The 57,671-nt window shown below is 71.8% G+C and carries 42 protein-coding genes, 2 tRNA genes and 1 pseudogene (2 of these 45 only partly in view); 35 read left to right on the top strand and 10 right to left on the bottom strand.

From position 1 onward, the window contains the following. Positions 1 to 768: the 5' portion of an aminopeptidase N gene (gene pepN / locus ABZ714_RS04215; RefSeq protein ID WP_358823582.1), read on the bottom strand. It extends 1,839 nt beyond the left edge of the window; 768 of the gene's 2,607 nt are visible here — the first part of the coding sequence; the start codon lies at positions 766 to 768; the stop codon falls past the left edge of the window. 149 nt (positions 769 to 917) lie between these two features. Here pepN and ABZ714_RS04210 point away from each other — a divergent pair, with 149 nt between their 5' ends. Continuing rightward, the gene (locus ABZ714_RS04210) at positions 918 to 1,559 is read left to right on the top strand and encodes a DsbA family protein (protein ID WP_358823581.1); all 642 of its coding nucleotides are present in this window, start codon (positions 918 to 920) and stop codon (positions 1,557 to 1,559) included. 161 nt (positions 1,560 to 1,720) lie between these two features. Here ABZ714_RS04210 and ABZ714_RS04205 read toward each other — a convergent pair whose 3' ends face one another. From ABZ714_RS04205 to ABZ714_RS04195, 3 genes are all read right to left on the bottom strand, one after another. After that, positions 1,721 to 2,356 carry a superoxide dismutase gene (locus ABZ714_RS04205; protein ID WP_358823580.1) on the bottom strand — a complete coding sequence of 212 codons (636 nt, stop codon included), beginning with the start codon at positions 2,354 to 2,356 and terminating at the stop codon, positions 1,721 to 1,723. Positions 2,357 to 2,783: 427 nt separating this feature from the next. Then, entirely contained in the window at positions 2,784 to 3,779 is a 996-nt protein-coding gene (locus tag ABZ714_RS04200; RefSeq protein ID WP_358823579.1) for a 2-hydroxyacid dehydrogenase, read from the bottom strand. A gap of 134 nt (positions 3,780 to 3,913) precedes the next feature. Further along, a complete protein-coding gene (locus ABZ714_RS04195) occupies positions 3,914 to 5,371 on the bottom strand; it encodes an amino acid permease (RefSeq protein WP_358823578.1) in 1,458 nt (485 codons plus the stop codon). A 509-nt stretch (positions 5,372 to 5,880) separates the two neighbouring features. Between ABZ714_RS04195 and ABZ714_RS04190 the strand changes: the two genes are divergently transcribed. From ABZ714_RS04190 to ABZ714_RS04180, 3 genes are all read left to right on the top strand, one after another. Continuing rightward, positions 5,881 to 6,465: a biotin transporter BioY gene (locus ABZ714_RS04190; protein ID WP_358823577.1), complete on the top strand. Its 585-nt coding sequence runs from the start codon at positions 5,881 to 5,883 to the stop codon at positions 6,463 to 6,465. Between the two features lie 152 nt (positions 6,466 to 6,617). Then, complete coding sequence (locus ABZ714_RS04185; RefSeq protein ID WP_358823576.1) at positions 6,618 to 7,106, top strand: ribose-5-phosphate isomerase; 489 nt, start codon at positions 6,618 to 6,620, stop codon at positions 7,104 to 7,106. Positions 7,107 to 7,228: 122 nt separating this feature from the next. Then, positions 7,229 to 8,053 (top strand): DNA-formamidopyrimidine glycosylase family protein, encoded by an 825-nt coding sequence (locus ABZ714_RS04180; protein WP_358823575.1) that lies wholly within the window; start codon positions 7,229 to 7,231, stop codon positions 8,051 to 8,053. 76 nt (positions 8,054 to 8,129) lie between these two features. Here the strand turns inward: ABZ714_RS04180 and ABZ714_RS04175 are convergent, their stop codons facing one another. Beyond that, positions 8,130 to 9,362: a GNAT family N-acetyltransferase gene (locus ABZ714_RS04175; RefSeq protein WP_358823574.1), complete on the bottom strand. Its 1,233-nt coding sequence runs from the start codon at positions 9,360 to 9,362 to the stop codon at positions 8,130 to 8,132. Between the two features lie 199 nt (positions 9,363 to 9,561). On the opposite strand from ABZ714_RS04175, the gene ABZ714_RS04170 reads away from it, so the two are divergent. The 3 genes from ABZ714_RS04170 to ABZ714_RS04160 all read left to right on the top strand — a co-directional run bounded on the left by ABZ714_RS04170 (position 9,562) and on the right by ABZ714_RS04160 (position 13,618). Next, the gene (locus ABZ714_RS04170; RefSeq protein WP_358823573.1) at positions 9,562 to 10,707 is read left to right on the top strand and encodes a PP2C family protein-serine/threonine phosphatase; all 1,146 of its coding nucleotides are present in this window, start codon (positions 9,562 to 9,564) and stop codon (positions 10,705 to 10,707) included. A 459-nt stretch (positions 10,708 to 11,166) separates the two neighbouring features. After that, positions 11,167 to 11,496 carry a YciI family protein gene (locus ABZ714_RS04165; RefSeq protein WP_358823572.1) on the top strand — a complete coding sequence of 110 codons (330 nt, stop codon included), beginning with the start codon at positions 11,167 to 11,169 and terminating at the stop codon, positions 11,494 to 11,496. A gap of 52 nt (positions 11,497 to 11,548) precedes the next feature. Beyond that, entirely contained in the window at positions 11,549 to 13,618 is a 2,070-nt protein-coding gene (locus ABZ714_RS04160; protein ID WP_358823571.1) for a DUF6596 domain-containing protein, read from the top strand. A 141-nt stretch (positions 13,619 to 13,759) separates the two neighbouring features. Here ABZ714_RS04160 and ABZ714_RS04155 read toward each other — a convergent pair whose 3' ends face one another. The 3 genes from ABZ714_RS04155 to ABZ714_RS04145 form a co-directional block, all read right to left on the bottom strand. Beyond that, the gene (locus ABZ714_RS04155) at positions 13,760 to 14,158 is read right to left on the bottom strand and encodes a peptidase inhibitor family I36 protein (RefSeq protein ID WP_358823570.1); all 399 of its coding nucleotides are present in this window, start codon (positions 14,156 to 14,158) and stop codon (positions 13,760 to 13,762) included. A gap of 199 nt (positions 14,159 to 14,357) precedes the next feature. Beyond that, a complete protein-coding gene (locus tag ABZ714_RS04150; protein ID WP_358823569.1) occupies positions 14,358 to 15,512 on the bottom strand; it encodes a cation:proton antiporter in 1,155 nt (384 codons plus the stop codon). A gap of 247 nt (positions 15,513 to 15,759) precedes the next feature. After that, complete coding sequence (locus tag ABZ714_RS04145; RefSeq protein WP_358823568.1) at positions 15,760 to 16,155, bottom strand: nuclear transport factor 2 family protein; 396 nt, start codon at positions 16,153 to 16,155, stop codon at positions 15,760 to 15,762. Between the two features lie 292 nt (positions 16,156 to 16,447). On the opposite strand from ABZ714_RS04145, the gene ABZ714_RS04140 reads away from it, so the two are divergent. Further along, on the top strand, positions 16,448 to 16,642 hold the full coding sequence (locus tag ABZ714_RS04140; protein WP_358823567.1) for a hypothetical protein: 195 nt from the start codon (positions 16,448 to 16,450) through the stop codon (positions 16,640 to 16,642). A gap of 147 nt (positions 16,643 to 16,789) precedes the next feature. Here the strand turns inward: ABZ714_RS04140 and ABZ714_RS04135 are convergent. Beyond that, a tRNA-Gly gene (locus tag ABZ714_RS04135) sits at positions 16,790 to 16,860 on the bottom strand. A gap of 227 nt (positions 16,861 to 17,087) precedes the next feature. Here ABZ714_RS04135 and ABZ714_RS04130 point away from each other — a divergent pair. From ABZ714_RS04130 to clpX, 5 genes are all read left to right on the top strand, one after another. Then, positions 17,088 to 17,164: transfer RNA gene (locus ABZ714_RS04130), tRNA-Pro, on the top strand. 199 nt (positions 17,165 to 17,363) lie between these two features. Then, positions 17,364 to 18,770 (top strand): trigger factor, encoded by a 1,407-nt coding sequence (tig, locus tag ABZ714_RS04125; protein ID WP_358823566.1) that lies wholly within the window; start codon positions 17,364 to 17,366, stop codon positions 18,768 to 18,770. A gap of 297 nt (positions 18,771 to 19,067) precedes the next feature. Further along, positions 19,068 to 19,670: an ATP-dependent Clp protease proteolytic subunit gene (locus ABZ714_RS04120; RefSeq protein ID WP_358823638.1), complete on the top strand. Its 603-nt coding sequence runs from the start codon at positions 19,068 to 19,070 to the stop codon at positions 19,668 to 19,670. Between the two features lie 93 nt (positions 19,671 to 19,763). After that, the gene (locus ABZ714_RS04115) at positions 19,764 to 20,423 is read left to right on the top strand and encodes an ATP-dependent Clp protease proteolytic subunit (protein WP_358823565.1); all 660 of its coding nucleotides are present in this window, start codon (positions 19,764 to 19,766) and stop codon (positions 20,421 to 20,423) included. 146 nt (positions 20,424 to 20,569) lie between these two features. Next, the gene (gene clpX, locus ABZ714_RS04110; RefSeq protein ID WP_358823564.1) at positions 20,570 to 21,853 is read left to right on the top strand and encodes an ATP-dependent Clp protease ATP-binding subunit ClpX; all 1,284 of its coding nucleotides are present in this window, start codon (positions 20,570 to 20,572) and stop codon (positions 21,851 to 21,853) included. A 117-nt stretch (positions 21,854 to 21,970) separates the two neighbouring features. Here the strand turns inward: clpX and ABZ714_RS04105 are convergent, their stop codons facing one another. Beyond that, entirely contained in the window at positions 21,971 to 22,993 is a 1,023-nt protein-coding gene (locus tag ABZ714_RS04105) for a hypothetical protein (RefSeq protein ID WP_358823563.1), read from the bottom strand. Between the two features lie 142 nt (positions 22,994 to 23,135). On the opposite strand from ABZ714_RS04105, the gene ABZ714_RS04100 reads away from it, so the two are divergent. The 22 genes and pseudogenes from ABZ714_RS04100 to ABZ714_RS03995 form a co-directional block, all read left to right on the top strand. Beyond that, complete coding sequence (locus ABZ714_RS04100; protein ID WP_358823562.1) at positions 23,136 to 25,757, top strand: valine--tRNA ligase; 2,622 nt, start codon at positions 23,136 to 23,138, stop codon at positions 25,755 to 25,757. A 768-nt stretch (positions 25,758 to 26,525) separates the two neighbouring features. Continuing rightward, positions 26,526 to 27,743: a histidine kinase gene (locus ABZ714_RS04095; RefSeq protein WP_358823561.1), complete on the top strand. Its 1,218-nt coding sequence runs from the start codon at positions 26,526 to 26,528 to the stop codon at positions 27,741 to 27,743. 86 nt (positions 27,744 to 27,829) lie between these two features. Next, on the top strand, positions 27,830 to 29,356 hold the full coding sequence (locus ABZ714_RS04090; RefSeq protein WP_358823560.1) for a Mur ligase family protein: 1,527 nt from the start codon (positions 27,830 to 27,832) through the stop codon (positions 29,354 to 29,356). A 6-nt stretch (positions 29,357 to 29,362) separates the two neighbouring features. Beyond that, a complete protein-coding gene (locus ABZ714_RS04085; protein ID WP_358823559.1) occupies positions 29,363 to 29,716 on the top strand; it encodes a DUF4233 domain-containing protein in 354 nt (117 codons plus the stop codon). A gap of 216 nt (positions 29,717 to 29,932) precedes the next feature. Continuing rightward, positions 29,933 to 30,346 carry a nucleoside-diphosphate kinase gene (gene ndk / locus ABZ714_RS04080; RefSeq protein ID WP_358823558.1) on the top strand — a complete coding sequence of 138 codons (414 nt, stop codon included), beginning with the start codon at positions 29,933 to 29,935 and terminating at the stop codon, positions 30,344 to 30,346. Positions 30,347 to 30,654: 308 nt separating this feature from the next. Further along, positions 30,655 to 31,674, top strand: a complete 1,020-nt coding sequence (locus ABZ714_RS04075) for a rod shape-determining protein (RefSeq protein WP_358823557.1) — start codon at positions 30,655 to 30,657, stop codon at positions 31,672 to 31,674. A gap of 260 nt (positions 31,675 to 31,934) precedes the next feature. After that, positions 31,935 to 33,041, top strand: a complete 1,107-nt coding sequence (gene mreC / locus ABZ714_RS04070; protein WP_358823556.1) for a rod shape-determining protein MreC — start codon at positions 31,935 to 31,937, stop codon at positions 33,039 to 33,041. A gap of 9 nt (positions 33,042 to 33,050) precedes the next feature. Next, positions 33,051 to 33,716: a rod shape-determining protein MreD gene (mreD, locus tag ABZ714_RS04065; RefSeq protein WP_358823555.1), complete on the top strand. Its 666-nt coding sequence runs from the start codon at positions 33,051 to 33,053 to the stop codon at positions 33,714 to 33,716. Positions 33,717 to 33,738: 22 nt separating this feature from the next. Beyond that, positions 33,739 to 35,988 carry a penicillin-binding protein 2 gene (gene mrdA / locus ABZ714_RS04060; RefSeq protein WP_358823554.1) on the top strand — a complete coding sequence of 750 codons (2,250 nt, stop codon included), beginning with the start codon at positions 33,739 to 33,741 and terminating at the stop codon, positions 35,986 to 35,988. A 6-nt stretch (positions 35,989 to 35,994) separates the two neighbouring features. Then, a complete protein-coding gene (gene rodA / locus ABZ714_RS04055) occupies positions 35,995 to 37,197 on the top strand; it encodes a rod shape-determining protein RodA (protein WP_358823553.1) in 1,203 nt (400 codons plus the stop codon). 104 nt (positions 37,198 to 37,301) lie between these two features. Then, the gene (locus ABZ714_RS04050) at positions 37,302 to 38,819 is read left to right on the top strand and encodes a CYTH and CHAD domain-containing protein (RefSeq protein ID WP_358823552.1); all 1,518 of its coding nucleotides are present in this window, start codon (positions 37,302 to 37,304) and stop codon (positions 38,817 to 38,819) included. A 70-nt stretch (positions 38,820 to 38,889) separates the two neighbouring features. After that, a complete protein-coding gene (locus ABZ714_RS04045; RefSeq protein ID WP_358823551.1) occupies positions 38,890 to 40,818 on the top strand; it encodes a TIGR03960 family B12-binding radical SAM protein in 1,929 nt (642 codons plus the stop codon). A gap of 232 nt (positions 40,819 to 41,050) precedes the next feature. Further along, a complete protein-coding gene (locus ABZ714_RS04040) occupies positions 41,051 to 41,851 on the top strand; it encodes a TIGR03936 family radical SAM-associated protein (RefSeq protein ID WP_358823637.1) in 801 nt (266 codons plus the stop codon). Positions 41,852 to 42,127: 276 nt separating this feature from the next. Next, positions 42,128 to 46,162 (top strand): Rne/Rng family ribonuclease, encoded by a 4,035-nt coding sequence (locus tag ABZ714_RS04035; RefSeq protein WP_358823550.1) that lies wholly within the window; start codon positions 42,128 to 42,130, stop codon positions 46,160 to 46,162. A gap of 561 nt (positions 46,163 to 46,723) precedes the next feature. After that, positions 46,724 to 47,044 (top strand): 50S ribosomal protein L21, encoded by a 321-nt coding sequence (gene rplU / locus ABZ714_RS04030; RefSeq protein ID WP_056558958.1) that lies wholly within the window; start codon positions 46,724 to 46,726, stop codon positions 47,042 to 47,044. A 14-nt stretch (positions 47,045 to 47,058) separates the two neighbouring features. Then, entirely contained in the window at positions 47,059 to 47,313 is a 255-nt protein-coding gene (gene rpmA / locus ABZ714_RS04025) for a 50S ribosomal protein L27 (RefSeq protein WP_358823549.1), read from the top strand. Positions 47,314 to 47,521: 208 nt separating this feature from the next. Then, positions 47,522 to 48,961, top strand: a complete 1,440-nt coding sequence (gene obgE / locus ABZ714_RS04020) for a GTPase ObgE (protein WP_358823548.1) — start codon at positions 47,522 to 47,524, stop codon at positions 48,959 to 48,961. Between the two features lie 635 nt (positions 48,962 to 49,596). Next, positions 49,597 to 51,783 carry a glycosyltransferase family 4 protein gene (locus ABZ714_RS04015; RefSeq protein ID WP_358823547.1) on the top strand — a complete coding sequence of 729 codons (2,187 nt, stop codon included), beginning with the start codon at positions 49,597 to 49,599 and terminating at the stop codon, positions 51,781 to 51,783. Positions 51,784 to 52,028: 245 nt separating this feature from the next. Continuing rightward, positions 52,029 to 53,528 carry a bifunctional cytidylyltransferase/SDR family oxidoreductase gene (locus tag ABZ714_RS04010; RefSeq protein WP_358823546.1) on the top strand — a complete coding sequence of 500 codons (1,500 nt, stop codon included), beginning with the start codon at positions 52,029 to 52,031 and terminating at the stop codon, positions 53,526 to 53,528. Between the two features lie 402 nt (positions 53,529 to 53,930). Continuing rightward, positions 53,931 to 56,057 (top strand): hypothetical protein, encoded by a 2,127-nt coding sequence (locus tag ABZ714_RS04005; RefSeq protein WP_358823545.1) that lies wholly within the window; start codon positions 53,931 to 53,933, stop codon positions 56,055 to 56,057. Positions 56,058 to 56,244: 187 nt separating this feature from the next. Then, the gene (proB, locus tag ABZ714_RS04000; RefSeq protein WP_358823636.1) at positions 56,245 to 57,351 is read left to right on the top strand and encodes a glutamate 5-kinase; all 1,107 of its coding nucleotides are present in this window, start codon (positions 56,245 to 56,247) and stop codon (positions 57,349 to 57,351) included. Between the two features lie 258 nt (positions 57,352 to 57,609). Beyond that, positions 57,610 to 57,671, top strand: a pseudogene (locus ABZ714_RS03995) (hypothetical protein); it runs 460 nt beyond the window's last position.

Raw genomic sequence — 57,671 nt, 5'->3', positions numbered from 1 at the left:
GTCCAGGCCCTGCTTGGTGACGAGGAAGACGTCGTCGGCGTCGAAGTGCCGGGCGAGACCCTTGCGGCACATCGCTCCCAGCGGGATCTCCAGCACCGTGCCGTCGGAGAGGATCCGGCTGTAGAGGTCGGTCTCGTAGTGGTACGGACCGGCCACCACGGCCGTGATGTACGTGGAGATCGGCCGGGTCTCCGCGAACCGCCAGACCCCGTCCCCGGCGTCCTTCTCCCCGGCGCCGTTGCTCCACACGGTCCAGCCCTCGGGCGCGGTCACCTCGAACCGGAACGGCGCCTTGAGGTCGGGCTGCTCGAAGTTGGCGAAGACCCGGCGGGCGTCGGCGGGCTCGTACTGGGTGTAGAGATAGACCTCGCCGTCCTCCGGGTCGACAAAGCGGTGCAGACCCTCACCGGTCCGGCTGTACGCACACTGCGCGTCCACCACCAGCACGTTCTCCGCCGCCAGGCCGTCCAGCCTGATCCGGGCCCCGTCGAAGACCTCGGCCGGGTCCAGCTGCTCGCCGTTCAGGCTGACGGCGGTGACGGCGGGCGCCACCAGATCCGCGAAGCTGCTCGCGCCCGGCCGGGCCGAGCGGAAGCGGATCGTGGTCACGGAGCGGAAGGTCAGCGGACCCCCGCCGTCGCCACCCGGACCGCCCTCCCCGGCACCGGCGGTCGCCGATGTGACGTCGAGCGCCACCTCGTAACCGTCGACGGACAGCAGTTCGGCCCGCTCGCGGGCTTCGTCGCGGGACAGATTCTCACCCGGCACGGGCACTCCTTCGTGTCTCGGTCCAACGGCCCGATCCTCCCATGCGCCCGAACCGGCGGTACCGGGGGGAATCGGCCGGTCACCGACCTTGTTGTCGCCGTGGACGGCAGCACCGCGCGCGAAGCGCCGGTCCCTGGTGAGGAGAGACGATGTCCGACAACGGCAGAACGCCCGCCGACTTCTGGTTCGACCCCCTCTGCCCCTGGGCGTGGATGACCTCCCGCTGGATCCTGGAGGTGGAGAAGGTCCGGAATATCGAGGTCCGCTGGCATGTGATGAGCCTCGCCGTGCTCAACGAGGACAAACTGGACGAGCTGCCGGAGGAGTACCAGGAGGCCCTGAAGGACGCCTGGGCGTCCGTACGGGTGGTCACCGCCGCCCGCGCCCAGCACGGCGAGGAGGTCGTCGGCCCGCTCTACACCGCCCTCGGCACCCGCTTCCACAACGAGGGCCGGGGCGCCACCCGGGACGCGATCGCCGACGCGCTCAAGGACACCGGGCTCCCCGCGAAGCTGCTGGAGTACGCCGACAGCGACACCTACGACGCCGAGGTCCGCGCCTCCCACCAGGAAGGCATCGACAAGGTCGGCCAGGACGTCGGCACCCCCGTGATCGCCGTCCCCGGCGCCGACGGCGAGCAGATCGCCTTCTTCGGCCCCGTGGTCACCCCCGCGCCGAAGGGCGAGGCGGCGGCCCGGCTCTGGGACGGCACCCTGCTGGTGGCCTCGACCCCCGGCTTCTACGAGATCAAGCGCACCCGGACGGCCGACCCGGACTTCTCCAACCTCTGACCGGCGGCAGCCCGGGCCCCGGGCGCACGGAAGGGCCCCCGCGAGTCATGTCCTCGCGGGGGCCCTCCGTCGTTCCGTCCGCACGTGAAAGGTGAGAAGACGATCACGAGCAGGACGTTCTTCGCGTACGACCGGGACGGTCCCACCCGGCCGTACCCCGGTCACGGGGCGATGAGCGGGGTACGCCCCTTCGCCTCGGTGTAGCGCTTGGCGACGTCCTGCCAGTTGACGACCTGCCACATGGCCTCGATGAAGTCCACCTTCTGGTTCTTGTACTGAAGGTAGAAGGCGTGCTCCCAGGCGTCGAAGACCAGGATCGGCACCGAGCCCTGGCCGACATTGCCCTGGTGGTCGTAGATCTGCTCCACGATCAGCCGACCGCTGACCGGCTCGTACGCCAGCACGCCCCAGCCGGAGCCCTGCGTGGTCGCGGACGCCTTCGTCAGCTGCGCCTTGAACTTCGCGAACGAACCGAAGGACTCGGCGACGGCGTCCGCCAGCTCGCCCACACCGTCCTTGTCCAGCGGCTCGCCGCCGCCGTCACCGGTCATGTTGTGCCAGTAGATGCTGTGCAGGATGTGCCCCGAGAGATGGAACGCGAGGTTCTTCTCCAGCCCGTTGATCGCACCCCAGGCGTCCTTGTCCCGCGCCTCCGCGAGCTGCTCCAGGGTGTCGTTGGCGCCCTTGACGTAAGCCGCGTGGTGCTTGTCGTGGTGCAGCTCGATGATCTCCGGGCTGATGACCGGCGCGAGCTCGGCGTAGTCGTAGGGGAGTTCGGGAAGTGTGTAGACGGTCATGGTGTCCGGTCCCTCCGGGTGCTGCCTATTGCACATCTTATGCATCTGCACGTTAGCAGCAGAAAAGGCCGCGGCCGGATCATGCGTTGGTCCTAGGACTTCCGTGCCGGGTCGCCTTCCGCTGTGGAGTCCGTGGGGTCTCAGGCGCCCGCGCCGGGGTAGCCCCTCCCGCCCGAGGGGCGATGCCGAGGAGGGCGTCTGGGGGCGCGGGGAACTGCGCGACAAGCCACGGACGGCGGTCCGTCCGCACACCTCGGCACCGCCACGGCGCGGCCCGGAAACTCGCCGTAGACATGACTGTCGTTCGCCGGGCGCACCCCGTCCGTGGCCGTTCGCGCAGTTCCCCGCGCCCCTGAGGCGCATGCCTGGCCCGCGCCCGAGAAGGGCGGTGCCCGGTCAGGCGGCGGGCGCCGGAAGGTGAGGACCCCTAGAGCGCGCGCAGCGCGTACGCGCGGATCTGGGTCGCGATGAACGCCGCCGCCTTCCGCGCCACCTCCCGGCTCGCCCCGCCCACATGCGGGGTGAGTACCAGGTTCGGGGTGGAGAAGAGCCGGCTGCCCGGTCTCGGCGGCTCCTCCTCGTAGACGTCGAGCGCCGCCGCCGCGAGCCGCCCGCTGTCGAGCGCTTCGCAGAGCGCCTCGGTGTCCACGAGCCCCCCGCGGGCGGTGTTCACCAGGACGGAGCCGCGTGGCATCAGGGACAGTTCATGGGCGCCGATCATGCCCCGGGTCTCGGGGGTGAGCCGGGCGTGCAGGGTGATGACGCGGCAGCGGCGGAGCATGGCTTCGAGGGAGGGTGCCCGCATGCCGTGGACGTCGCCCCGGACGTACGGGTCGTAGATGTCGACGGTCGAGCCGAAGGCGCCGAGTACCCGGGCGACCCGGCTGCCGACGGCCCCGTAGCCGATGACGCCGACCGACGCGTCCTCCAGTTCGGTGCCGCTCTGTTCGTAGGTGTAGGAGGAGCCGTCCCAGTGGCCCTTCGCGGTGAGCGAGTTGTGCGCCTCGGGGATGCGCCGGAGCGCCGACAGCATCAGGCCGAGGGTGAACTCCGCGGTCGCCGCCGCGTTGCGGCCGGGCGCGCAGACCACACGGATGCCGCGCGCCTCGGCCGCGGCGACATTGACGTTGACGGGCCAGCTGCGGCAGACCGCGATCATCCGGAGGGCGGGTGCCGCGTCGAGGACCCGTTCGGTGAACGGCGCCATCTGGGTGACGCAGACCTCGATCCCGTCGAGGGCCGCGATCAGCGCGTCCTCGGCGTCGCTGGCCTCCTCCACCTCGCCGACGGGCCCGAAGGGTTCCAGCGGCCAGGGGAGGGTCAGCTCGGTCAGGTCGAGCGCCGCGTCGGGCAGGTCGCGTCTGAGGGCTTCGGCGATCAGGGAGTTGCGGACGAAGTGGTCTCCCGCAGCCAGGACTCTCATGCGTCGCCTCCGCGTGTGCGGGCGCGGGGGGGTCGGCCGGCTCCCTCGTCGTCCCGGCCCCCCGGCCGCCCGACCGTCCACCGATGTGTCGATCCGTCGATGGCATCCGAGCTTGGAACCGCGGGCGCGGAGCGTCAATCGTTCGCGCGTACCTTTCGCTCGGTGCTTGCGAGTCGCTGCCGTGCGTAGCCGACGGCGGCGAGGGCGGCCACCAGTCCGCCGGTGTAGTAGAGCTGGGTCCTGGTCTCGGGCTCACGGGCCATCAGGACGAAGACGGTCGCCATCGCGGCCAGCGCCAGCCAGGTCAGATAGGGGTAGGCCCACATCCGGACGACGAGCCGTTCGGGCGTCTCGCGTTCGGTGCGGCGGCGGAGCACCAGCTGGGAGACGGCGATGAAGATCCAGACGACCAGGATGATGGCGCCGATCATCTTCAGCAGCCACATGAAGACGTCGTCGGGCCGCCAGTAGCTGAGCAGGACGCAGCCGAAGCCGAAGACGGAGGAGACGACGACGGCGATCCTGGGCACCTGTCCGAAGGTCCGGCCGATGACGGCGGGGCCCTGGCCGCGGGCGACGAGGGAGCAGGCCATCCGGGACGCGCCGTAGATATTGGCGTTCATCGCGGAGAGCAGGGCGATCAGTACGACGACGTTCATGATCTGGTCGGCGCCGGGGATGCCGAGGTGGTCGAGGGTGGCGACGTAGGGGCCCTTGGTGACCACATCGGGGTCGTCCCAGGGGACGAGGGTGACGATGACGGCCATGGAGCCGATGTAGAAGACGGCGATCCGCCACATCGCGGTACGGACCGCCTTGGCGACGCCCTGGACGGGGTGCTCGGACTCGGCGGCGGCGATGGAGACGGTCTCCAGACCGCCGTAGGCGAAGACGGATGCGAGCAGTCCGACGATCAGTCCGTCCACGCCGTGCGGCATGAAGCCGCCGTCGCCGAAGAGGTTGCTGGTGCCGGGGGCGTCGGTGTCGGGCAGGGCGCCGACGATGGCGAGTCCGCCGATGACCAGGAAGAGGACGATCGCCCCGACCTTCAATGCGGCGAACCAGAACTCGAACTCTCCGAAATTCTTCACGGCCGCGAGGTTCGTCGCACAGAAGACGACCATGAAGAGGGCGACCCAGGCCCATTCCGGGGTGCCCGGCAGCCAGCTCGTCATGATCTTCGCGGCGCCGATGCCCTCCAGGCCGACGGCGACGCAGAGCAGGAACCAGAAGGCCCAGCCGGAGGTGAATCCGGCCCAGGGGCCGATCGCCCGTTCGGCGTGGACGGAGAAGGAGCCGGAGGCCGGGTTGGCCGCCGACAGTTCGCCCAGCATCCGCATCACCAGCATCACGAGCAGCCCGGAGACGGCGTACGCGACGACGATGGAGGGACCGGCGGCGGCGATGCCCGCACCGGAGCCGACGAAGAGCCCGGCGCCGATCACCCCGCCGAGGGCGATCATCGACAGATGGCGCTGCTTGAGCCCGTGGGAGAGGGCGATATCGGTGGAGCGGCGTTCACCGCCGTCCGGGCTGCCGCCCGGCGGCCCGGGGGACTCCGTGTGCTCGGCGGAAGCTGAGGTACGGGACATGGGACGCCCTCTTCGCTAGCGGTTCGGCCGACGGCGCGGCCGGGAGGCCGGGGGAGTGGTGCCGTCGTCGGTAAAGGGCCACAGTCTGAGTGGCGTAACCGCCCAGGGGGAACGGTTGTCCGCTATACGGTCACGAGGCTCACACATCGTATCCATGTCTCTACCCGCGGGTAATGAGGCGGTCAGGGCTCCGGCGCCCGGAAGGCGTCCCCGCGGTCTTTGGAGAGACCCTACAGAGCGCCCCCCGTCGCGCCGACGCGCCCCCTCCCCGCTTCGCGCGTGATCAGCGTCACGTCCCGCCTCAGGTGTGAGGGAGTCTTTGTGGACTCCCCATGAAACGCTCGGGTCCGCCTTTGTCAGCCGCTGATGGTGTAGGCGCCACCGGCCGTGGGCTACCGTCGGCCTGTTCCCGACTTCCCGGGCCGGTACGGCGCCGGACCGGCCCTCCTCTTTACTGCTGTTGCCCCTTTTCGCCTTACCCCCTTTCCTTTGAATCCCGCGGAGTCCCGATGAGCACTGCCACCGTCATTTCCCGTCCCGGCGTGGTCCTCGCGGACCTGCTGCCCGCCTCCCGCACCCGTGACATCGCGCTCGTCGCGGGCGGTGCCGTACTCACCGGGCTCGCCGCCCAGATAGCCGTCCCCGTGCCCGGCTCCCCGGTGCCCGTCTCCGGCCAGACCTTCGCCGCACTGCTCGTCGGGACCGCCCTCGGCACCCGCCGGGGTCTGCTCTCCCTCGCGCTCTACGCCGTCGCGGGCGTCGCCGGGATGCCCTGGTTCGCCGAGGGCCAGTCCGGCTGGGGCATGCCCTCCTTCGGCTACATCCTCGGCATGCTGCTGGCCGCCGGGGTCGTCGGCGCCCTGGCCCGGCGCGGCGCCGACCGCTCGGTGTGGCGTACGGCGGGCGCGATGGCGATCGGCTCGGCGATCATCTACGCCGTCGGTGTCCCCTATCTCGCGCTGGCCACCGGCATGACGCTCACCCAGGCCGTCGCCGCCGGACTCACCCCGTTCCTGATCGGCGACGCGGTGAAGGCGGCCCTGGCGATGGGCGCGCTGCCCGCCGCCTGGAAGCTCGTCGGCCGCAAGGGCTGACAACTCCCCCGGCCCCGGCCGGGGTCCGGTGACCGCGGAGGCTCCCCGGGGCGTACCACCCCCGCCGGGGGAGCCTCTCGTGCTTCCCGCGGTCGTCCACAGGTCCGGGCCCTGCGACGGTCCGGCGGCCGGGGCCGTGCCACACTCGGACCATGCGCGTGTACCTCGGTTCCGACCATGCCGGATACGAACTCAAGAACCACCTCGTCGAGTGGCTCACGGCCCAGGGCCACGAGCCCGTCGACTGCGGCCCCCATATCTACGACGCCCTCGACGACTACCCCCCGTTCTGCCTGCGCGCCGCCGAGCGCGTCGCCGCCGACGCCGACAGCCTCGGCATCGTCATCGGCGGCTCCGGCAACGGCGAGCAGATCGCCGCGAACAAGGTGAAGGGCGTCCGGGCGGCGCTGGCCTGGAGCGAGCAGACCGCCGCCCTCGGCCGTGAGCACAACAACGCCAACGTCGTCGCCGTCGGCGCCCGGATGCACTCGCAGGACGAGGCCGTGAAGTTCGTCGAGATCTTCCTGTCCACGCCGTACTCGGGCGAGGACCGGCACACCCGCCGGATCGAGATGCTCAGCGCCTACGAGACGACGGGCGAGCTGCCCCCGATCCCCGAGGGCCACCCCCGGCAGCCGTGACCCCCGCGGGCGGCCCTGCCGGGACACGGCCGCCCGCACCGTCCCTCTCGTCGCTTCCCGTTGCTTGTCGTCGCTTCTCGTCGTTCTCGTCCTTCGCCTACTTCTCGTTCCAGGAGCCGTACGTGCCCGAGGGGCATACGATCCACCGGCTCGCCGCCGACCACCGGGAGCGGTTCGCCGCCCGGCCGGTCCGGGTGAGCAGCCCGCAGGGCAAGTTCTCCGACTCCGCCGCCCTCCTCGACGGGCAGCCGGTGACCGGGACCGAGGCCCACGGCAAGCACCTCTTCCTCGGCTTCGGGGCCCAGGGCTGGATCCATGTCCACCTCGGACTCTTCGGCCGGGTCGACTTCGGTACACCCCCGCTCCGGCCGCCCCTGGACACGGTCCGGCTGCGGCTGGCCAACGACGACGCGTACATGGATCTGCGCGGCCCGACGACCTGCGCCCTGATCACCGACGCGGAGAAGACCGCGATACACGACCGGCTGGGCCCGGACCCGCTGCGCCCGCCCGGCGATCCGCTCTCCGGCGACCCGGACACCGCCTTCGCCCGGATCAGCCGCTCCCGGACCACGATCGCCGCCCTGCTCCTGGACCAGAAGATCATCGCCGGGGTCGGCAACGTCTACCGCGCCGAGGTCCTGTTCCGGCACGGGATCGACCCCTACCGCACCGGCCGTGAGCTTCGGCGGGCCGAATGGGACGCGATCTGGGCCGATCTGGTGGCGCTGATGCGGCAGGGCGTACGCCACAACCGCATCGACACCGTACGGCCCGAGCACACCCCGGAGGCGATGGGCCGCCCGCCGCGCGTGGACGACCACGGCGGCGAGGTCTATGTCTACCGCCGGGCGAACCTCCCCTGCCTGATCTGTACGACCCCGGTCCGTACGGCGGACCTCGCCGCCCGCAACCTCTTCTGGTGCCCCACCTGCCAGCCGGCTTGAGGCGCCCGGGCCCGGGCCTTCGTACCGTGCCCGGCGCCCCTCCCGGCCGCCGGGGGTATCGCACCGTACGGCGGGATCAGAAGTCGTGCGGATACCAGGGGGCGGTCTCCGAGCCGAACGCCGCCGAAGCCGCCGCGAGCGCCCCGGGCCGTACCTCCCGGACCACTCCCGCCGCCGCCAGCGACGTCAGGGTCACCCCGCCGAGATGGGCCGCGCCCAGCGCCCGTACCGGCAGGGCGAGATCGGCCGGATCGGCCGTCCGCTCGCAGACCGCGCCCGACGCGTCGGCCGTCAGCCGCCACCGGCCGGTGTTCCAGCCGCAGAACGCGTCCTCGACGTCGATCACCACATCCACCGGGGACCGGTAGCCGCGGGCCGTCAGCGCCGCGCCCACCTCGACCAGCCGGACATGGAGCCCGTCCCACTGCCGCAGCCCGCACCGCCGCAGGTCCGAGACCAGATGCAGCAGCGGATCGTCCACCGGCAGGCTGGGCTTGGTGAGCGTCGACGTCAGATCGATCCCGAAGAGGTACCGCCAGAGCGCCGCGCGGGACGCCGGATCGTCCGCATGGAGATCCTGGACCTCGACCGAACCGGCGGGCCCCGACTCGTCCCACCGCGACCGGTTCCGGTAGCGGGCGTAACCGGTGACCTCGCCGTCCCGCTCCGCGAGTACACAGAGCAGCGGCGCCGACGAATCGCGGTCGAAGACCTGGACGGGCGCCCAGCCGGGCGACCGGGCGATCATGCCGGGCCTGGTGGGCACCGCCCGCGCGTAGACCGCCTCGCAGGCGGTGACCGTCGCCTCGTCGGCGACCGGCGCCGACCGTATCCCGACCGCCTCCGTGCCCTCGGGCAGCGGACCCAGCCGGACCCGCGCGGTATCGATCTCCAGCCGGAACTGGCGGCTGGCCGCGCCGTAGCCGTACCGGCCGTAGATCGCCGGTTCCGAGGCGGTCAGTACGGCCAGCGCCTCGCCCCGCTCCCGCAGATCGTCCAGCTGACGCCGCATCATCGCGGTGAGGATCCCCCGCCGCCGGTGGGTCGCGGCGACACTCACCATCGTCACCCCGGCGGCCGGGGCGAGCCGCCCGCCCGGCATGGTCACATCGAACCGGAAGGAGGCCGCCGTCCCGGCGAACAGTTCGCCGTCCCGGGCGGCGATCGACCGGCCGGGATCGCTGATCGCGCGGATCAGCTCCCGGTGCTCCGGCGCCTTGGTCCCACTGCCCCCGAAAGCGTTCTCCAGGACGCCGTACCACTCGTCCCAATCCGTCGCGGACAGCACATGAAGCTCAGTTGAGGTCATACGGCCATCCCTACCTCAGAAGACCCTTTGCAACCAGCGACTTTTCCGTTGCCTCAGCGGTCTCGCGAGCCCCGGGAGTGTGTCCTGTCATATGCCATGATGATCGGGCGATATGTCGACAGTGCGATCCGATTTCGAACGCATTGTCTGAGGGGTCCCCCTGCACGAACGGCTGATGGATCGATAGGGTCACACGACAATGGCCCAGAAGAAGGCGGCGGAATCGATGCGGGCCCGGATGCGCAAAGCCGTGCACCGGGTCCGAGTCGCGTTGCGCAAGTCCGCCGTCGACTACTTCCGCGGCGACGGCTCCGACACCATCGCCCTCGCCGGGCTGCTGCTCACCGTCCCGCTGCTGACCTGGGGCACGACCCTCGACTCCGAATGGATCTCACCCGCCGCGCTGGTCCTGCCGATCGTCGCGGGCGCGCTCGTCCTGCGCCCCGCCAGCCTGCTGGGCCTCTACGCGGCCTGCGCGGGCGGTCTGATCGTGGAGAGCGCCGCCCTCGGCCACTACACCGAAGGGCCTGGCAGGGTCACCCCGGGCATCGTGCTCGTCGTCGCCGCCTGCGGCTTCTTCGGCCTGCTGATCGCCCAGTTCCGGGCCCGGGTCGGGGTGCCCTGGCGGCGCGGCGGCACCATGCTCTTCGACCTGCGCGAACGCATCCGGGTCCAGAGCGCCCTGCCCCGGCTCCCCAAGGGCTGGCACCGAGAGATGGCGCTCCGCCCGGCCGGAGGCCAGTCCTTCTCCGGCGATTTCGTCGTCGCCGCCCGCACCAACGGCGGCCGGACCCTGGAGGTCGTCCTCACCGACGTCTCCGGCAAGGGCATGGACGCGGCCTCCCGGGCACTGCTGCTCTCCGGCGCCTTCGGCGGACTCCTCGGATCGCTGCCCCCGCACGGCTTCCTCCCCGCCGCCAACGGCTATCTGCTCCGCCAGGACTGGGACGAGGGCTTCGCCACCTCCGTCCACCTCGTCCTCGACCTGGACTCCGGCGACTTCGAGCTGTACTCGGCGGGCCACCTCCCGGCCCTCCAGCTCAACGCGGGCAGCGGCGTCTGGGAGGAGAAGGGCGCGGAGGGCCCGCTGCTCGGGGTCTACGACGGCGCGCAGTTCGACCCCGTGAAGGGCGCGCTCCGCCCCGGCGACGTCCTGATGCTCTTCACCGACGGCCTGGTCGAGGCGCCGGGCCGCGACCTCGGCGAGGGCATGGACCGCCTCACCGGCGAGGCGGACCGCTATGTCCAGGCGGGCTTCGAGGGCGCTGCGTGGCATCTCATCGAGGCGGTCGCGAAGGACGTCAACGACGACCGCGCACTCCTCCTCCTCTGCCGCGCCGCGTGATCTTCTACCCGGGGCGGCTCCCTCGGGGACTCCAGCGCCCCTGAAGCTCCGGAGCCAGGCACCTGGAGTTCCGGCTCAGCCTTGCGGAGGGCCCGGGGCGCAGGTGCCCAGGGGGCGTGGGGAACCGCGCGATCAGCCACGGGCGGTGTGGGGCCGGGCCCTCCGCAGATGCGTCTACGGCGGGTTGCCGTCGCTCCGGAGGCGGTCGCGTCCGCGGGGTCGCGGCGGTCTTCGGTCTGCGGACCGTGCGTGGCTGTTCGCGCGGTTCCGCCCCCCATGCCTTCGGCGATGGGGGACCCCCGGCGCCCCTGAGGCCTCCGGTCCGGCCCCTCGGACGCCGAAGAGGCTGTGAGACGGGGAATGGCGCCATTCCCTGTCGCATAGGCTCTTCGACGTCCGGTCGAGAGCACGGCGGATCCCACGCCGGGCCCGGCACACCCGAGTGAGAGCGAGAGCGCGATGCGATACCTGTTGACGACCCGGGTCACGGACACCACCCCCGCCCCCGACGAGCGGCTCTTCGCCGAGATGGCGGCCTTCGTGGAGGAGTTGACCGCGTCCGGTGTACTGCTGGCCACCGGCGGTCTGGCGCCCGAGGGCGTCCGCCTCACCTCGTCCGGCGACGAGATCACCGTCACCGACGGGCCCTTCACGGAGGCCAAGGAGGCCGTCGCGGGCTTCGCCCTGGTCGAGGTACGCAGCAAGGAGGAGGCGATCGAACTGGGCCGCAGGTTCCGCCGGATCGTCGGTGACGGCGAGAGCGTGATCCAGCAGGTCTTCGGCGGCTGACCCGCCCCCGGACGGACCGAAGAGAGCCTCGGCGGAAACGGAGCGTGTCCCGGTGACCGATGTCCACGCCGCGGTCGGCGCGGTCTGGAAGACGGAGTCCGCGCGGATCGTCGCCGGGCTCACCCGGCTCGTCCACGATGTCGGCCTGGCCGAGGAGTTGGCCCAGGACGCCCTGGTGGCGGCTCTGGAGCGATGGCCCGATTCGGGCGTCCCGGAGAATCCGGGCGCCTGGCTCACGGCCGTCGCCCGCCGCCGCGCCGTCGACACGATCCGCCGCGCCCGGACCCTGGCGGAGAAGCAGGGGCACCTCGCCCACGAGGCCCGGGAGCGGCGGCGCGAAGACATCACCGCCTCGGACACACCCGCCCGGGACGACGACAACGACAACGACGACAACGACAACGACAACGACAACGACAACGACGACGACGGTGGCGGCGAGGGCAGTCAGGACGACGTCCTGCGGCTGATGTTCCTCACCTGTCACCCCCTGCTCCCCACCCCCGCCCGGGTCGCCCTCACCCTCCGCCTCGTCGGCGGGCTGACGAACGCCGAGATCGCCCGCGCCTTCCTCACCACCGAGACCGTGATCGCCCGCCGGGTCGCCGACGCCAAACGCGCCGTCGCCGAGGCGGGCGTCCCGTTCGAACTGCCGCCGGACGGCGAGCTGACCGAACGCTTCTCCGCCGTACTGGAGGTCGTCTATCTGATCTTCAACGAGGGATACGCGGCCACCGCGGGCGACGATCTGCTGCGCCCCGGGCTCACCTTGGAGGCGCTCAGGATCGGCCGGCTGCTGGCCCGGCTCGCCCCCGCCGAACCCGAGGTCCACGGGCTGGTCGCCCTGATGGAGATTCAGGAGTCCCGGGCCGCCGCCAGGACCGGGCCGTCGGGGGAGCCCGTACCCCTGCACGAACAGAACCGGGGCCGCTGGGACCCGCTGCTGATCCGCCGGGGTTTCGCCGCGATGCTCCGGGCCCGCGACACCGCCGGGACCCGCGACACACCCCCGGGGCCGTACGTCCTCCAGGCCGCGATCGCCGTCACCCACGCCCAGGCGCCCACCGCCGACGCCACCGACTGGGCCGGGATCGCCGGGCTGTACGACGGCCTGGTCCGGCTGCTGCCCACCCCGGTCGTCCGGCTCAACCGGGCCGTCGCCGTCGGCCGGGCCCGGGGGCCCGCGGCCGGTCTCGGCCTCGTCGACGAACTCGCCGCCGACCCGGCCCTGCGCGACTACCACCTGCTGCCGGGGGTACGCGGCGATCTGCTGGTCCGGCTCGGCCGGTACGGGGAGGCCCGGCTGGAGTTCGAACGTGCCGCCGGACTGACCGCCAACACCGCCGAACGGGCCTTCCTGCGCCGCCGGGCCGCCGCGGCCGCGCTCGCCGACGCCCACACCGGGCCACCCGGATCCGGGCCTGACACCGACCCGGGCCCGGTACTCGGCCCCGCCGCCGACGCGTTCCTGGCCGGGGACGGACTCGACCCGGCGAGCGTCCGTTCGTACACCCAGACCCTGACCCGGCTGCGCCGCGCCCTCGGCGACGGGTATCCACTGGGCTCGCTCACCGCCGGGACCGTCGCCCGGGTCTTCGACACCGCCTGGTCCACGGCCGCGCCCGCCACCTGGAACCGGCACCGCTCGGCGTTCCGCTCCTTCGCCGCCTGGGTACCGCTGGATCCGGCGGTCGCCGGCGGGCCGCCCCGGCGGGCCGGAGCACCCGCCCCGGTCCGCCCGATCGCCGCCGCCCGACTCGACGCGCTCTGGGCCCGTACCGACGTCGCACCGCGCGAGCGGGTCCTGTGGCGGCTGTTGTACGAGTCGGGGGCGCCGGTCACCGCCGTGCTCGCCCTCGACGTGGCGGCACTCGACCTCGACGACCGCCGGGCCCGGTCGGGGCGGTACCTGATCACCTGGCGGGCCGGGACCGCCCGGCTGCTGCCCGAGCTGATCGGGGACCGTACCGAAGGGCCCCTCTTCCGTACGCTCCGCAGGTCCGGGGGCGCGCCCGCCCGGCTCAGCTACGAGCGGGCCGAATACCTCTTCAAACAGGCGACCCGGGCGCTGGACCCGGACGGCGAGGGCTGGACTCTGCGCAGACTGGCCCGCTCGGAGTGATCCGGGCCGGGCGGCCATGGGCCGGGGGCATGCCGAAGGAGCCGGGCCGTCTCCGGCCCGGCCCCTCACCGGCTTGCCCTCAGCACCTCCTCCACGGCGTCCGGTGTCCCGTGCCACGAAGCGCCACGGCCGGAGTCCGGCTCAGCACTGCACGGACGACGCCTGGTCGTTCTCGCTGGGGAGGACGTTCACGCGGTAGCCGTTGTACTGGACGTGGCGGTCGCCGCCCCGGTAGGCGTGCACCCACCAGTTGCAGGTGACACCGGAGTCGTTGGACCACGACGACATCTGGTCGTTGAAGCCGTAGTCCCCGAGGAAGCCGATGTAGTCACCGGCCTTGATCGCGATGCCACCCCCCGTGAAGTTGACATCGCGGTACAGACAGAGGCTGTTGGATGGGCAGTTGGACCCCGAGAAGTGCACCGGAGCCGCGGCGACCGGGGCGGACGGCGCGGCCGGGGCCGCGGCGGTCGCGGTCGGGGCGGCGGCGAGCCCCGCGGTCAGTGCTGCTGCGGCGGCGAGCAGGGCGAAGCGGCGCATGGAAACCTCCTGGTTTGCGATGGAGAGCCGGGCTTTTCCGGCACCGGGGAAACGATGTCCATGCCCCGAATCCCCCAACCCCGGCGGTCACCCGGATGGCCCGGGCGCGCGGGAGCGCGGGAGGTGCCGCCGTACGTGACAGAGCGCGGCGTCCCCCTGGGGGTGACCGCCGCGCTCCGTAGCGTTGTTGACCGGGTCGCTACCCGATGCCCGCGGGCTCGCGGGACGGCATGATCCGGGCGAGCAGTCCGGAGCGGCCCGCCGCCAGCGGACCGAGGACCGCCAGGATCAGCACATAGCCCGCGATGAACGGGGAGAGCCGGTCGTCGAGTCCGGCGCCCGCCGCCATGGTGGCGAGGATCAGGGCGAACTCCCCGCGCGCCAGCAGCGTCGTGGAGATGTTCGCGGCCGGACCGGGCCCGAAGTCGTACATCCGCGCGGCGGCTATGCCGGCCAGTACGTTCATCGCCAGCGTCACCGCGACCGCGGCCAGTACCGGCCAGAGGACGACCGGCAGGTCGCCCGGGTCGATGGAGAGGCCGAAGGCGAAGAAGAAGATGGCGCCGAAGGCGTCCCGCAGCGGATGGACCAGCTTGCGGATCCGGTCGCCGGAGGTGGTGCTGCCGAGCATCAGGCCGACCATGAACGCGCCGATGGCGTCCGCGACCCCGAACCACTCGGAGACTCCGGCGAGGAAGACGGCGGCACCGAGGAAGGAGATGACGAGCAGTTCGTCGTCCTTGGTGTCGATGAGCCGTCCCACGACCCGGGTGCCGAACCGGGCCGCCAGCGCCAGCAGCAGCAGGAAGCCGAACGCCTTGCCGGCGTCCATCACGGCGGCCGAGAGGCTGTCGGCGCCGGAGAGTATCGGCTGGAGCGCGGCGAGGTAGAGGGCGAGGAAGATGTCCTCGACCACGATGATGCCGAGGATCGGTTTGGTCTCGGGGTCGCCGATCCGCCCGAGGTCGACCAGGACCTTCGTCACGATCGCGGACGAGGAGATACCGAGGACACCGGCGAGTACCAGCGCCTCCGACGTGCCCCAGCCCAGGGCGAAGCCGAAACCGAGCCCGGCGCCGACGTTCAGCAGGAGGTAGGCGCCTCCGGCCGTCGCCATCCGCCGGCCACCTGCCTTGAGGTCGTCGAGATGGAACTCCAGGCCGAGGTAGAACAGCAGGAGCACCAGGCCGAGGGCGGAGAGCATCTCCAGGTCGTGCGGGTCGGAGACCAGGACGAAGCCGGGGGTGTGCGGTCCGAGCAGGATCCCGGCCAGGATGAACAGGGGAATCGTGGGCAGCCCTATCCGGCCGCCGAGCCGGGCGAGGAAGGCGGCAGCCAGGAAGGCGCCGCCCATGGCGATGAGGGTGTCTGCGTGTCCGATGGCTCAATCCTTCGCGGTTGAGTCGGCCACCGGATGACGGGGGACGGGGCGGCCGACTGGGGACGAGTCAAAAGGGCGTCAAGGAACCGTCAGTAATTAGTTTACCAAATGATTGATGTTCGCAACTATGTACGTTCGTAGCGCCCCGGACTCCGTTACGGCGTCGCCCTGTTGACCCGCCCCCGCCCCCGCGAGGGCGTCCCCGGTGTCGCCCCGAGGCTCAGGGCGCGGACCGGGTACGGCTGAAGACATACGCCTCCCGCATCCGGCCGTCCGGGTCGAACCGCCCGAAGAAGCCCACGTCGCTGGTGGTGTCGCCCTTACGGCCCGTGGTGTGCAGGGTGTACCGGGCGGTCAGCAGATCGCCCCGGGCGAGGGCCTCGTGCACCTCCACCCTCGTACCGGCGGCGTTCCTGCGCACCGGGCGCAGATGGGCGGCCAGCTTCTCCCGGTCGATCCGGTTGCCGTCGACGTACTGGACGAAGCCCGGCGCGTGGAACCGGTCCACGATCGCGCCGGGATCGTCGTCGGTGCCGAGGATCTGCCGGGTGAACTCCGTATAGAAGTCGGCGATGAACCGCCCCGGGTCGTCCCCGAACGGGGTGGCGCTGGTCATGATCGGTCTCCTCCCGGCCGGGGCCGCCCGTACGGCGGCCCTCGTCCGGCGGACGCTAGGCAGCCACCCGAACATTGACAAGACTGTCAAATTTAATCCCCGGGGTGCCCCGCCCCGATCCCGGATCCCGGCCGCCGGACCGATGGATTCCGCTGAGGGACGAATCATGGGCTTCCCGGCATACATCGCGTTCCCGGTGGCACGATCCCGGGCAGACGCGGGCCGGGCCGTGCCATCGGGAACGGCCCCGCCTCCGGGTCCGCGAGACGGAACGACCGAGAGTGTGAACACCGTGGCCATTTCCCTGTCCCTGGTCCTGCTGATGGGCATCGTCCTCGTTCTGCTGATCCGCTCGGGATCGCTCAAAACGGGACCGGCCGTCGCGGCCGTCCTCTTCGGCTTCTTCCTCGCCTCGTCGGGCGTCGCCCCCGACATCCGCAGATTCCTCGACTCACTGGCCGACGGCATCAGCGGCATCACCTTCTGAACCGTCCGGACGCCCCGCGCTCGCGGGGGCGCCCGGCGCCCGACCGGCGCACCGGGAGCGCTCCGGGGCGTCCCGGGCGCTACCACGCCCAACAACAGCGAGAGGCCCGTGGCCGGTTCGTAAACCGGCCACGGGCCTCCGCGACGGAGCGGGCGACGGGAATCGAACCCGCGTAGCCAGTTTGGAAGACTGGGGCTCTACCATTGAGCTACGCCCGCGAGCACCGTCGAACGGTGCCGGTGCCGCAGGTCCGCGGCACGAGGAGCATCGTAGCGGGTCCCGGGCGCCCCCCGCACACCCGTATCCCCGCCGGGCGTCCGCCGGGCATCGGGTCCGGGCCGCCGCGGAGCGTTCGATCACCCCCGTGCGCCCGTGCGCCCTCCCCGTGCACGCGATAACCAGCGGCCACCCTGCCTGCGAACATGTACCCTACGTGTCGCACCGACGGGGTGTGGCGCAGCTTGGTAGCGCGTCCGCTTTGGGAGCGGAAGGTCGTCGGTTCGAATCCGGCCACCCCGACCACCGTCTCCGGCGCCCCGCAAGATCGCGTTGTGGGGCGCATCCTGCATACAGCTACTATGCAAACTGCGTGCCCGCGTGTCCGAACACGGGCGAGGGCCGAACCGGCTGCGGCGAGTAGCCCCGGGCCGGAGGGCCGATCCGTACCGAGGTGCGGGGACGCCGCATGACCCCAGTATTCAGCCATCAAGGAGACCGAACCGTGAAGAGCGCCGTGGAGACCCTGAACCCGACCCGGGTTCGGCTCACTGTCGAGGTGCCCTTCGAGGAGCTCAAGGACAGCCTCGACGCGGCGTACAAGAAGATCAACCAGCAGGTCACGGTCAAGGGCTTCCGCAAGGGCAAGATCCCGGCCCGGGTGATCGACCAGCGGTTCGGCCGTGGTGCGGTCCTGGAGGAGGCGGTCAACGACGCCCTTCCGAAGTTCTACTCCGAGGCGGTCCGCGAGGCCGAGCTGAACGTGCTCGGCCAGCCGGAGGTCGACATCACGGAGCTGAAGGACGGCGACACGCTGAACTTCACCGCCGAGGTCGACATCCGCCCCGAGATCGAGATCCCGGACTACTCCGGCATCGAGGTCGAGGTCGACGCGGTCGAGGTCACCGACGAGGACATCGACAAGTCGGTCGAGCAGCTCCGTGAGCGCTTCGTCACCACCACCCCGGTCGAGCGCGCCGCCACCGACGGCGACGTCGTCACCGTGGACCTGACCGCCAAGGTCGACGGCGAGGTGCTCGCCGACGGCGTGGCCGACGGTGTTTCCTACACCATCGGCTCCGGCGAGCTGCTCGACGGCATCGACGACGCCGTCAAGGGCCTGGAGGCCGGTGGCGAGGCCACCTTCACCTCCCAGCTCAAGGGCGGCTCCGCCACGGGCAAGGACGCCGAGGTCACCGTCAAGGTCACCCAGGTCGCCGCCCGTGAGCTGCCCGCCCTCGACGACGACTTCGCCCAGCTGGCGAGCGAGTTCGACACGCTGGAGGAGCTGCGCGCCGACAGCGTCAAGCGGCTGCGCAACATGAAGGCGTACGACCAGGCCACCCAGGCCCAGGAGCGGGTGCTGGACGAGCTGCTGAAGCTCGTCGAGGTGCCGATCCCCGAGAAGCTGCTCGAGGACGAGACCAACACCCGCAAGCACAACCTGGAGCACCACCAGCTCGGCCAGATGGGCCTCGACCTGGCGAAGTACCTGGAGATCCAGGGCAAGACCGCCGAGGAGTTCGAGACCGAGACCCGCGACCAGGCGATCAAGGGCATCAAGACCCAGTTCGTCCTCGACGCGCTGGTCAGCAAGGAGAAGCTCAACGTCAGCCAGGACGAGCTGACCGAGCACCTGATGCGCCGTGCCGCTTCCTCCGGCATGAGCCCCGACCAGTTCGCCCAGGCCGTCGTCGAGGGCGGCCAGGTGCCGATGCTCGTCGGCGAGGTCGCCCGGGGCAAGGCGCTGGCCGTGGTCGTCGAGGCCGCCAAGGTCGTCGACACCAACGGTGAGGCCGTGGATCTGGACGAGGAGGAGGAGGCCGAGGCCGCTTCCGAGACCGCAGCGGCCGCGGAGGCCGCCGAGGTCCCCGCCGACGAGGCCGCCGACGCCGAGAAGGCCGACAAGTAAGAGCGTGCGCGCCGCCCCGGCCGCCTCTCCTCCGGGAGGGACGGCCGGGGTCCGCGCGGCAGGGCCCGGACGCAGCCGCGTCCGGGCCCTGCGCCGTCCCCGGCCCCGGACCGGCCCATTCCCGCCCCGGCGACCTTGCGCTCCGAGCGAACAGTTCGGGAACCGGGATGGCGTTGTCCGACCTGCGCGTTAGGGTCCATGAATACGAGGGCGGGGGAGTTACCCGGCCCCGGCTGAAAAGACGCTGAGACGGCGGGCAGCCGTCAGAGACGAGCAGGTGGACACGTGACGAACCCGATGCCCCAAGCCGCCGGTGAGCCGTCCCTCGGTGGCCTTGGCGACCATGTCTACAACCGGCTGCTCAATGACCGGATCATCTACCTCGGCCAGCAGGTCGACGACGACATCGCGAACAAGATCACCGCGCAGATGCTGCTCCTGGCCGCCGACCCGGAGAAGGACATCTACCTCTACATCAACAGCCCCGGTGGCTCGGTGACGGCCGGTATGGCGGTCTACGACACGATGCAGTTCATCCCGAACGACGTCGTCACCATCGGTATGGGCATGGCGGCCTCGATGGGCCAGTTCCTGCTGACCGGCGGCGCTCCCGGCAAGCGCTTCGCGTTGCCGAACACGGACATCCTGATGCACCAGGGCTCGGCGGGCCTCGGCGGCACCGCCTCCGACATCAAGATCCAGGCCGAGTACCTGCTCCGGACCAAGCAGCGGATGGCGGAGATCACCGCCCGGCACTCCGGCCAGACCGTCGAGGCGATCCTGCGCGACGGCGACCGCGACCGCTGGTTCACCGCGGAGGAGGCCAAGGAGTACGGCCTCATCGACGACATCAAGTCGTCCGCGACGAACGTCCCGGGCGGCGGCGGCACCGGCGCCTGAGCGCCCGCCTCACCCATCGCCAAGCCACCGAGCCCGCGGCGCCGCGCGAAAGCGCCCCCGGGCCCCTCGAACCGGAAGGCCGAGAACACCCCCATGAGCACCTTCTCCGCGAGCGGCCTCTACACCGGCCCGCAGCCGGACAACCGCTATGTCGTCCCCCGCTTCGTCGAGCGCACCTCCCAGGGCGTCCGCGAGTACGACCCGTACGCGAAGCTCTTCGAGGAGCGCGTGATCTTCCTCGGGGTGCAGATCGACGACGCCTCCGCCAACGACGTCATGGCCCAGCTGCTGTGCCTGGAGTCGATGGACCCGGACCGCGACATCTCGATCTACATCAACAGCCCCGGCGGCTCCTTCACGGCGCTGACCGCGATCTACGACACGATGCAGTTCGTGAAGCCGGACATCCAGACGGTCTGCATGGGCCAGGCCGCGTCCGCCGCCGCCGTACTGCTCGCCGCCGGTACGCCCGGCAAGCGGATGGCCCTGCCGCACGCCCGGGTCCTGATCCACCAGCCGTCCTCGCAGACCGGCCGTGAGCAGCTCTCCGACCTGGAGATCGCGGCCAACGAGATCCTGCGGATGCGGCAGCAGCTGGAGGAGATGCTGGCCAAGCACTCCACCACCCCGCTGGAGAAGGTCCGCGACGACATCGAGCGCGACAAGATCCTCACCGCCGATGACGCGCTGGCGTACGGTCTGATCGACCAGATCGTCTCGACCCGCAAGAGCACGGCGGCCACCGCCGCGTGACCCGGTGCCCTCGGTCTTGGCGCGGTCCATGAGAATGTGAACCGCGCCAAGAGGGGCCCGAACGGGGGCCCGGGCACGGTACCGTCGAATATGAGGCACGAGGAGCGGCTGCACCAGGCCGCTCCCAGGCGAAGGGGAAGCACCTCGTGGCACGCATCGGTGACGGCGGCGATCTGCTCAAGTGCTCGTTCTGCGGAAAGAGCCAGAAGCAGGTGAAGAAGCTCATCGCAGGCCCCGGTGTGTACATCTGCGACGAGTGCATCGAACTCTGCAACGAGATCATCGAGGAGGAGCTCGCCGAGACCTCCGAGGTGCGCTGGGAGGAACTGCCCAAGCCGCGCGAGATCTACGAGTTCCTCGAAGGCTATGTCGTCGGGCAGGAGCCCGCGAAGAAGGCCCTGTCCGTCGCGGTCTACAACCACTACAAGCGGGTCCAGGCCGGGGAGACCGGCGGCCCGAACGGCCGGGACGACGCCATCGAGCTGGCCAAGTCCAACATCCTGCTGCTCGGCCCCACCGGCTCCGGCAAGACCCTGCTCGCCCAGACCCTCGCCCGGATGCTGAACGTCCCGTTCGCGATCGCGGACGCCACGGCGCTCACCGAGGCGGGCTATGTCGGCGAGGACGTCGAGAACATCCTGCTGAAGCTCATTCAGGCGGCCGACTACGACGTCAAGAAGGCCGAGACCGGGATCATCTACATCGACGAGATCGACAAGGTCGCCCGTAAGAGCGAAAACCCGTCGATCACCCGGGACGTCAGCGGCGAAGGCGTACAGCAGGCCCTGTTGAAGATCCTGGAGGGCACCACCGCCTCCGTACCGCCGCAGGGCGGCCGGAAGCACCCGCACCAGGAGTTCATCCAGATCGACACCACGAATGTGCTCTTCATCGTGGGCGGCGCCTTCGCCGGTCTGGAGAAGATCATCGAGTCCCGGGCGGGTGCCAAGGGCATCGGCTTCGGGGCCACCATCCGCTCCAAGCGGGAGATCGAGGCCAGCGACCAGTTCCAGGAGGTCATGCCGGAGGATCTGGTGAAGTTCGGGATGATCCCCGAGTTCATCGGCCGGCTCCCGGTCATCACCTCGGTCCACAACCTCGACCGCGAGGCGCTGCTCAAGATCCTGGTCGAGCCGCGCAACGCGCTCGTCAAGCAGTACCAGCGGCTCTTCGAACTCGACGGCGTCGAGCTGGACTTCGACCGCCCCGCCCTGGAGGCCATCGCCGACCAGGCGATCCTGCGCGGCACCGGCGCCCGTGGACTGCGCGCCATCATGGAGGAGGTCCTCCAGTCGGTGATGTACGAGGTGCCGTCCCGCAAGGACGTCGCCCGGGTCGTGATCACCGCCGATGTCGTCCGCGACAATGTGAACCCGACCCTGGTGCCCAGGATCGTCCAGGGCGACGGCCGGCACGAGAAGTCGGCGTAAGCCCGTAACACCGCGGGCCGCGACGCAGCCGCGCCGCCCGGACCGACGAAGACCCCCGCCCCGTACGCCAACCGTACGAGCGGGGGTCTGTCGTTTCCGGTCGGTACCGGCCCGCGGTCAGATCTTGGTGCGCGAGGTGTTGTAGAGCTTGGCCGTCAGCTCGGACAGCTTCCCCGTCTCCATCGCCTCGGCCCCGGCGTCCCCGGTGCCCGAGAGCATCGACAGCTCCATGTGCATCACCACGACGACGCTGCTGTAGTCGGCCCAGACGCACATCGGCACCTCGAACGGCTGCTTGCCGGAGGTGTCCTTGGCCTTCTGGCACTTCATCACGGCGCCCTTGAAGCCGTTCGGCTTCACCGACGCCGAGCTGCCGATCAGCTCGACGTCGCCCTCCTTGCCGGCGTCCTTCTCGACCATCTTGAAGAAGTTGTCGACCGCCGTCTCCGGCTTGTCGACCTTGCCCCAGAAGCCGGTCATCACCAGCATCTTGCCGCTGGTCGGGTCGGCCCCCGTCTTGTAGCCCGCGGCCACCTGCCGGGGGTCCTTGATGCCCATCGACTCGGCGTCCTTGCGGTCGCTCGCCGACATCTTGTCCCCGTCACCGCCGCTCTGCTTCTGGTACTCCTCGACCGAGGCGGGCGGGGTGATCTTGTAGCCGCGGGTGCTGTCCGCCACCCCGCCGGAGCCCTCGTCGCCCCCGCCGAACAGCAGATAACCACCGCCGCCGATCACCGCGAGCGCCACCACGGCCGCGGCTATCACCAGGCCGGTCTTCTTCTTCCGCGGCGCGCCGGGCACGGGCGGCTGACCCGGGTGGCCGGGCTGCTGCCCGTACGGCCCCGGCTGCTGCGGCGCGCCCCACTGGCCCGGCTGCTGGGCGCCCGGCGCGCCCGGCTGCTGCGGCCCGCCGTACGGGTTCGGCTGGGCACCGGGCTGACCGGGCTGCTGCGGGAAGCCGTAGCCACCGCCCTGCGGCGGGGTGTACGGCCCCGGCTGCCCGCCGGGCTGCTGGGGGTAGCCGTAGCCCGGCTGGGCCGGGGGCTGCTGCGGCGGCTGCCCCCCGTACGGCCCCGGCTGACCGTACGGTCCCGGCTGCTGCGGCTGACCGTCGTAAGGGCCCGGCTGGTTCTGGCTCATCCTGGTGAGTCCCCCATGTGTGAACGCTTATCTGGACCTCACATCCTCACCCACACCCCCCGGCGGTGGGGCGACCGGGGTCACACCGTTACCGAACCTTCCCGTTTCCGTACGGGCCCGTGACACCCCCTAGACTGGCTCCGTGACCGAGAACACTCAGCAGCCGCCAGCCACCACCCCCGAACTGCCGACCCAGTACGCGCCGGCCGAGGTAGAGGGGACGCTGTACGAGCGCTGGGTAGGTCGCGGTTACTTCGAGGCCGACGCCAAGAGCGACAAGCCCGCGTACACCGTCGTCATCCCCCCGCCGAACGTCACCGGCTCCCTGCACATGGGCCACGCCTTCGAGCACACCCTGATCGACGCCCTGACCCGCCGGAAGCGGATGCAGGGATACGAGACCCTGTGGCAGCCCGGAATGGACCACGCCGGGATCGCCACCCAGAACGTCGTCGAGCGGGAGCTGGCCAAGGAGGGCAAGTCCCGGCACGACCTCGGCCGGGAGGCGTTCGTCGACCGGGTCTGGCAGTGGAAGGCCGAGTCCGGCGGCCAGATCCAGGGACAGATGCGCCGCCTCGGCGAGGGCGTCGCCTGGAGCCGTGACCGCTTCACCATGGACGAGGGCCTCTCCCGGGCCGTCCAGACCGTCTTCAAGAAGATGTACGACGAGGGGCTGATCTACCGCGCCGAGCGCATCATCAACTGGTGCCCGCGCTGTCTGACCGCCATCTCCGACATCGAGGTCGACTACCAGGACGACGAGGGCGAGCTGGTGTCGCTGAAGTACGGCGACGGCGACGACACCGTCGTGGTCGCGACCACCCGCGCCGAGACGATGCTCGGCGACACCGCGGTCGCCGTCCACCCCGACGACGAGCGGTACGCCCACCTGATCGGCAAGCGGATCACCCTGCCGCTCACCGACCGCACCATCCCCGTCGTCGCCGACACCCATGTCGACCCCGAGTTCGGCACCGGCGCCGTCAAGGTCACCCCCGCCCACGACCCCAACGACTTCGCCATCGGCCAGCGCCACGGCCTGGAGTCCATCGAGGTGCTCGACGAGCGGGGCGTCATCACCGTCCACGGCCCCTTCCAGGGCCTGGACCGGTTCGAGGCCCGCTCGGCGATCGTCGCCGCGCTCCGCGCCGACGGCCGGATCGTCGCCGAGAAGCGGCCGTACACCCACTCCGTGGGCCACTGCTCCCGCTGCCGGACGACCCTGGAGCCGAGGGTGTCGCTCCAGTGGTGGGTCAAGGTCGAGCCGCTGGCGAAGGCCGCCGGTGACGCGGTCCGCGACGGCAGGGTCGCCATCCACCCCGCCGACATGACCCAGCGCTACTACGACTGGGTCGACAACATGCACGACTGGTGCATCTCGCGCCAGCTCTGGTGGGGCCACCGGATCCCCGTCTGGCACGGCCCGAACGGCGAGATGGTCGCCGTCGGACCCGACGAGCAGCCGCCGTCCGGCGAGGGCTGGGAGCAGGACCCCGACGTCCTCGACACCTGGTTCTCCTCCGGCCTCTGGCCCTTCTCCACCCTGGGCTGGCCCGAGCAGACCCCCGACCTGGAGAAGTTCTACTCCACCGACGTCCTCGTCACCGGCTACGACCTGATGTTCTTCTGGGTCGCCCGGATGATGATGTTCGGTCTCTACGCGATGGACGGCGAGCCGCCGTTCCGTACCGTCGCCTTCCACGGCATGGTCCGCGACGAGTTCGGCAAGAAGATGTCCAAGTCGGCCGGGAACACCGTCAACCCGCTCGACTGGATGGACTCCTACGGCTCCGACGCGGTCCGCTTCACCCTGGCCCGCGGCGCCAACCCGGGCACCGACGTCCCGATCGGCGAACACTGGGTGCAGGCGTCCCGGAACTTCGCCAACAAGATCTGGAACGCCACCCGCTTCGCGCTGATGAACGGCGCGACCGTCGAGGGCGAACTGCCCCCGGCGGACCGGCTCTCCACGGCCGACCGGTGGATCCTGGCCCGGCTCAACAAGACCGTGGCCGAGGTCGACGCGTACTACGACGACTACCAGTTCGCCAAGTTGTCCGACGCGCTCTACCACTTCGCCTGGGACGAGGTCTTCGACTGGTACGTCGAACTCTCCAAGACGACCTACTTCGAGGGCGGCGAGCAGGCGAAGGTCTCCGCGCGCGTCCTCGGCGAGGTGCTCGACGTCACCCTGCGGCTGCTGCACCCGGTGACGCCGTTCGTCACCGAGGCGCTGTGGACCACCCTCACCGGACGCGAGTCCGTCGTCGTCGCCGACTGGCCCGCCGACAGCGGCTTCCGCGACGAGGCCGCGGAGCGGGAGATCGAGCAGGTCCAGCGGCTGGTCACCGAGGTCCGCCGGTTCCGCTCCGACCAGGGCCTCCAGCCCGGCCAGAAGGTGCCCGCCCGGCTCGACCTGACCGGTACGGCCCTCGCGCCGCACGAGGCCGCGATCCGTCAGCTCCTCCGGCTCCAGCCGGAGGGCGACGCCTTCCACGCCACCGCGACCCTGCCGGTCGCCGGGGCGACCGTGGCCCTCGACCTCTCCGGCACCATCGACGTCGCCGCCGAGCGCAAGCGCCTGGCGAAGGACCTCGCGGCGGCGGAGAAGGAGAAGGCGCAGGCCGAGGCGAAGCTCGGCAACGAGGCGTTTCTGGCGAAGGCGCCGGATCAGGTGGTGGCGAAGATCCGGGGCCGCCTGTCGAACGCGGAGTCGGACATCACCCGCATCACCGGCCAGCTCGCGTCCCTCCCCGCCGCCTGACCCCGGTCCGGGCCGCCCCACTCCGGGCGGCCCGGCCCCGGTGCCCCCGTCTCTCCTGCGGAGGGCTGGACCGGGAGCACCTCAGGGCTGTCCCGTAATCCCCGGCGGGCGCACGACGACGGCTACGGCACTTCGCCGCGTTGTCGAATCGTCCGAATACGCCCAGTACGAGGACGTCTCTCCGCCGTGCGACGCACCGCATCTGACGCCGTGCGCTGATCCGCCGCGGATGACGGGACAGCCCTGAGGCCGTGTCGTCGAATTCCCCGCCTGGCCCGCGACGCCCGGTACGCGCACTCTGCCCCTGTGCCCTTCGGGCAGGGGAGGTGTTCCCGGCGTCGCCGGGGTTTCCCGAGTACGTCCCGTACGGGGGAGACCGCCCCCTGGCTTCGCCGGGGGGACTCCCGCCGCCGTCGCGAATTCGCACGCACCGGACGCCGCGGGCCCCGCCCTGCGGGCGGACGGCGCGAATTCGACGACACGGCCCAGGGGCGCGGGGAACCGCGCGACCAGCCACGCACGGTGTGAGGTCCGGAACCGGGCTTACGGGGCAGACGGTGTGTCGGGAGCGCCCAGCGGCGCCTCGCCGTAGGGGCGATGTGGTGTTCCGGCCGCGCGCCGTCGGTGGTTGCTCGCGCAGTTCCGCCTCTACGCCCGGCGGCGTGGGGGCCCCAGCGCCCCTGGGCACTCGGGGCCCCGCCTCGACGGAGGTGCGGGCCCGTGCCCCCGAGGCGGAGGCGCTTGAGGGCGGCGCGCATCATGGGAGGCATGTCGCCTGTCCGGTACGCCGTACTCCGCCTCATCACGGCGGTGCGTCGGCGTACCCGGCGGTGGGCCGCCTCGCCGCCCGCCCTCGATGTGATCGCCGCCCTGAGCTGCTTCTCCCTGATGGTGCTCGACGTGCCCGGGCTCGCCGGGGACGACAACTCCCTCACCGGGCTGACCGCCACCCTCGTCCTGGGCGCCGGTGCGGCGACCCTGGTGCTGCGGCGGCGGGCGCCCTGGGTGCCGTACGCCGTCGCGCTGGTGCTGCTCGGCTGGCTGCACGAGCTGACCCTGATCCAGTTCGCGCTCTACTCCCTGGGCCGGTTCCGGGGCCGGGCCGCCGGGGTGCTGGCGACCGCCGGCTATGTGGCCGTCGCGTACGCCCTCTTCAACCTGCCCGGCTGGCCGGAGCGGAGCGCCGACACCCTCAGCTCCTTCCTGTCGCTGGTGGTGCCGATCGGGGTGCTCGCCGCGGGCGTCGGTATCGCCGCGTACCGGCACGACCTGGTCCGGGAGCTGGCGGCGCAGCGCGCCCGTACGGCCGTACTCAAGGCGGTCCAGGACGAACGGATCTCCGTCGCCCGCGATGTCCACGATCTGGTGGGCCGGGAGCTGACGGTGCTCAGTGTCCGGGCCGAGGTGCTGGCGGTCCGGGCCCGCGGCGGCTCGTACGAGAAGGACTTCGACGAGCTGGCGGAGACGGCCCGGCGGGCGCATCAGATGCTCAACGACACGATCGTGCACCGGGCCGACGAGCGGACCGCGACCCCGGGTCTCGACGGGCTGGCGGCGCTCGCGGCGGAGGGGATGGCGATGGGCAGCCCGGTGGTGGTGGAGGTCGCGGACGCGGCGTACGGGCTGTCGCCGCTGCGGCAGGCCGCCGTCTACCGGGTGGTGCAGGAGTGTCTGACGAACGCGGCCAAGCACGCCCCGGGCGAGCGGGTGACGGTCTCGATCGCCCCCGAAGGACCGCAGAGCCCCGAAGGACCGGGCGCCCCCCACGGCCCCGTCGCCCCCGGTGGGGCCCGGCTGCGGGTCGTCGTCCGCAATCCGCTGCCGGCCGCGGCGCCGGTGACCGAGCCGGTGTCCAGCGGTACCGGCACTCTCTCGATGCGGGAGCGGGTCGCCGCGATGGGCGGCACGCTCACGGCCGGGCCGGGGGACGGGACGTACGAGGTCGTCGCCGTCCTCCCGGCGGGCCGCCGTCCCGCCGCCGGGTGACGCCTGGCTCTCCCCGTCGCGGCGTGTTCCCGCCGCGCCGTCGTACCCCCGGCGGGGCGGCGCGCCCCGCCGCCTAGACTGGGGTGGTGAGTGAGCACCCCGCCGACCGCCAGCCGGACGAGCCCGAGCCGTACGAGCGCGATGTCTTCGACGAGATCGTGGACGCCGAGACCGACCGCGATCCCGACCTCGCGGTGATCGAGGCGGGCAGCCGTACCCTGCGTACCCAGGGGGGTCCGCCCGACGCCCAGGTGCCGGGCCGCCCCGCGGATCCCGAGGTGGACGCGGCGCTGCGGGCGGTGGAGACGGAGCTGGCGAGTCGCTGGGGCGAGACCAAGCTGGAGCCGTCGGTGCGGCGGATCGCGGCGCTGTTGGACGTACTGGGTGAGCCCCAGCGGTCGTATCCCTCGATCCACATCACCGGGACCAACGGCAAGACGTCGACGGCCCGGATGATCGAGGCCCTGCTTTCCGCGTTCGATCTGCGGACCGGCCGCTACACCTCTCCGCACGTCCAGTCGATCACGGAGCGGATCAGCCTCGACGGCTCGCCGGTGAGCGCCGAGCGGTTCGTCGCCACCTATGAGGACATCAAGCCGTATGTCGAGATGGTCGACACGGCGCAGGAGTACCGGCTGTCGTTCTTCGAGGTCCTGACCGGGATGGCGTACGCGGCCTTCGCGGACGCCCCGGTGGATGTGGCCGTGGTCGAGGTCGGCATGGGCGGCGAGTGGGACGCCACCAATGTGATCGACGCGCAGGTCGCGGTGGTCACCCCGATCGATCTGGACCACACGGACCGGCTCGGCGGTACGCATGCCGAGATCGCCGGGGAGAAGTCGGGGATCGTCAAGCGGGGCGCCACGGTCGTCCTGGCCCAGCAGCCGGTGGACGCGGCGCAGGTGCTGCTGAAGAAGGCCGTCGAGGTCGATGCGACGGTGGCCCGTGAGGGCATGGAGTTCGGGGTGGTCGCCCGGGAGGTCGCGGTCGGCGGCCAGCTGGTGACCCTGCGCGGGCTCGGCGGTGAGTACGGCGAGGTCTTCCTGCCGCTGCACGGGGCCCACCAGGCGCACAACGCGGCTGTGGCGCTCGCCGCCGTGGAGGCGTTCTTCGGGGTGGGGGCCGAGCACGCCCGGGTGCTGGACCTGGAGACGGTCCGGCGGGCGTTCGCCTCGGTGAGCAGTCCGGCCAGGCTGGAAGTGGTCCGCCGCAGCCCTACGGTCGTCCTGGACGCCGCGCACAATCCGGCGGGGGCCCGGGCGACCGCGGAGGCGATGACGGAGGCGTTCGGCTTCTCCCGGCTGATCGGTGTCGTGGGCACCAGCGCCGGCAAGGACGCCCGAGGGCTGCTGGAGGCGTTCGAGCCGGTCTTCACGGAGGTCGTGATCACCCGGAACTCCACCGAGCGGGGGATGGACCCCGACGAGCTGGCGGCGATCGCGGTGGAGATCTACGGCGACGAGCGGGTGGTGGTCGAGCCGAGGCTGGACGACGCGCTGGAGACCGCGGTCTCGCTCGCCGAGGAAGAGGCGGAGTACTCGGGCGCCGGGGTGCTGGTGACCGGTTCGGTGTTCACGGCCGGTGAGGCCCGGCTGCTGTTGAAGAAGGGCTGAGTAGCGATGCGTACCCTCGCCGCGTCCACCTTGATCGGCGAATTCTTCGTCATCGGCTTCGCGGGCCTGGTGGCGATGAAGGACGACGGTCTGACCGTCGGCACCGTCTGGACGGTCTGCGGGATCGCCATGGCGCTGTCGCTGCTGCTCTGCGGGATGCTCACCCGGCCGGGCGGGGTGCAGTTGGGCTGGGTGCTCCAGATCGGGCTGATCGCCAGTGGTTTCGTGGTCCCGATGATGTTCATCCTGGGGATCTGCTTCGCCGGGCTCTGGTGGGCCTCCGTGCACTACGGGCGGAAGATCGACGAGGCGAAGGCCCGCTGGGCGGCGGCCCAGTCGGGGGACGCGGGCGCCGCGTAGGGACGCGGCGCGGCCCGGTATTTCCGGTCCGCGCGGGCCGTATGCGGGTGCCGCGCGAGCCGTGAGCGGGCCGTATACGAGCTGTGCGCGGGCCGCGTTCGGGGGTCTTTCGAGCCGTCGTGGCAGGTGTTTACCGGGACCGGCTGCCGCTGTTCGAGTGATGGGCGATAATCTCCCACCACTCACAACAGCAACACCGCAAGGAGCGCACCACACATGACGGAACGATCCCTCGTCATCCTGAAGCCGGACGCCGTACGCCGTGGACTCGTCGGTGAGATCATCGGCCGGATCGAGGCCAAGGCCGGCTGGACCATCGTCCGGTTGGAGCAGCGGATCCTGGACCGTTCCACCCTGGAGCAGCACTATGCCGAGCACGTGGGCAAGCCGTTCTACGAGCCGCTGGTCGACTTCATGCTCTCCGGGCCGGTCGTCGCCCTGGTCGTCGAGGGCGAGCGGGTGATCCAGGGCATACGTACGCTGGCGGGTCCGACGGACCCCATCGCCGCGCAGCCCGGCTCCATCCGGGGGGATTTCGGAAGCATCGTCCGGGAGAATCTGATCCACGCCTCGGACTCCGCGGAGTCCGCCATTCGGGAAGAGAAGATCTTCTTCCCCGGCCTTTCCTGACACCTCGCCGGTCCGCTCCGGCCCGGTGGAACCGTATGCGTCCGTTCGGCGTCCCCGAACGGGGCCGGTGGACTTCGGTGACCTGGGGCGACCGAAGGAATTCGGTCGCCCGTCGGCATATGCGGACACTTTTCGGGAACGCATCGCTGCGACACCACGTCACCTATAAAGAGGCGGTCCACCGCGCCGCTTCACCAGGGGCGGCACTACGATGGAAGCCGCCACTCCACAAGCATCCATCCCCGCCTTCCTGAAGAGCCGTCAACGCTCCCTCAGGGCAGGCGACACGCATCCTCTTGGGGAAGAACATGTCGTTCATCGGCCGTGATATGGCTGTCGACCTCGGGACCGCCAACACGCTGGTGTACGTCAGGGGCCGGGGGATCGTTCTCAACGAGCCGTCCGTGGTCGCCATCAACACGAACACCGGTGGCATTCTCGCGGTCGGTTCCGAAGCGAAGAAGATGATCGGCCGGACGCCGGGGAACATCGTCGCCGTCCGGCCGCTGAAGGACGGTGTGATCGCCGACTTCGAGATCACCGAACGGATGCTCCGGTACTTCATTCTGAAGATCCACAAGCGTCGTTATCTGGCCCGGCCCCGAGTCGTGGTCTGTGTGCCCTCCGGTATCACCGGAGTCGAGCGCCGGGCCGTCATCGAGGCGTCCACCCAGGCGGGCGCCCGCCAGGTGCACATCATCGAGGAGCCGATGGCCGCGGCCATCGGCTCCGGGCTCCCGGTCCACGAGGCCACCGGCAACATGGTCGTGGACATCGGCGGCGGCACCACCGAGGTCGCCGTGATCTCCCTCGGCGGAATCGTCACGGCACAGTCCATCCGGGTGGCGGGCGACGAACTGGACAACGCGATCATCCAGCACATCAAGAAGGAGTACTCCCTCCTCCTCGGTGAGCGGACCGCCGAATCCATCAAGATCACCATCGGTTCGGCCTATGATCTCGAACAGGACGAGCACACCGAGATCCGCGGGCGCGACCTGGTCTCCGGGCTGCCCAAGACCGTGGTCATCTCGGCGGCGGAGGTCCGCAAGGCGATCGAGGAGCCGGTCAACGCGATCGTCGACGCCGTGAAGACGACCCTGGACAAGTGCCCGCCGGAGCTCTCCGGCGATGTGATGGACCGGGGCATCGTCCTCACCGGCGGCGGGGCGCTGCTGCGCGGACTGGACGAGCGGCTGCGCCGGGAGACCGGGATGCCGATCCATATCGCCGAGGACCCGCTGGACTCGGTGGCTCTCGGGTCGGGCAAGTGCGTCGAGGAGTTCGAGGCGCTCCAGCAGGTGCTGGACGCCCAGCCCCGGCGCTAGCGCCCGATCCGCGGGGCCGGACCGGCGGCGGCAGCCGGTGACGTACCGGGGCGCCGGATCCGGGAGACGTACCAACAGAAGAACGCGCAGAAGGGCGCGCCGGATGGTTCGGGCGCGCGGGGAAGGAGCGACCGGCCCCGGAGGCCGACGCTCCGGGGACCCCTGTACGGGCGCCTGCCGATCCGTACCGATGATCGTTGAGCAGTACGGAAGAACAACACGACACCGACATTCCGACGAGGAAGGCACGGCCGCCGCACGTGAGGGACACACGAGAGAGCCGGCTGCTCCTGGTGCTGCTGATCGCCATCGCGTTCGCACTGATCACGGTGGACATCCGCGGTGGCGAGGACTCGCCGGTCGACGGCGCCCGGCAGGCCGCCGCGACCGTCTTCGGTCCGATCCAGAACGGTGTGGCGACCGCCGTCGATCCCGTCGGCAATGCCATCGGAGCGGTCCGGGACTCGGGGGAGCGCCATGACCGGATCACCGAACTGGAACGGGAGAACGCCGAGCTGAAGACCAGGCTCGGCAGCGACGACCGCAACCGGGGCCGGGCCCGGGAGCTGGACCGGCTGCTGCGGACCGCGGGCGCCGGACAGTACCGGGTCAAGGCGGCCGAGGTGATCGCCATAGGGGCGGCTCAGGGCTTCTCCTGGACCGTCACCGTCGACGTCGGCTCGCGGGACGGCATCAAGCGGGACATGACGGTGATCAACGGTGACGGTCTGGTCGGCCGGGTCACCACGGTCGGCCCCGGGACCGCGACCGTACTGCTCGCCAGCGACCCCCGGTTCACGGTCGGCACCCGGATGGAGAAGTCCGACGAACTCGGCTTCGCCACCGGCCAGGGCGACCGTCCGCTCGCCGTCCAGCTCCTCAACGGCAAGTCGAAGGTGAAGAAGGGCGACCGGATGGTCACCTTCGGCTCGCAGGCGTCCCGCCCCTTCGTTCCGGGCGTCCCGATCGGCGAGGTCGTCCGGGTCGACCCGCTCGGCGGCGACCTCACCCGGACGGTCCACGTCCGCCCGTACGTCGGCTTCAGCCGGCTGGACATCGTCGGGGTCGTGGTCGGCGCGCCTGGCAGCGACCCGCGCGACTCCGTCCTTCCGGCGAAGCCGAAGGTGAAGCCGGTACCGACCGTCACGGTCACCGTGACCCCGTCGGCCACCGGCGACATCCAGCAGCAGGGCGGCGACACCGGCACCGTCCCCGGCCAGGACACGGCGCAGGGCACCGACCCGAACGCCGTTCCGGCCGCTCCCGACGCCGCCGACCCGGCCCGGAACCCGGTCCCCGACCCCGGGCCCACGGACGCGGCCCCACCGCCGGGCCGCCCCGCCGACCAGACCGACCAGCAGCGGTAGGAGATCCGTATGCGCCTCAACCGGATCCTGCTGTCCAGCGCGCTCGTCGTGGTCGCGCTCGTCGTCCAGGTCTCCGTACTCGCCCGGCTCCAGCTCCCCGGCGCCGTCCCCGACTTGCTGCTGCTCACCGTCCTCGGACTGGCCTTCGTCTACGGACATGTCTCCGGCGCCCTGATCGGCTTCGGCGCCGGACTCCTCGCCGACCTGGCGCCCCCCGCCGACCACGCCGCCGGACGGTACGCCCTGGTCCTCTGCGTGATCGGCTATCTCGCCGGACTCGCCCGCCCCCAGGACGGCCGGCTCCGCTCCGCCACCGCCCCGATGATCGTGGTCGTCGCCTCCGCCGTCGGCTCCACCCTGCTCTACGCGGGCGTGGGCGCCCTCGTCGGCGACACCGCCGCCCGCCAGGTGGGCCTCGGCGGGCTGCTGTTCACGGCGGCGGTCTACGATCTGCTGCTCGCGCCGTTCACCGTGCCGTTCGTGATGGCGCTGGCCCGGCGGACCGAGAACGACCCGGTGACCGAGGCCCAGGGCGGCGGCGGGGACGTCTCGTCGGGCTGGCTCGCCTCCGGCACCGGACTGCGGATCGGCAACCAGCGGGGCGGGCTCCGGCTGCGCTCCGCCCGGTCGAGAGCTTCCCGCGCGGGCCGGATCAAGGGCGTCAAGCGACTGTGACCGAGGGAGGGGCACGCACACCATGAGCAATATCCCGGAGACCGGCCGGACCCCCCGGGTCCAGATCCGGCTCGTCGTCATCCAGGTCCTGGTCTTCTCCCTCCTCCTCACCCTCGGCGGGCGGCTCTGGTACCTCCAGATCCGCAACGGCCAGGAGTACACGGACGAGGCGAAGAACAACGGCGTCCAGCGGGTCGTCCAGCCCGCCGTCCGGGGCTCCATCCTCGACGCCCGCGGGGTCGCGCTCGCCGACAACGAGACCCGGCTCGTGGTCTCCGCGTCCCGGACCGAGCTGATGAAGATGCCCGACGACGGCAAGGCCGTCCTCACCCGGCTCGCGGCCGTCCTCGGCATGAAGCCCAAGGACGTCATGGACAAGGTCCGGCTCTGCGACTCCAAGACGCCCAAACCGTGCTGGAACGGCTCGCCCTACCAGCCCATCCCGGTGACCGACGAGGCCACCACCCAGCAGGCGCTCCAGATCCGGGAGCGCGCGGAGGACTTCACCGGCATCACCGCCGAACCCGCCGCCGTCCGCCGCTACACCGCGCCCGGCAAGGCCAACACCGCCCAGGTCCTCGGCTATCTCTCGCCCGTCACCGACGCCGAGATCCAGCAGGCCAAGGAGAGCGAGTCGCCGTATCTCCGCTCCGACCAGGTCGGCCGCTCCGGCATCGAACGCACCTACGACAAGGCGCTCCGCGGCAAGGCCGGGATCACCCGGTACGAGGTCGACAACCTGGGCCGGGTCATCGGCGAGGCCGAACGCGACCAGGCCAGGGCCGGATCGAACCTGGTCACCTCGATCGACGCCCGGGTCCAGGCCGTCGCCGAGTACGAACTGAACGAGGCCATGAAGGCCGCCCGCAAGGAGTTCGACCGCAACACCCGGGAGAACTACAAGGCCGACGCGGGCGCCGTCGTCGTGATGGAGAACAAGACCGGCCGGGTGGTCGCCATGGCGTCCCTGCCGACCTATGACCCCAATGCCTGGGTCGGCGGTATCTCGGCCAAGGACTACGCCGCCCTGACCAGCGACGGGTCCAACTTCCCGCTGCTGAACCGGGCGATCCAGGGCCAGGCCGCCCCCGGCTCGATCTTCAAGGTGGTCTCGTCGGCCGCCGCCGTCCGGGCCGGGTACGAGTTCGACGACACCTTCCCCTGCCCGTCGTCGCTCTCCTTCGGCGGCCGGGAGTTCAAGAACTTCGAGTCCAAGGGGTACGGCTCCATCAACCTGGGCCGCGCCCTGGAGGTCTCCTGCGACACCGTCTACTACGGCCTGGCGTACAACGAATGGGCCAAGGACGGCGGCATCAAGCCGAAGAAGGACGCCAAGAACTGGTTCTACCGCACCGCCCATGACTTCGGGCTCGGCTCCGAGACCGGGATCGACCTCCCCAACGAGGTCAAGGGCCGGGTCCCCGACCGGGAGTGGAAGCAGCGCTTCTGGGCGGCGAACAAGGACTCCTGGTGCAAGACCGGCAAGAAGGGCGGGGACTACGCCGAACAGGTGGCGTACGAGAACTGCCTCGAAGGCAACCAGATGCGCGCCGGTGACTCGGTGAACTACTCCATCGGCCAGGGCGACATCCTCGTCACCCCGATCCAGATGGCGACCGTCTACGCGGCCATCGCCAACGGCGGCACCCTCTGGAACCCCACCATCGGCAAGGCGGTCATCAGCGCCGACGGCAAGAAGGTGGAGCAGATCAAGCCGAAGTCCCACGGCAGGCTGCCGATGGACCGGAAGACCAGGGACCAGATAAACGACGCCCTCGCGGGGGTCGTGAAGACCGGCTCGGCCGCCTGGCGGTTCCAGGGCTGGCCGCACGACAAGATCCCGATGCACGCCAAGACGGGTACCGCCGAGGTCTTCGGCAAGCAGACCACCTCGTGGTTCGCCACCTACACCGACGACTTCACCATCGTGATGACGATTTCCCAGGGCGGTACCGGTTCCGGCGCCTCGGGACCCGCCGTCCGCAATATCTACGAGGCGATGTACGGCCTCGACGAGAAGGGCGGCCAGGACCTGAAGCGCGCCCTGCTGCCCGGGCCGCAGAAGACCCTGCCCAAGGTCCAGGCCGACGGGAACATCGACGCCCCGGAGATCAAGCCGTACGTCCCGCCGAAGCCGGAGGGCGAGCAGGACACCGCCGCCGACGGACAACAGGACCAGAACCGGAACGACCAGCAGAACCAGAACGACCAGGACCAGCAGGACCAGCAGGACCGGGATCAGCTCGCGGGACCGCCCGCTCGGAGGGACTGAGAACACATGGCCGGCACCAATGGCTTCTCCGTCTCCGGCTACGGGCCGCGGCGCGGCGGACTGTGGGCACAGCTCAGCTCGCGCGACTCCATGGTCCGCAGGCTCGACTGGCCCCTGCTGTTCTCCGCCCTCGCGCTCAGCGCCATCGGCGCCCTGCTGGTCTGGTCCGCCACCCGCAACCGGACCGAGCTGAACCAGGGCGACCCGTACTACTTCCTCTTCCGGCACGTCCTCAATACCGGGATCGGCCTGGCGCTGATGGTCGGCACCGTCTGGCTCGGCCACCGCACCCTGCGCGGCGCCGTCCCGGTGCTCTACGGCCTCTCCGTCCTGCTGATCCTGCTGGTCCTCACCCCGCTCGGGGCGACCATCAACGGCGCCCACGCCTGGATCGTGATCGGCGGCGGCTTCTCCGTCCAGCCCTCCGAATTCGTCAAGATCACCATCATTCTGGGGATGGCGATGCTGCTGGCGGCCCGGGTCGACGCGGGCGACATGGTCCATCCCGACCACCGCACGGTCGCCAAGTCGCTGCTGCTCGCCGTGGCGCCGATGCTGATCATCATGCGGATGCCCGACCTGGGCTCCGTGATGGTGATGGTGGTGATCGTGCTCGGGGTGCTGCTGGCCTCCGGGGCGCCCAACCGCTGGATCCTCGGCCTGATCGGCGGCGGAGTGGCCGGTGCCGTCCTGGTCGCCGCCCTGGGGCTGCTCGACGAGTACCAGATCAACCGGTTCGCCGCCTTCGCCAACCCCGAACTCGACCCGGCCGGTGTCGGCTACAACACCAACCAGGCCCGGATCGCGATCGGCTCCGGCGGACTGCTGGGCACCGGACTCTTCAAGGGCTCCCAGACCACCGGCCAGTTCGTCCCCGAACAGCAGACCGACTTCGTCTTCACCGTCGCGGGCGAGGAACTGGGCTTCGTCGGCGCGGCGCTGATCCTGGTCCTGCTGGGTGTGGTGCTCTGGCGCGCCTGCCGGATCGCCCGGGAGACGACCGAGCTGTACGGCACCGTCGTCGCCGCCGGGATCATCGCCTGGTTCGCCTTCCAGTCCTTCGAGAACATCGGGATGACCCTGGGCATCATGCCGGTCGCCGGACTGCCGCTGCCGTTCGTCTCGTACGGCGGCTCGTCCATGTTCGCCACCTGGGTGGCGATCGGACTCCTCCAGTCCATCCGCGTCCAGCGCCCGATAACGGCCTGAGGCCCGGACCGGAGCACCACCGGACGGCCCGTCCGGCGCCGAACCGGCCATCCGATGGTGTTCCGGGACTGCCGTATCGATTCATCCCGAATTAGATTCGAGATATGGCGGACACGAAGCGCGAAATCGAGCGGAAGTACGAAGCCACCCCCGAGACCCGGCTGCCGGACCTGACCCGGGTCCCCGGCGTCGCCACCGTCGTCGACCACGGCACCACCGAACTCGACGCGGTCTACTACGACACCCCGGACCTGCGGCTGGCCGCCGCGGCCATCACCCTGCGGCGCCGTACCGGCGGCGACGACGCGGGCTGGCACCTCAAACTGCCCGTCGCCCCCGGAGTGCGCGACGAGATCCGGTCCCCGCTCTCCACGGCCCTGCCCCGTACCCTGAAGTCGCTGATCCGGGCCCGGACCAGGACCACCGAACCCGAGCCCGTGATCCGGCTGCTCTCCAGCCGCGAGGTCCATCTGCTGCTCGACGCCGACGGCACCCCGCTGGCCGAGCTGAGCCGGGACGCGGTCCGGGCCGAACGGCTCGACGACGGCCGGACCGCCCACTGGGACGAGATCGAGGTCGAACTCGCCGACGACGGCGACCCCGCCCTCCTCGACAAGATCGGCAAACGCCTCCGCAAGGCCGGGATCGACGCCTCCGACGCCCCTTCCAAACTGGCCCGCGCCCTCGGCGAGACCGGCCTCGACGCGGCCTTCGCCCCCGCCCCGCCCGCCCCCTCCGGCGACGCGGGCTCCTTCGTCCTCGGCTACCTCCGCGACCAGGTCACCGCCCTCCTCGGCCACGACCCGGGCGTCCGGCGCGACACGCCCGACGCGGTCCACCAGATGCGGGTCGCCACCCGCAGGCTGCGCAGCGCGTTCCGCTCGTACTCCGCGGTACTCGACCGGACCGTCACCGACCCGATCGGCGAGGAACTGAAGTGGCTGGCGGGCGAGCTGGGCGCGGCCCGGGACACCGAGGTCCTGGCCGAACGGCTGCGCGCCGGGCTCGGCGCCCTGCCCAGGACCCTGCTGCTGGGCCCGGTCCGCGGCAGGCTGCGGATCTGGACCGCCGCCCGGGGCTCCGGCTCCCGCCGCCGCGCCCTGACCGCCCTGGACAGCGCCCGCTATCTCGCCCTGCTGACCGCCCTCGACGCCCTGCTCGCCGACCCGCCGCTGCGGAAACGGGCCGCGGGCGCCCCCGAATCCGTACTCCCCAAAGCCCTGCTCAAGGACTACGGGCGGCTCGCCGACCGGATCGGCCACGCCCTCTCGCTGCCCCCCGGGCCCGACCGCGATCTCGCCATGCACGACGCCCGCAAGGCCGCCAAACGCGCCCGGTACGCGGGGGAGGCCGCGACCGAGGCCCTCGGCCGCCCCGCCACATGGTTCGCCAAACGGATGAAGGCCGTCCAGACCGTGCTCGGCGACCACCAGGACAGCGTCGTCGCCCGGGACACCCTGCGCGATCTGGCGATCCAGGCGCACGCGGCCGGGGAGTCCGCCTTCACCTGGGGACTCCTCTACGGGCGCGAACAGCGGGCCGCCGCCGACCGGGAGCTGGAACTTCCGGGCGTCTGGTCCCGGGCCGCCCCCGATGAGCTGCGGAAGCACGGCGTCGGCTGAGGGGATGGGCTGATCGGGGTACGCTGGATGGTCACCCCTGCCAGCTCACGAAAGCCCTGAGATCTCTGAGATGTCTGCTGCCGAGTCGGTCTTCCCACAGCTCGAGGCTCTGCTCCCGCATGTGCAGAAGCCGATCCAGTACGTCGGCGGTGAGCTGAACTCCACCGTCAAGCCGTGGGAGTCGTGTGACGTCCGCTGGGCGCTGATGTACCCGGACGCGTACGAGGTCGGACTGCCCAACCAGGGCGTCATGATCCTCTACGAGGTACTCAACGAGCGCGAGGGTGTGCTCGCCGAGCGGACGTACAGCGTCTGGCCGGACCTGGAGGAGCTGATGCGGGAGCACGGCGTCCCGCAGTTCACGGTCGACTCCCACCGGCCCGTCGGCGCCTTCGACGTCTTCGGCCTCAGTTTCTCCACCGAACTGGGCTACACCAACATGCTGGCCGCCCTCGATCTCGCGGGCATCCCGCTCGCGGCGAAGGACCGCGGGATCGACGACCCGATCGTCCTCGCGGGCGGCCACGCGGCCTTCAACCCCGAGCCGATCGCCGAGTTCATCGACTGCGCCGTCATCGGAGACGGCGAACAGGCCGTCCTCGACATCACCGACATCGTCCGCGCCTGGAAGGCCGAGGGCCGCCCCGGCGGCCGCGAGGAGGTGCTCTTCCGGCTGGCGAGGACCGGCGGGGTCTACGTCCCCGGCTTCTACGACGTCGAGTACCTGCCCGACGGCCGGATCGGCCGGGTCGTGCCCAACCGCTCCGGCGTGCCGTGGCGGGTCTCCAAGCACACCGTCATGGACCTGGACGAGTGGCCCTACCCCAAGCAGCCGCTGGTCCCGCTGGCCGAGACCGTCCACGAGCGGATGTCCGTGGAGATCTTCCGCGGCTGCACCCGCGGCTGCCGGTTCTGCCAGGCGGGCATGATCACCCGCCCGGTCCGGGAACGCAGCATCACCGGCATCGGCGAGATGGTCGACAAGGGCCTCAAGGCGACCGGCTTCGAAGAGGTCGGCCTGCTCTCCCTCTCCAGCGCCGACCACTCCGAGATCGGCGAGGTCGCCAAGGGCCTGGCCGACCGGTACGAAGAGGACAAGATCGGGCTCTCCCTCCCCTCCACCCGGGTCGACGCCTTCAATGTCGACCTGGCGAACGAGCTGACCCGAAACGGCCGCCGCTCCGGCCTCACCTTCGCCCCCGAAGGCGGCTCCGAGCGGATGCGCAAGGTCATCAACAAGATGGTCTCGGAGGAGGACCTGACCCGTACGGTCGCCACCGCCTACGGCAACGGCTGGCGCCAGGTGAAGCTGTACTTCATGTGCGGACTGCCCACCGAGACCGACGAGGACGTCCTCCAGATCGGCGATATGGCGGTCAACGTCATCGCCAAGGGCCGGGAGGTATCCGGCTCCAACGACATCCGCTGCACCGTCTCCATCGGCGGCTTCGTCCCCAAGCCGCACACGCCCTTCCAGTGGGCCCCGCAGCTCTCCGCCGAGGCCACCGACGCCCGGCTGGAGAAGCTCCGCGACAAGATCCGCGGCGACAAGAAGTACGGCCGCTCCATCGGCTTCCGCTACCACGACGGCAAGCCCGGCATCGTCGAGGGACTGCTCTCCCGCGGCGACCGCCGGATCGGCGACGTCATCCGCGCCGTCTACGAGGACGGCGGCCGGTTCGACGGCTGGCGCGAGCACTTCTCGTACGACCGCTGGATGGCCTGCGCCGGCAAGGCGCTCCCCGGCTACGGCGTGGACGTCGACTGGTACACCACCCGGGAGCGTACCTACGAGGAGGTCCTGCCCTGGGACCACCTGGACTCCGGCCTCGACAAGGACTGGCTCTGGGAGGACTGGCAGGACGCCCTCGACGAGACCGAGGTCGAGGACTGCCGCTGGACGCCCTGCTTCGACTGCGGCGTCTGCCCGCAGATGGGCACCGAGATCCAGATCGGCCCCACCGGCAAGAAGCTGCTGCCGCTGACCGTGGTCAAGTAGCGGTCCCGGGCGGGCTTTGCCCCGTACCTCCGCCGAACCGCCACCGGAACCCGGGGAACCGGTGGTGGTCCCGGCGCGTACTCTGGGTAGTAGAACGACTGTCACCGACAGCGGCGGCCCGCCCCGGGCTTCCCCGCGAGCAGCGGGTGAAAGCCGGGCCGGCCCCCACGGGACACCCAGCATTCCGAGGGCGGCGTCACCCGCGACCGCCCCGCACCGAGGAGAAGAACCACTGGGCAAGCGACAGCCCGAAGGCCCGCCGCCCGCACCCGCGGTACAGCGCATCCGCCTGCGCTACACCAAGCGCGGCCGCCTCCGGTTCACCAGCCACCGAGACTTCCAACGCGCCTTCGAGCGGGCGCTGCGCCGGGCCGAGGTGCCGATGGCGTACTCGGCGGGCTTCACCCCGCACCCCAAGGTGTCGTACGCCAACGCCGCCCCCACCGGTACCGGCTCCGAGGCCGAGTATCTGGAGATCGCCCTCACCCGGCACAGCGACCCCGGCACGCTCCGTGAGCTGCTGGACGAGTCGCTGCCGGACGGACTCGACATCGTCGACGCAGTCGAGGCCAGGACCCCCGGACTCGCCGACCGGCTGACCGCCTCCGTCTGGGAGCTGCGGCTCGACCGGGTCGCGATCGCGGACGCCGAACGAGCCGTCGAAGCCTTTCTCGCGGCCGACGCCGTCGAGGTCGAACGGCGCACCAAGAACGGCATGCGCGCCTTCGACGCGCGGGGCGCCGTCGCCTCTCTCGAGGTGCTCCCTCCACAGACCGATGGGCCGTCGACCGGCCCCTGTGCGATACTGCGGCTGGTGGTACGGCACGTGACGCCTGCCGTACGACCCGACGACGTCCTGTCCGGTCTCCGCGCTGTGGCCGACCTGGCGCCGCCGGTCCCCGCAGCGGTGACCAGGCTGGCGCAGGGGCTCTTCGACGAGGAGTCCGGCACGGTGACCGACCCGCTCGCAGTCGACCGCGAGGCAGTACCGGCCGCATCAGCTACGGCCGCCGGGACCGCCTCCCCTCGATGACGCGAGGGCGTCCCCCTCGGGGACGCGGGTCCGGCCCCGTTCACGACCGGACCGTCGTCGCAGCGCGGCCCTTGTACGCGGAAGCCACCTGGGTCGGGCCGCGGAAGACCACAAGACTTTCGCCAGGCCGTGTGTACATCGCGCACGGAACCGGCGAGCCAGACAATTCAGCTCCCGTGCGGCGGCCCCGCCCCGGACGGCATCACCGCGCCGAGCGCGGACCAAGGCCGGACCGTGAGCGCGTCCGCCCGGGAGCGTGACGGGAGAACCGCCCGCATGCACGAGTCGAACGAATCCGGTACCACCGGAAGCACCGCCCCCGGGGCCGACAGCCCCAGTGACACCCTGCCGCCGCGCCGCCGCCGCGCCGCCTCCCGCCCGGCGGGACCGCCCGCCGGGGCCGCCGGTGAGGCCGTGACGCCCGCCGCCGAGCCGGTGGCGGATGAGGCGCCCGCGCCGCGTGCGCGTCGCAGGGCGACCCGTAAGACGGCGTCGGCCGAGCCGGTCGCCGCCGCCGAGCCCGTGGTGGCCGAGGCCGCCGAGGCCGAGACCGTCGCGGAGGAGGCCGCCCCGCGCAAGCGCCGCCGGGCCACCCGCGCGGTGAGCGCGCCGGAGCCGGTGGCCGAGGCCGCCGCCGTGGAGACCGACGAGGTCGCCGAGGAGGCGCCCGCGCCGCGTGCGCGTCGTCGGGCCACCCGTAAGACCACGGCCGCCGAGCCGGTCGCCGAGGTGGCCGAGGCCGCTGAGGCTGCTTCGGAGGTTGCCGAGCCGGTGGCGGATGAGGCGCCCGCGCCGCGTGCGCGCCGTCGCGCGACCCGTAAGGTCACGTCTCCCGAACCGGTGGCCGAGGCCGCCGCCGTGGAGACCGACGAGGCCGTCGAGCCGGTCGCCGAGGAGGCGCCCGCGCCGCGTGCGCGTCGTCGGGCCACCCGTAAGACCACGGCCGCCGAGCCGGTCGCCGAGGCGGCTGAGGCTGCTTCGGAGGTTGCCGAGCCGGTGGCGGATGAGGCGCCCGCGCCGCGTGCCCGTCGTCGCGCGACCCGTAAGGTCACGTCTCCCGAGCCGGTCGCCGAGGCCGCCGTGGAAGAGGTCGCCGAGCCGGTCGCCGCCGCTGAGCCGGTGGCGGATGAGGCGCCCGCGCCGCGCGCCCGCCGCCGGGCCACCCGTAAGACCACGTCCCCCGAGCCGGTCGCCGAGGCCGCCGCCGCGCAGCCCGCCGAGCCGGTCGCCGAGCCCGCCACGGGCCGGGGCCGCAGCCGCCGCCGGGTCGTCGCCCCGCAGTTCACCGCCGAGGCCGCGGATGCCGGTTCGACCGCCCGCCGCGCCGCCCGGCCCGCCGTCGCCGTCTTCCAGGCCCCGGTCTTCGCCGAGCCCATGTTCCAGACGCCGGAGACGGCCGCCGCCGCTGCCGCCACGGTGTACGACGCCGATGTCGACGAGCTCGAGGAGGCCGCCGAGGCCGAGGCGACCGGGGGCGTCGAGGCCGAGCAGACGGTCGAGGCCCCGGCCGAGCCCGTCGCCGAGCCGTCCGGCCGCCGTCGCCGCCGCCGTCGGGGCGAGCCCGCCGAGCAGCCGGTCGCCGAGACCCCCGAGCCCGTCAAGACCGCCGCGACCGCTTCGGCGCCCGAGCCGGAGGCCGAGGCCGACGACGACGCCGATGACCACGACGACTCCGAGGACCGGCCCTCCCGCCGCCGTCGTCGCGGTGGCCGCCGCCGTCGTCGCGGCGAGTCCGCCGAGCACGCCGAGTCCGGTGAGGAGACCGAGGCCGACGACGCCGAGGCGTCCGACGACGACACCGCCGAGGCGGTCCACGAGGACGACGCCGAGGCCGCCGACGACGCCGACGAGCAGGACGAGACGGCCTCCGGCGGTACGGGCTCCGCCAGCAGCCGTCGCCGCCGTCGCCGCCGCCGTCGCAGCGGTGACGCCGGGCACGAGGACGAGCAGGCCGCCGGGGACCCGGAGCGTACGGTCGTCAAGGTCCGCGAGCCGCGTACCCGCACCCGCGAGGAGGCGTCCGACGAGGTCCAGTCCATCAAGGGCTCGACGCGTCTGGAGGCCAAGAAGCAGCGCCGCCGCGAGGGCCGCGAGCAGGGCCGCCGCCGGGTGCCGATCATCACCGAGGCCGAGTTCCTGGCCCGCCGCGAGGCCGTCGAGCGCGTCATGGTCGTCCGCCAGAGCGGCGAGCGCACCCAGATCGGCGTGCTGGAGGACGACGTCCTCGTCGAGCACTACGTCAACAAGGAGCAGTCGACGTCGTACGTCGGCAATGTCTACCTGGGCAAGGTGCAGAACGTCCTGCCGTCGATGGAGGCCGCGTTCGTCGACATCGGCAAGGGCCGGAACGCCGTCCTGTACGCCGGTGAGGTCAACTTCGAGGCGCTCGGCATGGGCCACGGCCCGCGCCGGATCGAGGCGGCGCTGAAGTCCGGCCAGTCCGTGCTGGTCCAGGTCACCAAGGACCCGATCGGCCACAAGGGCGCCCGGCTGACCAGCCAGGTCTCCCTCCCCGGCCGCTATCTCGTCTATGTGCCCGAGGGCTCGATGACCGGGATCAGCCGTAAGCTGCCCGACACCGAGCGGGCCCGGCTGAAGACCATCCTCAAGAAGATCGTCCCCGAGGACGCGGGCGTCATCGTGCGCACCGCCGCCGAGGGCGCGAGCGAGGACGAGCTGCGCCGCGACGTCGAACGCCTCCAGTCGCAGTGGGACGAGATCAAGAAGAAGGCGAAGGGCGGCGGCGCGCCGACCCTGCTCTACGGCGAGCCGGACATGACGGTCCGGGTCGTCCGCGACATCTTCAACGAGGACTTCTCCAAGGTCATCGTCAGCGGTGACGAGGCATGGGAGACCGTCCACGGCTATGTCGCGCACGTCGCGCCCGATCTCACCGACCGGCTGCAGCGCTGGACGAGCGAGGTCGACGTCTTCGCGACCTACCGCATCGACGAGCAGCTGATGAAGGCGCTGGACCGGAAGGTCTGGCTGCCCAGCGGCGGCTCGCTGGTGATCGACAAGACCGAGGCCATGATCGTGGTCGACGTCAACACCGGTAAGTTCACCGGCCAGGGCGGCAACCTGGAGGAGACCGTCACCAGGAACAACCTGGAGGCGGCCGAGGAGATCGTGCGCCAGCTGCGGCTGCGCGACCTCGGTGGCATCGTCGTGGTCGACTTCATCGACATGGTGCTGGAGTCCAACCGCGATCTGGTGATGCGGCGGCTGCTGGAGTGCCTGGGCCGGGACCGGACCAAGCACCAGGTTGCCGAGGTCACGTCGCTGGGTCTGGTGCAGATGACCCGCAAGCGGGTCGGCCAGGGGCTGCTGGAGTCCTTCTCCGAGACCTGTGTCCACTGCAACGGGCGCGGTGTCATCGTCCACATGGACCAGGCCACGTCCGCCGGTGGCGGCGGCGGTGGCGGCAAGCGGTCCAAGAAGCGCGGACGCGGCGGGGACGCCGCCCAGGCGCACGACCACACCACCGAGGAGCACGAGCACACCACCGAGCCGGCCGAGGCCGAGTCGGCGGCGGAGCTCGCGGCCGAGGTGGCCGAGCCGGTCGCGCTGGCCGAGCCCGAGTTCGTACCGGACGAGGAGCTGTACAACAGCGCCGCCGAGGCGGAGGCCGCCGCACAGCGCGGCCGCGGCCGTCGCCGGGCGACCCGCCGGGCTTCGGCGCCCGGTGGCGCGCCGAAGGCGGCGGCGCGGCCGGAGGCCGCGCAGGTCGCGCCGGAGCCGGTGGCCGAGCAGCCGGTGGCGGAGCCGGTCGCCGAGCCGGAGCAGGCGCCCGAGTCCGCTCCGGCGGGCCGTGGCCGTCGCCGGGCGACCCGTAAGGCGTCCGCCCCGGCCGGAGCGCCGAAGAGCGCCGAGGTCGCGGAGCCGGAGGTGGTCGTGGTGGCGAAGCCCGCCGAGGCCGCCGCGCCCGCCGAGGCCGTCACGCCCGTCGCCGAGCAGGCGCCGGTGGCCGAGCCGGAGGCCGCGGCGCCGCCGCGGGCCCGGCGCCGGGTGGTCCGTAAGGTCACCGCTCCCGCCGGTTCCCCCACGGGTGCCGGTGAGGGCGACGCGGGCGCGGTCGTGGTGATCGCCGCCGCCGGTGCGGAGGCGCCGGAGGCCGGTACCGAGGCCCCGGCCAAGAAGGCGGCCCGCAAGACCGCCAAGAAGGCCACCGCGAAGAAGGCCGCCACCAAGAAGACGGCGGCCAAGAAGAGCGCGGCGAAGAAGACGACCGCGAAGAAGGCCGGTACGAAGAAGACCGCCGCGGCAGCCCAGCAGGCGCCGGCGACGGTGACGGCGACCACCGAGGGGTGACCCTCGGGGGCCGTACGGCCCCGCAGGTCCGAGCCGTGGCCCCTCCCGCGTCCGTGGGAGGGGCCACGGCCCTTTGCGTACGGGGTGTACGCGTGCGGGGGCGTACGGGCTTCCGCGCGGCCCGGCCCGGCCCGGGGCCGCACGGTCGCCGGGACGGGACCGGCGGCGACGGGCCGGTCGTGAGGGCCGTACGAGCCGTGCGCTGGCAGCCCCGGCGGGTCGGGCCGTACGGGATCGGGAGGGGCCGGGAGCGTGCCCGCCGTACGCGCCCCTGACCGGCCGGGACGGCGGCCCGGGGCCCGGTGCTGCGCCGAGCCGGTACCGCACCCGGGCGGCGGTGCCGGGAGCGGCCCGGCCCGGTTTGACCCTTGGCGCGGCCGCCCCGTACCCTTGGCCGTCGGCGTGTCTGTCGCACGCCAGCTCCTGAGCACCTTCCCTCCGGTGGCTGTCATCGCCGCCGCCCGGAGAGGCCGCTCACCCACCCGGACAGTCACGGTCCTCCGGGGCCGTGCGGGCGGCTGGCTTCAGGGGTTCCCGTTTCCGAGCGAGAGAGAGATCCGCGTGTACGCCATCGTGCGCAGCGGTGGTCGCCAGCACAAGGTTGCTGTCGGCGACATCGTTGAGGTTGACAAGATTCCCACCGCCAAGGTTGGCGACACGGTAGAGCTCTCTACCCTGCTCGTTGTCGACGGCGACGCCGTGACCAGCGACCCGTGGGTGCTGGCCGGGATCAAGGTTCAGGCCGAGATCGTGGACCACCACAAGGGCGCCAAGATCGACATCCTTCGCTACAAGAACAAGACCGGCTACCGCCGTCGCCAGGGCCACCGCCAGCAGTACACGGCGATCAAGGTCACCGGCATCCCCGCGGCTGCGAAGTAAGGGACTGAGGAGAGATGGCACATAAGAAGGGCGCATCGTCCACCCGGAACGGTCGCGACTCCAATGCTCAGCGGCTCGGCGTGAAGCGCTTCGGCGGTCAGGTCGTCAACGCCGGTGAGATCCTGGTCCGCCAGCGCGGCACCCACTTCCACCCCGGCTCGGGCGTCGGCCGCGGCGGCGACGACACCCTGTTCGCGCTGCAGGCCGGTGCGGTCGAGTTCGGCCGTCACCGTGGCCGCAAGGTCGTGAACATCGTTCCGGTCGCCTGACACAGGCACCAGCCAGAACGTTCGCGAGGGCGGATCTCGCTCCCCGAAGCGGTCCCGGGTCTTCCCGGGCCCGCGCGGGAAGCGGATCCGCCCTTCGCGTGTTAGCAGTTAAGAGGAGACGGCGCGCCCCAGGGCGCCGACCCGTCCCGTACGAGATCCCGGCCGGTCACCCGGCCCCCCGGCAGTGACCCCTTCTGGAGGACATCCCATGACCACCTTCGTGGACCGCGTCGAGCTGCATGTCGCCGCGGGTAACGGAGGCCACGGCTGTGCCTCCGTCCACCGTGAGAAGTTCAAGCCCCTCGGCGGCCCCGACGGCGGCAACGGCGGACGCGGCGGCGATGTGATCCTCGTCGTCGACCAGTCGGTCACCACCCTCCTCGACTACCACCACAGCCCCCACCGCAAGGCCACCAACGGCCAGCCCGGCGAGGGCGGCAACCGCTCCGGCAAGGACGGCCGCGACCTGATCCTGCCGGTGCCGGACGGCACCGTCGTCCTCGACAAGCACGGCAACGTACTGGCCGACCTGGTCGGCCACGGCACCAGCTTCGTCGCCGGACAGGGCGGCCGCGGCGGCCTCGGCAACGCGGCGCTGGCCTCGGCCCGCCGCAAGGCCCCCGGCTTCGCCCTGCTCGGCGAGCCCGGTGAGGCCCGCGATGTGGTGATGGAGCTGAAGACCGTCGCCGATGTGGCCCTCGTCGGCTATCCGTCGGCCGGCAAGTCGTCCCTGATCTCCGTGCTCTCCGCGGCCAAGCCGAAGATCGCGGACTATCCCTTCACGACCCTGGTGCCCAATCTGGGCGTCGTCACCGCCGGGTCCACCGTCTACACCATCGCGGACGTCCCCGGTCTCATCCCCGGCGCCAGCCAGGGCAAGGGCCTCGGGCTCGAATTCCTCCGCCACGTGGAGCGCTGCTCGGTACTGGTCCACGTCCTCGACACCGCCACCCTCGAATCGGACCGCGACCCCCTCTCCGACCTCGATGTGATCGAGGAGGAGCTGAAGCAGTACGGCGGTCTGGACAAGCGCCCCCGGGTCGTCGTCCTCAACAAGATCGACATCCCGGACGGCCAGGATCTGGCCGAGATGGTCCGCGGCGATCTGGAATCCCGCGGCTACCGGGTCTTCGAGGTCTCCGCCGTCGCCAGGACCGGTCTGAAGGAGCTGTCGTTCGCCCTGGCCGGGATCGTCGCCGAGGCGCGCGCCGCGAAGCCGAAGGAGGAGGCGACCCGGATCGTCATCCGGCCCAAGGCCGTCGACGACGCGGGCTTCACCGTCACCCGCGAGGAGGACGGGATCTTCCGGGTCCGCGGCGAGAAGCCGGAGCGCTGGGTACGCCAGACCGACTTCAACAACGACGAGGCCGTCGGCTACCTCGCGGACCGGCTCAGCCGTCTCGGCGTCGAGGAGCAGCTGGTGAAGGCCGGAGCCCGGGCGGGCGACGGCGTCGCCATCGGCCCCGAGGAGAACGCGGTCGTCTTCGACTGGGAGCCGACCGTGATGGCCGGTGCGGAGATGCTCGGCCGCCGTGGCGAGGACCACCGCCTGGAGGCCCCGCGCCCCGCGGCCCAGCGCCGCCGCGACCGCGACGCGGAACGCGACGACGCGGAGCGCGCCTACGACGACTTCGACCCCTTCCAGTAGCCCGTGCGGGCCCGGCCCCGCCTCCTCGGAGGCCGGGGCCCGAGCCCCCTTCGCGGCGGGATACCGCCGTGGAGGTGACGTGGAGTTCCGCCGACATGCCGTCCGTGGCTGTTCGCGCAGTTCCCCGCGCCCCTCAACGCTCTCCCGAGCGCCGCTACTGACAACGCCTGCGCCCTGTGAAGGCCTTCGTGGGCCCGCTTTCTCGGCGGGCTCGGGCCCGGGGGTGTCGGGGGCGCGGGGAACTGCGCGACCAGCCACGGGCGGCGCGCGGGCGGAATTCCGCATCACCTCCACGGCGGGATCCCGCCGCGAAGGACGCCGACGGCGTCTGCCACGTACGCCCGCCAGCGGTCCTCGGACCGTGCGTGGCCGAGCGCGCAGTTCCGCCCCCTATGCCTTCGGCAATGGGGGGACCCCCAGCGCCCCTTGACGGCCCTCGCGGGCCCCGGCGCCCGGAACCGCCCGTCGCGCCGTGCCCGGCGCGACGGGCGACGGCGTGTCGCACGTCCCGCGTTCGGGAGAATGGTGCCCGCCGCGACCCGTTGCCCCGCCACCTCCGCCGTACCGCGGAGGTCCCGGCTCCGGGCGGGTCGTGCGCGTGTGCCACGACGTCCCGGGACTGCGAACGGAGCCAGATGAAGATTTCCTTCCTCATACACTCGATCTACGGCATCGGTGGCACCATCCGCGGCACGCTCAATCTCGCGGAGGCGCTGGCCGGCCGGCATGAGGTGGAGATCGTGTCGGTCCTCCGGCACCACGACAATCCCCCGTACGCCATCGACCCGGCCATCACCCTCGTCGACCTGGTCGACGTCCGGGCCGGGGGCCCCGGGAACGAGTCGGACGCCGCGGCCCACCGCGAGCCGTCCGAGCTGATCCCGCGCCGCGAGCCCCGGTTCGGGCAGTACAGCCGGCTCACCGACGACCGGATCCGGGCCCACTACGAGGCGTCGGACGCCGATGTGGTGATCGCCACCCGTCCGGCGCTGGTCCCCGCCGTCGGCCCGTACGCCCCGCAGAACGCGATTCTCATCGGCCAGGAGCACAAGAGCCTGCGCCAGCACACCCCCGAGCTGGTCACCGAACTCGCGCCCCGGCTGGACGTCCTGGACGCCCTGGTCACGCTCACCGCGGCCGACGCCGACGGCTGGCGGGAGCGGCTGCCCGACCCCGATACCCGGGTCCTCCACATCCCGCACGGGGTCCCCGCGCCGATCGCGCCCCCCGCCGGGCTCACCGAGCGGACCGTCGTCGCGGCGGCGGGCCGGATCACCCGCGAGAAGCAGTACGACGCCCTGCTGCACGCCTTCGCCCGGGTCGTCGCCGTCCACCCCGACTGGCGGCTGCGCCTCTACGGCCCCGGGCCCGACCGGGAGCGGGTCCGCCGGGTCGCCCACCGCCTCGGTCTGCACAACCGGGTCGAGCTGATGGGCTCCTGCGCGGCGATGGAGACCGAGTGGATCAAGGGGTCCGTCGCCGTCAACACCTCCCGCCACGAGCCCTTCGGCATCGGTCTGGTCGAGGCCATGCGGTGCGGACTGCCGGTTGTCGCCACCGACTGCGACCACGGCCCCCGGGAGATCGTCACCGACGGCGAGCAGGGCTTCCTGGTCCCCGTCGGCGACAGCACGGCCGTCGCCGCCGCGCTGCTCCGGCTGGTCGGGGACGAGGAACTGCGCCGACGGCTGGGCGCGGCGGCGATCGAGCGCGCGGCGGAGTTCGACCCGGCCGTGATCGCCGGACGGTACGAGGAGTTGTTCACCGCCCTCGGTGCCCGGCAGCGCCACCGGAACCGGCCCGCCCCCGGGGTCCGCGCCTTCGCCCCGGTCGCCGACTGTGTCGCCGAGGCCGACGGCTCGGTGACCGTACGGATCGTGGCCCCGGCCGCCGCCGCGATGAAGCACCCCGGACTGCGGCTGATCTGCGCCCGGGTGGACCAGGGCACCGAGCACCCCTCCGGCGCGGCGGCGTCCGGCGGCCCGGGCGGCTCCGGCGGTGGGAAGAAGGGCCGGGGCGAGGGCCGTAAGGGCGCCCGGGGCGGCTCCCGGAGCCGGAACGGTTCCGCGAACGGCCAGGCTCCCGCCGCGAGCGCCGAACGGTCCATCCTCTTCGCGCCCGACGGCACCGCCGTCGTCCCGGCCGACGCCCAGCTCGCCGACGGCCACTGGGTCTGCTACGCCGAAGGCCCCGGCACCGGCGGCCGGGCCGTACTGACGGCGCGTACCGTCGACCAGCGCGGCGCGCTGGCCGCCGCCGACCGGTTCGCCCGGGACGCCGCCGTCCACCATCTCGTGCCCTTCCGCGAACCCCCCGCCCATCGGCTGGTCCTGCGATCCTGGGCCCGCCGGCAGCATGTCGAGGCCGGTGATCTCACGATCGACGAGCACCGGCTCACTCTCACCGGCCGGATCCTCGGCACGGTCGAACCCGCGGGCGAGCCGACCCTGGTCCTGCGCCGGGGCGGCGACCCGGACGACGAGATCGTCTTCCACGGCACCCGTGAGGGCACCCGGGGCTTCTCCGTCGTCCTCGACTGCGAGACGGTCGCCGACCGCCGTGAACAGGAGGACGAGTCCTGGGAGTTGTGGCTCCGCTACCACCCCGACCAGCGCCCCGCGGCCGTCGGACGGCTCCTTGACGACGTGCTCCGGAAGAGTGATGTCATCGGCTATCCCGAGGTACTGCTGCACGAGCAGCGGCCCCTGCTGCTGGCCCGCCGGGTGATTCGTAAGATCCGCGGCCAGGACCAGCGGCTGATCGTGCTGCGACTGTCCTTCGATCCGGCCAACCGGCTGGTACTGGAGACAAGAAACCGCTGATGAACCGGTTGGACCTGTCCGTTCCGGGCAGTTGTCCGGCCGGTCGCCGGGCGGGGCGGCCCCCGGGCCGTCCCGCCCCGGGCGCGCCGAGGGAACCCCCCGCCGCGCCGGTACGGACCCGGGCGCGAAGGCGCGATCCCGGGTCCGAACACCGCGCGAGGACGCTCCGCCGCGTTGCGGGATGGTCACGGAGAGTGTAAACATCGCTCCGCTCCGCACCCGTCTCGATCGAGGTAGGTCCGTCTGTGTCCGCATCACATCCAGCCACCCCGCGCACCACGGCCGTCGTGCTCGCGGGCGGCACCGGGCAACGCGTGGGACTGTCGATCCCCAAGCAGCTGCTGAAGATCGCGGGCAAGGCCGTCATCGAGCACACCCTGACCGCCTTCGAACAGGCCGACGCCGTCGACGACGTGATCGTGCTGATGGCGCCCGGCTTCGTCCCGGACGTCGAACGGATCGTCGCCAAGGCGGGTCTCACCAAGGTCCGGCGGGTCATCGAGGGCGGCGCCACCCGCAACGAGACCACGGAGCGCGCCATCGCCGCCCTCGGCGCGGACGCCGCGCCCGGCGAGGACGCCAACGTCCTCTTCCACGACGCGGTCCGGCCGCTGCTGTCGCAGCGCGTCATCCGGGACTGCGTCGACGCGCTGGGCCGCTACCGGGCCGTCGACGTCGCCATCCCCTCCGCCGACACCATCGTCGTCACCCGGACCCACGGCGAGGACGGCGAGTTCATCACCGACGTCCCCGACCGCTCCCGGCTGCGCCGGGGCCAGACCCCGCAGGCGTTCAAGCTCTCCACGATCCGGCGGGCGTACGAACTCGCCGCCGGCGACCCCAACTTCCAGGCCACCGACGACTGCTCGGTCGTCCTGCGGTATCTGCCGGACGTCCCCATCCATGTCGTCGCGGGCGACGAGTACAACATGAAGGTGACCCAGCCCGTCGACGTCTTCATCGCCGACAAGCTGTTCCAGCTCGCCTCCACCGCCGCCCCCGCCCAGGCCGGGGCGGACGCCTACCGCGAACTCCTGGCCGGACGCACCCTGATCGTCTTCGGCGGCTCGTACGGCATCGGCGCCGACGTCGCCGCCCTCGCCCGGGGCTACGGGGCCCGGGTCTACGCCCTGGGCCGCTCCACGACCGGGACCCATGTGGAGAACCCCGAGCACGTGGACGACGCCCTCTCCCGGGCCTACACCGAGACCGGCCGGATCGATTATGTGATCAATACCGCCGGGCTGCTGCGGATCGGACGGCTCGCCGAGACCGACAACAGCACCATCCTGGAAGCGCTGCACGTCAACTATCTGGCACCGGTGCAGATCGCCCGCGCCGCCTACAAGTACTTGGCCGAGACACAGGGGCAACTGCTGCTCTACACCTCGTCCAGCTACACCCGGGGCCGGGCCGAGTACAGCCTCTACTCGTCCACCAAGGCCGCCATGGTCAATCTGACCCAGGCGCTGGCCGACGAATGGGCGGCCGACGGGATCAGGGTCAACTGCGTCAACCCCGAACGCACCGCGACACCCATGCGGACCCGGGCCTTCGGCACCGAGCCCGCGGGCAGCCTGCTCTCCTCCGAGGCCGTCGCCCGGACGTCGCTCGACGTCCTCCTCTCCGAACTGACCGGGCACGTCGTGGACGTCCGCCGCCAGGACCCGACCCGGGGCGCGGGCGAGGCGTCGGGCTTCGAGCACGCCCTGGCGGCGGTGCTCGACCGGCAGAGCGCGGTCTGACGAACACCGGCCGGGCCGATCCGCCGGGCCGGCCGGCGGATCCGGTCAACCGGTCCTACGGGTCCCGCCGGTCCTCTCGGCCCCGTTCTCCGGCGGTCCGTGCGCGGTCCGGGCCCGTAACCCCGCGGACCGGCGGTCCGTTGATCCGGCGACCGGACGGCCCGTCGCTCCGGCCGCCCGCACCCGGGGCGGCCCCGCCACCGCCGCTCCCGTAAGACCCCCGCCGCAAACCCCCCGCCGTACGACCCCGTCCCGGGTCCCGCTCGCGGTCCCCGCCCTCAGGCCCTCCCGAGCCGTCCCCTCTCACCCCTCCCAACCCCCTCCGTCAGCCCCTCTGTCCGCCACGATTCCGCCGCCCGCGCCGCGGAGCCACCGCCGGGCACCGTCTGGAGCAGGTTCTCCGTGATCTCGACCGCCATGCGCCTGGCGCGCGTCGGCAGCCGGTCCGAACTGGCCGCCGCCGCCCTCATCGGACTCGGCTATCCCGCCGTCCTGCTCGCCGCGCTCTTGCCGCACGTCCCCTTCTTCGCTGCCGCCGCCGCCCTCACCTATCTCGCCGACTGGTACCTCCACCACCGCGGCAGCTATCTCGTCAACCGGCTCAGCAAGGTACGGGCCGGACTCTCCATCCGGTTCCTCATCCGCCAACTGCTGCTCGTACTGCTGCTCGCCCGCGCGGGCCTCGCCGAGACGACCCTCTTCTTCACCGCCGTCGCCGGATTCCTGGTCTTCCACGGCCTCCAGGCCCCGCACGGCGCCCTCACGGCCCTGATCCGCTCCCACCGCACCCTGCCCGTCGCCACCCGCAACATCCCCCCGGGCCCGCTGCGGATCCCCGACGCCCCGCCGCGGTTCCTGCTGCGCCGCGCCGCCCGGAAGATGCTCCATCTCGATCTGCCCGCCGTCGCCGGGGTGCTGCTCGCCGCCGCCACCGGCGAGGACCTCGTGGGCTATGCGGGCATCGCCGCCGCCCTCGGCCTCGGCCTGCTCTACACCGCGGTCCTCGTCCCGTACCTCCTCACCCGCCGGGTACCGCCCGCCGCGACCGTCCTCGACGCCGTCAACGACTGGCTGCGCGCCTACCGGCCCACCGTCGTCCTCTACTTCTCCGGCAGCGGCGCCTCCGCCTACCAGGCCAATATGTGGCTGGAGACGATGGAACGGATCGACGGCCGCCCGCTGATCCTGATGCGCGAGCGGGAGCTGATGACCAGGCTCAACGAGACCCCGGTACCCGTCCTCTGCGTCCCCGGCGGCACCCACGCCATGAACCTCGACCTCTCCACCGTCCGGGTCGCGCTCTACGCGGCCAACGTCGGCAAGAACATCCATCTGCTCCGCAGGCCCACCATGAAGCACGTCTTCATCGGCCACGGCGACAGCGACAAGCTGGCCTCGGTCAACCCGTTCAGCAAGGTGTACGACGAGGTGTGGACCGCGGGCCGGGCGGGCCGCGACCGTTACGCCGTCGCCGATGTCGGCGTCCCCGACGGCGGAGTCGTCGAGGTCGGCCGCCCCCAGCTCGCCCCCATCGCCCGCGCCGGGGACCGGCCCGTACACCCGATCCCGACCGTGCTGTACGCGCCCACCTGGGAGGGCTGGGAGGACGACCCCGGCAATACGTCCCTGCTGCTCGCCGGGGAGAACATCGTCCGGCGGCTGCTGGCCGCCGAACCCCCCGTCCGGGTCCTCTACAAGCCGCACCCCTTCACCGGGCTCCGCGACCCCCGGGCCAGGGCCGCCCACGAACGGGTCACGGCCCTGGTCGAAGCCGCCGCGGCCGAGCGCCGTACCGACCCCCGCTGGGCCGCCGGGAGCGCCGGGGACCGGCGCGCCCGGGAGGAGGCCGCCGCCCGCGCCGCCCGGATCGACGCCGGACTCGCCCGGCTGCGGGGGCCCGAACGGCCCGGCGCCGACGAGGCGGAGCGCTCCCGGGACTCCCTCGCCGACCCCGGCCGGCTTGCCCTGGCGGCCCGGCTGCGGTCCGAGTGGAACGAGGCGTACTGGAGCGCGGCGGGCTGGTGGGAGCACCGCGTCGTGACCGGGAACGAACCCCGGCTCTACGACTGCTTCAACGAGTCCGACGCCCTCGTCTCCGACATCTCCAGCGTCGTCTCCGACTTCATGGCCAGCGGCAAGCCGTACGCCATCACCGACTCGGCGGGGCTCGGCGCCGACGAGTTCCGGCGGCAGTACACCGCCGCCGGGGCGGCCGTGATCCTCGGCAACGACGCCACCGAACTGGACGAACTGCTGGCCGCCGTCGCAGCGCCCGGCGACGATCCGCTGGCGGGGGCCCGGCGCGAACTCAAGCACTACCTGCTCGGCCCCGACCACCCCACCTCCATGGAACGGTTCAACGCCGCCGTACGGGCGCTCCAGACCACGGCCGAGGCCCGCAACCGGGGCGTCGCCCGCCGGATCGGGGAACAGGCCGTCCCGGCCCGCCGCCCCGAGGAGACGGCCGAGCGGCCCCTGTCGCCCCGGGCCGGGGCGGACGGCGCGCCGCAGGAGCCGGTCGCGGGCTGACGGCGTACGGTCGCCGGCGTCCCCGGCCCGGATCCGGCCCGCACCCGGGCGCCGGACAGGGCTTCCGGCAGGGCCTCCGGCAGGGCTCGGGTCCGGGCCCGGCCGGAAAGTGTCCAGCGGCTGAAACTCCCGGCGCCGGACCGCCCCCCTGGCATAGATTCGGTCCGTGACAGAGGCAAGACAGCAGGTGACACAGGCCCGCAGGATCGTCGTCAAGGTCGGTTCGTCGTCCCTGACGACCGCGTCGGGCGGCCTCGACGCCGACCGCGTCGACGCTCTCGTCGACGTACTCGCCAAGGTCCGCAGCGGCGGTGAGAAGGAGATCGTGCTGGTCTCCTCCGGCGCCATCGCCGCCGGTCTCGCCCCGCTCGGCCTCGCCCGCAGACCCAGGGACCTCGCCCGCCAGCAGGCCGCCGCCAGCGTCGGCCAGGGCCTGCTGGTGGCCCGCTACACCGCTTCCTTCGCCCGGTACGGGGTCCGGGTCGGCCAGGTGCTGCTCACCGCCGAGGACACCAGCCGCCGGGCCCACTACCGCAACGCCTACCGGACCGTCGACCAACTGCTGGCCATGGGCGCGATCCCGGTCATCAACGAGAACGACACCGTCGCCACCGACGAGATCCGCTTCGGCGACAACGACCGGCTCGCGGCGCTCGTCGCGCATCTCGTCCGGGCCGACCTGCTGGTCCTGCTCTCGGACGTGGACGGGCTGTACGACGGCGACCCGGCCAGGCCCGGGACGACCAGGATCGACGAGGTCCGCGGCCCGGCCGACATCGAACACGTGGAGATCGGCAGCGCCGGACGGGCCGGGGTCGGCACCGGCGGCATGGTCACCAAGGTCGAGGCGGCCAGGATCGCCACGGCCGCCGGGGTCCCGGTCGTCCTCACCTCCGCCGTACGCGCCGCCGACGCCCTCGCGGGCCGGGCCACCGGGACGTATTTCCACCGCACCGGACGGCGCTCCGCCGACCGGCTGCTGTGGCTGGCCCACGCCTCCACCCCCCGGGGCGCCCTCGTCCTCGACGACGGGGCCGTCGAGGCCGTCGTCCGGGGCCGTAAATCGCTCCTCCCGGCCGGGATCGCGGCCGTCGAGGGCGAGTTCACCGCGGGCGACCCGGTGGAACTCCGCGACACCCGTGGCCTGGCCGTCGCCCGTGGCCTGGTCAACTACGACGCCAGGGAGCTGCCCGCCCTGCTCGGGCGTTCCACCCGCGAACTGGCCGTCGAACTCGGTCCGCAATACGAGAGGGAAGTCGTACACAGGGACGATCTCGTCGTGATGAACCCCTGAATCGGCTGAAACCACCGTCAACCAACAGGGACCTTTACCAAAACCGCCCCACGTCCGGTCCGGGGCTGGTCAACTTTGTTGCGGGGGGCACTGCGGGGGCGGGGCACCACGACACACGCAATCAGGAGGCCGCCTGTGACCATCGCGCGCCCGGGGGACATGCCCCGAGGGAACAACGGCGTCCGCTGCGTCCACGGAACCGCGGGCCCCGAGCGGTCCGGCCCGGCGGCGGGCCACACGGCGCGGCCCGAGCGGACCCTGACGAGCGTCGGCGACGGCGCCGTCGCCGACGCCGAGGACCACACCCAGTCGAAACAGTG

This window comes from Streptomyces sp. NPDC006798, assembly GCF_040635975.1.
In the GTDB taxonomy this organism is placed as follows: Bacteria; Actinomycetota; Actinomycetes; order Streptomycetales; family Streptomycetaceae; genus Streptomyces.
The sequence above is the reverse complement of the archived record's forward strand: the minus strand, read 5'-3'. Positions and strand labels throughout refer to the sequence as shown.

Coding starts and splice junctions, on each gene's coding strand:
- ABZ714_RS04155 (WP_358823570.1), bottom strand. CDS start 14,158: ATGCGCCGCTTCGCCCTGCTCGCCGCCGCAGCAGCACTGACCGCGGGG.
- ABZ714_RS04175 (WP_358823574.1), bottom strand. CDS start 9,362: ATGACCTCAACTGAGCTTCATGTGCTGTCCGCGACGGATTGGGACGAG.
- rodA (WP_358823553.1), top strand. CDS start 35,995: ATGGCCGGCACCAATGGCTTCTCCGTCTCCGGCTACGGGCCGCGGCGC.
- ABZ714_RS04015 (WP_358823547.1), top strand. CDS start 49,597: ATGAAGATTTCCTTCCTCATACACTCGATCTACGGCATCGGTGGCACC.
- ABZ714_RS04170 (WP_358823573.1), top strand. CDS start 9,562: ATGGCCCAGAAGAAGGCGGCGGAATCGATGCGGGCCCGGATGCGCAAA.
- ABZ714_RS04150 (WP_358823569.1), bottom strand. CDS start 15,512: ATGGGCGGCGCCTTCCTGGCTGCCGCCTTCCTCGCCCGGCTCGGCGGC.
- ABZ714_RS04095 (WP_358823561.1), top strand. CDS start 26,526: ATGTCGCCTGTCCGGTACGCCGTACTCCGCCTCATCACGGCGGTGCGT.
- ABZ714_RS04185 (WP_358823576.1), top strand. CDS start 6,618: ATGCGCGTGTACCTCGGTTCCGACCATGCCGGATACGAACTCAAGAAC.
- mrdA (WP_358823554.1), top strand. CDS start 33,739: ATGAGCAATATCCCGGAGACCGGCCGGACCCCCCGGGTCCAGATCCGG.
- ABZ714_RS04050 (WP_358823552.1), top strand. CDS start 37,302: ATGGCGGACACGAAGCGCGAAATCGAGCGGAAGTACGAAGCCACCCCC.
- obgE (WP_358823548.1), top strand. CDS start 47,522: ATGACCACCTTCGTGGACCGCGTCGAGCTGCATGTCGCCGCGGGTAAC.
- ABZ714_RS04120 (WP_358823638.1), top strand. CDS start 19,068: ATGCCCCAAGCCGCCGGTGAGCCGTCCCTCGGTGGCCTTGGCGACCAT.
- ABZ714_RS04210 (WP_358823581.1), top strand. CDS start 918: ATGTCCGACAACGGCAGAACGCCCGCCGACTTCTGGTTCGACCCCCTC.
- ABZ714_RS04115 (WP_358823565.1), top strand. CDS start 19,764: ATGAGCACCTTCTCCGCGAGCGGCCTCTACACCGGCCCGCAGCCGGAC.
- ABZ714_RS04200 (WP_358823579.1), bottom strand. CDS start 3,779: ATGAGAGTCCTGGCTGCGGGAGACCACTTCGTCCGCAACTCCCTGATC.
- ABZ714_RS04045 (WP_358823551.1), top strand. CDS start 38,890: ATGTCTGCTGCCGAGTCGGTCTTCCCACAGCTCGAGGCTCTGCTCCCG.
- ABZ714_RS04105 (WP_358823563.1), bottom strand. CDS start 22,993: ATGAGCCAGAACCAGCCGGGCCCTTACGACGGTCAGCCGCAGCAGCCG.
- ABZ714_RS04075 (WP_358823557.1), top strand. CDS start 30,655: ATGTCGTTCATCGGCCGTGATATGGCTGTCGACCTCGGGACCGCCAAC.
- mreD (WP_358823555.1), top strand. CDS start 33,051: ATGCGCCTCAACCGGATCCTGCTGTCCAGCGCGCTCGTCGTGGTCGCG.
- ndk (WP_358823558.1), top strand. CDS start 29,933: ATGACGGAACGATCCCTCGTCATCCTGAAGCCGGACGCCGTACGCCGT.
- ABZ714_RS04035 (WP_358823550.1), top strand. CDS start 42,128: ATGCACGAGTCGAACGAATCCGGTACCACCGGAAGCACCGCCCCCGGG.
- ABZ714_RS04165 (WP_358823572.1), top strand. CDS start 11,167: ATGCGATACCTGTTGACGACCCGGGTCACGGACACCACCCCCGCCCCC.
- ABZ714_RS04085 (WP_358823559.1), top strand. CDS start 29,363: ATGCGTACCCTCGCCGCGTCCACCTTGATCGGCGAATTCTTCGTCATC.
- ABZ714_RS04190 (WP_358823577.1), top strand. CDS start 5,881: ATGAGCACTGCCACCGTCATTTCCCGTCCCGGCGTGGTCCTCGCGGAC.
- ABZ714_RS04145 (WP_358823568.1), bottom strand. CDS start 16,155: ATGACCAGCGCCACCCCGTTCGGGGACGACCCGGGGCGGTTCATCGCC.
- ABZ714_RS04205 (WP_358823580.1), bottom strand. CDS start 2,356: ATGACCGTCTACACACTTCCCGAACTCCCCTACGACTACGCCGAGCTC.
- rpmA (WP_358823549.1), top strand. CDS start 47,059: ATGGCACATAAGAAGGGCGCATCGTCCACCCGGAACGGTCGCGACTCC.
- ABZ714_RS04195 (WP_358823578.1), bottom strand. CDS start 5,371: ATGTCCCGTACCTCAGCTTCCGCCGAGCACACGGAGTCCCCCGGGCCG.